The organism is Pseudoclavibacter sp. RFBG4, from assembly GCF_002931515.1.
In the GTDB taxonomy this organism is placed as follows: domain Bacteria; phylum Actinomycetota; class Actinomycetes; order Actinomycetales; family Microbacteriaceae; genus Pseudoclavibacter.
Genome location: NZ_PSYC01000049.1, coordinates 1 through 57,200, shown reverse-complemented (window position 1 = coordinate 57,200; position 57,200 = coordinate 1). Strand labels below are relative to the sequence as shown.

General features: G+C 69.9%; 52 protein-coding genes, 2 tRNA genes and 1 pseudogene (1 of these 55 running past the window's edge). 28 read left to right on the top strand and 27 right to left on the bottom strand.

From position 1 onward, the window contains the following. The 12 genes from C5E10_RS16960 to serS form a co-directional block, all read right to left on the bottom strand. Window positions 1-1,284: the 5' portion of an ABC transporter substrate-binding protein gene (locus tag C5E10_RS16960; protein WP_104332637.1), read on the bottom strand. The gene continues 375 nt to the left of window position 1, outside the view; the window shows 1,284 of its 1,659 coding nt (coding positions 1-1,284); its start codon is at window positions 1,282-1,284; its stop codon lies beyond the left edge, outside the window. Window positions 1,285-1,408: 124 nt separating this feature from the next. Continuing rightward, window positions 1,409-2,851 (bottom strand): FAD-binding oxidoreductase, encoded by a 1,443-nt coding sequence (locus tag C5E10_RS16955; protein WP_104332636.1) that lies wholly within the window; start codon window positions 2,849-2,851, stop codon window positions 1,409-1,411. A gap of 493 nt (window positions 2,852-3,344) precedes the next feature. Beyond that, window positions 3,345-4,757, bottom strand: a complete 1,413-nt coding sequence (locus C5E10_RS16950; protein WP_104332635.1) for a glycoside hydrolase family 1 protein — start codon at window positions 4,755-4,757, stop codon at window positions 3,345-3,347. 60 nt (window positions 4,758-4,817) lie between these two features. Next, window positions 4,818-6,677, bottom strand: a complete 1,860-nt coding sequence (locus C5E10_RS16945; RefSeq protein WP_104332634.1) for a beta-glucoside-specific PTS transporter subunit IIABC — start codon at window positions 6,675-6,677, stop codon at window positions 4,818-4,820. 187 nt (window positions 6,678-6,864) lie between these two features. After that, window positions 6,865-7,782, bottom strand: a complete 918-nt coding sequence (locus tag C5E10_RS16940; protein WP_104301341.1) for a PRD domain-containing protein — start codon at window positions 7,780-7,782, stop codon at window positions 6,865-6,867. A 168-nt stretch (window positions 7,783-7,950) separates the two neighbouring features. Beyond that, window positions 7,951-8,040 (bottom strand) — tRNA-Ser (locus C5E10_RS16935). A 197-nt stretch (window positions 8,041-8,237) separates the two neighbouring features. After that, window positions 8,238-9,527: an LCP family protein gene (locus C5E10_RS16930; RefSeq protein ID WP_104332633.1), complete on the bottom strand. Its 1,290-nt coding sequence runs from the start codon at window positions 9,525-9,527 to the stop codon at window positions 8,238-8,240. Between the two features lie 117 nt (window positions 9,528-9,644). Next, on the bottom strand, window positions 9,645-10,994 hold the full coding sequence (locus C5E10_RS16925) for an LCP family protein (RefSeq protein WP_104332632.1): 1,350 nt from the start codon (window positions 10,992-10,994) through the stop codon (window positions 9,645-9,647). A 29-nt stretch (window positions 10,995-11,023) separates the two neighbouring features. Beyond that, a tRNA-Ser gene (locus tag C5E10_RS16920) sits at window positions 11,024-11,111 on the bottom strand. 100 nt (window positions 11,112-11,211) lie between these two features. After that, window positions 11,212-12,669, bottom strand: a complete 1,458-nt coding sequence (locus C5E10_RS16915) for an LssY C-terminal domain-containing protein (protein ID WP_104332631.1) — start codon at window positions 12,667-12,669, stop codon at window positions 11,212-11,214. A gap of 8 nt (window positions 12,670-12,677) precedes the next feature. Beyond that, window positions 12,678-13,514 carry an HAD family hydrolase gene (locus C5E10_RS16910; RefSeq protein WP_258071191.1) on the bottom strand — a complete coding sequence of 279 codons (837 nt, stop codon included), beginning with the start codon at window positions 13,512-13,514 and terminating at the stop codon, window positions 12,678-12,680. Continuing rightward, the gene (gene serS / locus C5E10_RS16905) at window positions 13,511-14,776 is read right to left on the bottom strand and encodes a serine--tRNA ligase (RefSeq protein ID WP_104332630.1); all 1,266 of its coding nucleotides are present in this window, start codon (window positions 14,774-14,776) and stop codon (window positions 13,511-13,513) included. The genes C5E10_RS16910 and serS overlap by 4 nt, the downstream gene beginning before the upstream one ends. An 85-nt stretch (window positions 14,777-14,861) precedes the next feature. On the opposite strand from serS, the gene C5E10_RS16900 reads away from it, so the two are divergent. From C5E10_RS16900 to C5E10_RS16890, 3 genes are all read left to right on the top strand, one after another. Then, a complete protein-coding gene (locus tag C5E10_RS16900) occupies window positions 14,862-16,028 on the top strand; it encodes a diacylglycerol kinase family protein (protein WP_104332629.1) in 1,167 nt (388 codons plus the stop codon). 164 nt (window positions 16,029-16,192) lie between these two features. After that, entirely contained in the window at window positions 16,193-16,441 is a 249-nt protein-coding gene (locus tag C5E10_RS16895) for a helix-turn-helix domain-containing protein (RefSeq protein WP_104332628.1), read from the top strand. A gap of 67 nt (window positions 16,442-16,508) precedes the next feature. After that, on the top strand, window positions 16,509-16,823 hold the full coding sequence (locus C5E10_RS16890; protein ID WP_104332627.1) for a DUF6907 domain-containing protein: 315 nt from the start codon (window positions 16,509-16,511) through the stop codon (window positions 16,821-16,823). Here the strand turns inward: C5E10_RS16890 and C5E10_RS16885 are convergent. After that, complete coding sequence (locus tag C5E10_RS16885) at window positions 16,820-17,125, bottom strand: hypothetical protein (protein WP_104332626.1); 306 nt, start codon at window positions 17,123-17,125, stop codon at window positions 16,820-16,822. The two genes, C5E10_RS16890 and C5E10_RS16885, sit on opposite strands and share 4 nt — an antisense overlap. Before the next feature lie 246 nt (window positions 17,126-17,371). On the opposite strand from C5E10_RS16885, the gene C5E10_RS16880 reads away from it, so the two are divergent. Beyond that, window positions 17,372-17,695 (top strand): DUF6907 domain-containing protein, encoded by a 324-nt coding sequence (locus C5E10_RS16880; protein WP_104332625.1) that lies wholly within the window; start codon window positions 17,372-17,374, stop codon window positions 17,693-17,695. On the opposite strand, the gene pheA is transcribed toward C5E10_RS16880, so the two are convergent. After that, a complete protein-coding gene (gene pheA / locus C5E10_RS16875) occupies window positions 17,692-18,639 on the bottom strand; it encodes a prephenate dehydratase (protein ID WP_104332624.1) in 948 nt (315 codons plus the stop codon). The two genes, C5E10_RS16880 and pheA, sit on opposite strands and share 4 nt — an antisense overlap. 67 nt (window positions 18,640-18,706) lie before the next feature. Between pheA and pgm the strand changes: the two genes are divergently transcribed. Then, window positions 18,707-20,335 carry a phosphoglucomutase (alpha-D-glucose-1,6-bisphosphate-dependent) gene (pgm, locus tag C5E10_RS16870; protein WP_104332646.1) on the top strand — a complete coding sequence of 543 codons (1,629 nt, stop codon included), beginning with the start codon at window positions 18,707-18,709 and terminating at the stop codon, window positions 20,333-20,335. Window positions 20,336-20,438: 103 nt separating this feature from the next. On the opposite strand, the gene C5E10_RS16865 is transcribed toward pgm, so the two are convergent. Both C5E10_RS16865 and C5E10_RS18965 read right to left on the bottom strand, forming a co-directional pair. Then, window positions 20,439-22,742: a hypothetical protein gene (locus tag C5E10_RS16865; RefSeq protein ID WP_258071190.1), complete on the bottom strand. Its 2,304-nt coding sequence runs from the start codon at window positions 22,740-22,742 to the stop codon at window positions 20,439-20,441. Between the two features lie 297 nt (window positions 22,743-23,039). Next, on the bottom strand, window positions 23,040-23,972 hold the full coding sequence (locus C5E10_RS18965) for a M15 family metallopeptidase (RefSeq protein ID WP_146080321.1): 933 nt from the start codon (window positions 23,970-23,972) through the stop codon (window positions 23,040-23,042). Window positions 23,973-24,119: 147 nt separating this feature from the next. Between C5E10_RS18965 and C5E10_RS16850 the strand changes: the two genes are divergently transcribed. Continuing rightward, window positions 24,120-24,407 (top strand): GNAT family N-acetyltransferase, encoded by a 288-nt coding sequence (locus tag C5E10_RS16850; protein ID WP_104332620.1) that lies wholly within the window; start codon window positions 24,120-24,122, stop codon window positions 24,405-24,407. A gap of 403 nt (window positions 24,408-24,810) precedes the next feature. On the opposite strand, the gene eccCa is transcribed toward C5E10_RS16850, so the two are convergent. The 5 genes from eccCa to C5E10_RS19255 are packed head-to-tail and all read right to left on the bottom strand — an operon-like array spanning window position 24,811 to window position 32,303. Beyond that, window positions 24,811-28,782, bottom strand: coding sequence for a type VII secretion protein EccCa (gene eccCa, locus C5E10_RS16845; protein WP_104332619.1), 3,972 nt, complete (start codon window positions 28,780-28,782; stop codon window positions 24,811-24,813). Next, window positions 28,779-29,690 (bottom strand): hypothetical protein, encoded by a 912-nt coding sequence (locus C5E10_RS16840; RefSeq protein ID WP_104332618.1) that lies wholly within the window; start codon window positions 29,688-29,690, stop codon window positions 28,779-28,781. The genes eccCa and C5E10_RS16840 overlap by 4 nt, the downstream gene beginning before the upstream one ends. Next, entirely contained in the window at window positions 29,687-31,021 is a 1,335-nt protein-coding gene (locus tag C5E10_RS16835) for an EsaB/YukD family protein (protein WP_104332617.1), read from the bottom strand. The genes C5E10_RS16840 and C5E10_RS16835 overlap by 4 nt, the downstream gene beginning before the upstream one ends. A gap of 47 nt (window positions 31,022-31,068) precedes the next feature. Beyond that, on the bottom strand, window positions 31,069-31,569 hold the full coding sequence (locus tag C5E10_RS16830) for a hypothetical protein (protein ID WP_104244293.1): 501 nt from the start codon (window positions 31,567-31,569) through the stop codon (window positions 31,069-31,071). Next, window positions 31,566-32,303: an FHA domain-containing protein gene (locus C5E10_RS19255; RefSeq protein ID WP_104332616.1), complete on the bottom strand. Its 738-nt coding sequence runs from the start codon at window positions 32,301-32,303 to the stop codon at window positions 31,566-31,568. Before C5E10_RS19255 ends, C5E10_RS16830 begins: the two co-directional genes overlap by 4 nt. A gap of 141 nt (window positions 32,304-32,444) precedes the next feature. Here C5E10_RS19255 and C5E10_RS19250 point away from each other — a divergent pair, with 141 nt between their 5' ends. Both C5E10_RS19250 and C5E10_RS16815 read left to right on the top strand, forming a co-directional pair. Then, a complete protein-coding gene (locus tag C5E10_RS19250; RefSeq protein WP_104244289.1) occupies window positions 32,445-32,792 on the top strand; it encodes a hypothetical protein in 348 nt (115 codons plus the stop codon). A gap of 25 nt (window positions 32,793-32,817) precedes the next feature. After that, the gene (locus C5E10_RS16815) at window positions 32,818-33,126 is read left to right on the top strand and encodes a hypothetical protein (RefSeq protein ID WP_104244287.1); all 309 of its coding nucleotides are present in this window, start codon (window positions 32,818-32,820) and stop codon (window positions 33,124-33,126) included. Between the two features lie 177 nt (window positions 33,127-33,303). Here the strand turns inward: C5E10_RS16815 and C5E10_RS16810 are convergent, their stop codons facing one another. Genes C5E10_RS16810 through C5E10_RS16785 form a run of 5 tightly spaced genes read right to left on the bottom strand, consistent with a single transcriptional unit; the run spans window position 33,304 to window position 38,096 of the window. Continuing rightward, on the bottom strand, window positions 33,304-33,810 hold the full coding sequence (locus tag C5E10_RS16810; RefSeq protein WP_104332615.1) for a DUF6301 family protein: 507 nt from the start codon (window positions 33,808-33,810) through the stop codon (window positions 33,304-33,306). 9 nt (window positions 33,811-33,819) lie between these two features. Beyond that, window positions 33,820-36,294 carry a hypothetical protein gene (locus tag C5E10_RS19245; protein WP_181062815.1) on the bottom strand — a complete coding sequence of 825 codons (2,475 nt, stop codon included), beginning with the start codon at window positions 36,292-36,294 and terminating at the stop codon, window positions 33,820-33,822. Then, window positions 36,291-36,659: a DUF6507 family protein gene (locus C5E10_RS16795; protein ID WP_104332614.1), complete on the bottom strand. Its 369-nt coding sequence runs from the start codon at window positions 36,657-36,659 to the stop codon at window positions 36,291-36,293. Before C5E10_RS16795 ends, C5E10_RS19245 begins: the two co-directional genes overlap by 4 nt. Window position 36,660: 1 nt before the next feature. Beyond that, window positions 36,661-36,996, bottom strand: coding sequence for a hypothetical protein (locus tag C5E10_RS16790; RefSeq protein ID WP_104307677.1), 336 nt, complete (start codon window positions 36,994-36,996; stop codon window positions 36,661-36,663). 2 nt (window positions 36,997-36,998) lie between these two features. After that, window positions 36,999-38,096 (bottom strand): DUF6177 family protein, encoded by a 1,098-nt coding sequence (locus C5E10_RS16785; RefSeq protein WP_104332613.1) that lies wholly within the window; start codon window positions 38,094-38,096, stop codon window positions 36,999-37,001. Between the two features lie 312 nt (window positions 38,097-38,408). Here C5E10_RS16785 and C5E10_RS16780 point away from each other — a divergent pair, with 312 nt between their 5' ends. The 19 genes and pseudogenes from C5E10_RS16780 to C5E10_RS16695 all read left to right on the top strand — a co-directional run bounded on the left by C5E10_RS16780 (window position 38,409) and on the right by C5E10_RS16695 (window position 55,971). Next, a complete protein-coding gene (locus tag C5E10_RS16780) occupies window positions 38,409-38,708 on the top strand; it encodes a phosphopantetheine-binding protein (RefSeq protein ID WP_104332612.1) in 300 nt (99 codons plus the stop codon). A 28-nt stretch (window positions 38,709-38,736) separates the two neighbouring features. After that, window positions 38,737-39,951 (top strand): beta-ketoacyl-[acyl-carrier-protein] synthase family protein, encoded by a 1,215-nt coding sequence (locus C5E10_RS16775; protein WP_104332611.1) that lies wholly within the window; start codon window positions 38,737-38,739, stop codon window positions 39,949-39,951. A gap of 17 nt (window positions 39,952-39,968) precedes the next feature. After that, window positions 39,969-40,901 (top strand): hypothetical protein, encoded by a 933-nt coding sequence (locus C5E10_RS16770; RefSeq protein ID WP_104332610.1) that lies wholly within the window; start codon window positions 39,969-39,971, stop codon window positions 40,899-40,901. Continuing rightward, window positions 40,898-41,956, top strand: a complete 1,059-nt coding sequence (locus C5E10_RS16765; protein WP_104332609.1) for a DUF4872 domain-containing protein — start codon at window positions 40,898-40,900, stop codon at window positions 41,954-41,956. Before C5E10_RS16770 ends, C5E10_RS16765 begins: the two co-directional genes overlap by 4 nt. Further along, a complete protein-coding gene (locus tag C5E10_RS16760; RefSeq protein ID WP_181062814.1) occupies window positions 41,953-42,579 on the top strand; it encodes a 4'-phosphopantetheinyl transferase superfamily protein in 627 nt (208 codons plus the stop codon). Before C5E10_RS16765 ends, C5E10_RS16760 begins: the two co-directional genes overlap by 4 nt. After that, window positions 42,576-43,766: an FtsX-like permease family protein gene (locus C5E10_RS16755; protein WP_104332607.1), complete on the top strand. Its 1,191-nt coding sequence runs from the start codon at window positions 42,576-42,578 to the stop codon at window positions 43,764-43,766. The genes C5E10_RS16760 and C5E10_RS16755 overlap by 4 nt, the downstream gene beginning before the upstream one ends. Next, the gene (locus tag C5E10_RS16750) at window positions 43,763-44,236 is read left to right on the top strand and encodes a thioesterase family protein (RefSeq protein ID WP_104332606.1); all 474 of its coding nucleotides are present in this window, start codon (window positions 43,763-43,765) and stop codon (window positions 44,234-44,236) included. The genes C5E10_RS16755 and C5E10_RS16750 overlap by 4 nt, the downstream gene beginning before the upstream one ends. Then, on the top strand, window positions 44,223-45,662 hold the full coding sequence (locus C5E10_RS16745) for an NAD(P)/FAD-dependent oxidoreductase (protein WP_104332605.1): 1,440 nt from the start codon (window positions 44,223-44,225) through the stop codon (window positions 45,660-45,662). The genes C5E10_RS16750 and C5E10_RS16745 overlap by 14 nt, the downstream gene beginning before the upstream one ends. Next, a complete protein-coding gene (locus C5E10_RS16740) occupies window positions 45,659-46,780 on the top strand; it encodes a beta-ketoacyl synthase N-terminal-like domain-containing protein (protein WP_104332604.1) in 1,122 nt (373 codons plus the stop codon). The genes C5E10_RS16745 and C5E10_RS16740 overlap by 4 nt, the downstream gene beginning before the upstream one ends. Beyond that, window positions 46,777-47,538 (top strand): 3-oxoacyl-ACP reductase FabG, encoded by a 762-nt coding sequence (gene fabG, locus C5E10_RS16735; protein WP_104332603.1) that lies wholly within the window; start codon window positions 46,777-46,779, stop codon window positions 47,536-47,538. Before C5E10_RS16740 ends, fabG begins: the two co-directional genes overlap by 4 nt. A gap of 44 nt (window positions 47,539-47,582) precedes the next feature. Continuing rightward, entirely contained in the window at window positions 47,583-47,987 is a 405-nt protein-coding gene (fabZ, locus tag C5E10_RS16730) for a 3-hydroxyacyl-ACP dehydratase FabZ (protein ID WP_374953246.1), read from the top strand. After that, window positions 47,984-48,649 carry an ABC transporter ATP-binding protein gene (locus tag C5E10_RS16725; protein ID WP_104332602.1) on the top strand — a complete coding sequence of 222 codons (666 nt, stop codon included), beginning with the start codon at window positions 47,984-47,986 and terminating at the stop codon, window positions 48,647-48,649. The genes fabZ and C5E10_RS16725 overlap by 4 nt, the downstream gene beginning before the upstream one ends. After that, window positions 48,646-49,362, top strand: coding sequence for a flavodoxin family protein (locus C5E10_RS16720; protein ID WP_104332601.1), 717 nt, complete (start codon window positions 48,646-48,648; stop codon window positions 49,360-49,362). The genes C5E10_RS16725 and C5E10_RS16720 overlap by 4 nt, the downstream gene beginning before the upstream one ends. Then, a complete protein-coding gene (locus tag C5E10_RS16715) occupies window positions 49,346-50,650 on the top strand; it encodes an ABC transporter permease (RefSeq protein ID WP_104332600.1) in 1,305 nt (434 codons plus the stop codon). The genes C5E10_RS16720 and C5E10_RS16715 overlap by 17 nt, the downstream gene beginning before the upstream one ends. Beyond that, window positions 50,647-52,122: a carotenoid oxygenase family protein gene (locus tag C5E10_RS16710; RefSeq protein WP_104332599.1), complete on the top strand. Its 1,476-nt coding sequence runs from the start codon at window positions 50,647-50,649 to the stop codon at window positions 52,120-52,122. The genes C5E10_RS16715 and C5E10_RS16710 overlap by 4 nt, the downstream gene beginning before the upstream one ends. Window positions 52,123-52,205: 83 nt before the next feature. Beyond that, window positions 52,206-52,586 (top strand): annotated as a pseudogene (locus tag C5E10_RS19500) (ATP-binding cassette domain-containing protein); the annotation flags it as partial. Window positions 52,587-52,691: 105 nt separating this feature from the next. Then, a complete protein-coding gene (locus C5E10_RS19495; RefSeq protein ID WP_258071192.1) occupies window positions 52,692-53,012 on the top strand; it encodes a DUF4162 domain-containing protein in 321 nt (106 codons plus the stop codon). Then, window positions 53,009-53,887 (top strand): ABC transporter permease, encoded by an 879-nt coding sequence (locus C5E10_RS16700; protein ID WP_104332598.1) that lies wholly within the window; start codon window positions 53,009-53,011, stop codon window positions 53,885-53,887. The genes C5E10_RS19495 and C5E10_RS16700 overlap by 4 nt, the downstream gene beginning before the upstream one ends. After that, complete coding sequence (locus C5E10_RS16695; protein WP_104332597.1) at window positions 53,884-55,971, top strand: GNAT family N-acetyltransferase; 2,088 nt, start codon at window positions 53,884-53,886, stop codon at window positions 55,969-55,971. Before C5E10_RS16700 ends, C5E10_RS16695 begins: the two co-directional genes overlap by 4 nt. Window positions 55,972-55,989: 18 nt before the next feature. On the opposite strand, the gene C5E10_RS16690 is transcribed toward C5E10_RS16695, so the two are convergent. Next, window positions 55,990-57,039: a lipoate--protein ligase family protein gene (locus C5E10_RS16690; protein WP_104244241.1), complete on the bottom strand. Its 1,050-nt coding sequence runs from the start codon at window positions 57,037-57,039 to the stop codon at window positions 55,990-55,992. Between C5E10_RS16690 and C5E10_RS19490 the strand changes: the two genes are divergently transcribed. Then, window positions 57,038-57,169 carry a hypothetical protein gene (locus C5E10_RS19490; RefSeq protein WP_258071189.1) on the top strand — a complete coding sequence of 44 codons (132 nt, stop codon included), beginning with the start codon at window positions 57,038-57,040 and terminating at the stop codon, window positions 57,167-57,169. The genes C5E10_RS16690 and C5E10_RS19490 overlap by 2 nt on opposite strands. The last annotated feature ends 31 nt before the right edge of the window (window positions 57,170-57,200 follow it).

Sequence of the window (57,200 nt, the reverse complement as noted above, 5' to 3'; positions counted from 1 at the left end):
GTACGCCTCGATCTTCACGTCGAAGCCGATCTTCTTCAGCTGCTGCGCCACGAGCTCGTCGACCGACTGCGAGGTGGCGAGGTAGGGATTCGGGTAGAGCGTCACGGCGAGGGTCTCGCCGTTCTTCGAGCGGATGCCGTCAGCGCCTTCCGTCCAGCCAGCCGCATCCAGCAGCTTCTTCGACTCCTCCGGGTCGAACGCGAACGCGTCGCTGTGGTCCGTCGCCTCGGGGACGTTGCTCTGGATGAACGACTCCGCGGCCTCCCAGTCCTCCGTGTACACGGTGGAGAGGATCTCGTCGCGGTCGATGCCGTGCTGGAATGCCTGACGCACCTCGGTCTCGTTGAACGGGGCGACCTGCGTGTTCAGCGCGTAGCCGTTGACGAAGCCCAGGTAGCGGGGAACCGCGACTTCGAGGCCCTCGTCGGCGAGCGCATCCAGCTCCTGCGGGGAGGTGTTGTAGGCGACGTCCGCCTGGCCCGCCTGCACCGAGGAGGTGCGCAGCGACGGCTCGGCGACGATCTGGTAGGTGATGGAGTCGAGGAACGCGGGGCCCGTGTGCTCGAGCGCCTCCGGACCCCAGGTGTAGTCCTCGCGCTTGGTCAGGACCACGTCCTGCCCCTCCTGCCAGGACTCGACCGTGAACGGGCCGCTGCCGACGAAGTTGCTGAGGTCGGCCTGCTCCTCGGCCGGCAGCGCGATGACGGCAGGTGAGGTGAGGATCGAGCCGTGGTAGCCGAGCGTCGGGATGAAGCCGAGGGTGGGCTTCGAGAACTTCACCTCGACGGTCGCCGCGTCGACCGCGGTCGCACCGTCGTAGTTCGCGGCGGGGAACAGCCCGATGCGGTTGATGCCGCGGTCGGGGTCGCCCTTGGCCCAGATGTCGAGGTTCGCGACGACCGCCGCGGCATCGACGGGGGTGCCGTCCGAGAAGGTCACGCCGTCCTTGAGGTGCAGCGTGTACTCCGTCGCGTCGTCGTTCTGCTCCCAGCTCTCCGCGACCCACGGGCTCACGTTGCCCTCGCCGTCGACGTACACGAGCTTGTCGGTGACGTGGCCCCAGACGTGCCCCTGGTAGCTGGAGATGGCGCTGTTGTTGGGGATCCAGCTGTCGCCGAGGGAGTCGATGAGGAACGTGATGTCGCCGCCGTTCTTCGGCTCGCCCTCCCCCGCAGCTCCCGGCGCGGCATCGGAGGTCGCGCAGGCTGCGAGCAGCGACATGCTGGCGAGCACGCCGATGGCTGCGGCGAGTTTCCGTCGGAGTCGTGGGTGTCGTGTCGACATGATGGTGGCTGCTTTCTCGGGGTCTGCGTTGGAATAGCGGGTGGTCGGTTGGTGGGTGCGTGGGCTGGTGCTGGTGCTGGTGCTGGTGAGCTGATGCTCGGGATGGGGCGCTCGGGGCGCCGGGTCAGATGGCCTTGCCCGGGTTGAAGAGCGCGGCGGGGTCGAGCGCACGCTTGATGGCGTGCTGCGCCTCCCGGTGCCGCTCGGACAGCTCGAGGGCCGCGAGGTCGAGCTTCGAGGAGCCGATGCCGTGTTCACCGCTCACGGTTCCGCCGAGCTCGAGCGCGAACTCGGCGAGGGCGACGGCCGCGTCATGCAGCTGCGGCGGGACGACGGCCGGGTCAGCTCCCTCCGGGATGCGGAGCGTGATGACGGGGTGCAGGTTGCCGTCGCCGGCGTGTGCGACAGCGCCCACCGTGACGCCGAAGCGCTCCTCGACGACCGGGAAGTGGGCGAAGATCTCGGGGATGCGCGACTTGGGAACGGCGATGTCGCCGCCCACGAACCACTCGGCGGGATCGAAGCCGCGCCCTGAACGGCGCAGCTCCCACAGCGCCTCGCCGTCCTCGACGCTCTCCTCGGTGACGAGCCCGCCGACGGCTTCGAGCGCCGAGCGGAGATCCGCGGACTGCTCATCGATGCCGTAGCCGTCGAGCTCGATGAGCAGCAGGGCGCCGCCGCGGGCGGTGAGCGTGCTGCCGCTGTGCGCGTCGATGTTCGCGAGCGTGCGGGAGTCGAAGAACTCGACAACGCTCGGGCGCACCGTGCTGCGGGTGATGGCGGAGAGCGCATCCGCGCCAGCTGCCGTCGTCGCGAAGAACGCCGACACCGTGCGGCGGGCGACCGGGATCGGGCGGAGGCGCACGGTCGCCGCGACGACGATGCCGAGGATGCCCTCCGAGCCGACGAAGAGGGAGACGAGGTCGAGGCCCGTGACGCCCTTGATGGAGCGATGGCCGACGTGCACGATCGCGCCGTCGGCGAGCACGACGTCGAGCGCGAGGATCGACTCGCGCGTCACCCCGTACTTCGCGCAGCGCAGCCCGCCGGCGTTGGTGGCGATGTTGCCGCCGATGGACGAGATGTCCCAGCTGGCCGGGTCCGGGGCGTAGAAGAGGCCGTACGGCTCGAGGTGGCGGTTGAGGTCGGCGTTGATGACGCCCGGCTCGACCACGGCGACCTCGTCGAGCGGGCTCACCTCGACGACCCGGTCGAGGCGCTCCGTCGAGACGACCAGCTGCCGCTCGTCGGCGGTCGCGCCTCCTGCGAGGCCGGAGCCGGCGCCGCGCGGCACCACCGCGATGCCATGCTCGGCCGACGTCCGCACGATCACCTGCACTTCCGCCGCCGTGCTCGGGAACGCGACGGCCGGGCCGAGGTCGATGCCGGCGAGGCGGCCCCTGGTGCTCGCATCCACCGCGTACTCGCGCGTCAGCGCCGAGGGCACGCGCACCTCCAGCTGCGGCAGCTGCGCCTGCAGTTCGTCGATGACCCGCTGCAGCGGTTGCGCTCCGTCGAGCGAGGAGAGCGGTGCGGTCGGCGCGGGGGTGGCGAGCTCGGTGGGCATGCTGGCCTTTCGACGGGAGGCGGGAGGATCCCTCGAAAGGTACGGAAGCGCCCATCGCGTGAACAGGCACCGTCGTCGCTTCCCTTCCCCGAACGTTGTCGGGCTTCAGGCGGCGTCACGTTGCGTCATCAACCACGCCAGAAAGTGGCGCACGCTCGACCCCGAGTTGCCTCACAGGCAACATGCGCAGCGGATCGCGCCGCGGACAATCCGGTCGCGCGGTCCAAGACGACCGGTCGCTTCCCGCGTCGACTGTCCAACATCAGTGCAGAAAGTGGCCGAAATCGGCCCTGAGGGCCTGGAACGCCCGATATTGCACTGATGGTGGACAGGCCCGCCCGGCACCCGTTCGGCAGAGCCCGCACGCTCGCCCGCCCGCCCGCTCGACGCGAAAAGGCGGGCCGCGCGATGTGCGCGACCCGCCTCCTGCGAGTGCCGGCCCCGGCGCCCGGATCGCAGGGACCTGGATACCGGGAGCTCGGGATGCTGGCCGTTACGCCTGCAGGCTGCCTCCGTTGGTGCGGATGACCTCGGCGTACCAGTCGAACGACTTCTTCTTGTAGCGCTCGAGCGTGCCGGAGCCGTCGTCGTTGCGGTCGACGTAGATGAAGCCGTACCGCTTGCTCAGCTGCGCCGTGCTCGCCGAGACGAGGTCGATGCAGCCCCACGTCGTGTAGCCGAGCAGCTCGACGCCGTCAGCGATCGCTTCGCCTGCCTGCACGAGGTGGTCGTTGAGGTAGGAGATGCGGTAGCCGTCATCGACGGTCTTCACGCCGTCGATCTCGACGAGCTGGTCCTTCGCCCCGAGCCCGTTCTCGACGATGAACAGCGGCTTCTGCCACCGCTCCCAGAACTGGTTCATGACGATGCGCAGGCCGGTCGGGTCGATCGCCCAGCCCCACTCGCTCTTCTCCAGCGTCGGGTTCGGCACGCCGCCCATGATGTTGCCTTCACCGGCGCCGGCAGCGGGGTCCGCGGTCTCGGCGATGCTCATGTAGTAGCTGAACGAGATGAAGTCGACCGTGTTCTTCAGGATCTCGCGGTCCTCATCCGTGATGTTGAGGTCGATGCCCTTCTCCTTGAGGAGGCGCAGCGCGAAGCCCGGGTACTCGCCGCGCACGTGCACGTCGCCGAACATGAGGTTCGAGTGGTCCACTTCCATGACCTTGAGCGCATCGGCGGGGCTCGGCGTGAGCGGGTAGACGGGCATGGCGATGAGCATGCAGCCGACCTGCGCATTCGGGGCGACCTCGTGCGCGATCTTCGTCGCGAGCGCCGAGGCGACGAGCTCGTGGTGGATGGCCTGGTAGAGGTCCTGCTCGCTGAGCTGGTCCTTCGGAGTGAGGATGCCACCGCTCAGGAGCGGGGCGTGCAGCACCGAGTTGATCTCGTTGAACGTGAGCCAGTACTTCACTCGCGAGCCGTAGCGCTCGAACAGCACTCGGGCGTAGCGCTCGTAGAAGCCGATGAGCTCGCGGCTCACCCAGCCGTCGTACTGCTGCGCGAGGTGCAGCGGCGTCTCGTAGTGCGAGATCGTGACGAGCGGCTCGATGCCGTGCTTCTCCAGCTCGTCGAGCACGCGGTCGTAGAACGCGAGGCCCTCCTCGTTGGGCTCCAGCTCGTCGCCCTTCGGGAAGATGCGGCTCCACGCGATCGAGAAGCGGAACGTCTTGAACCCCATCTCGGCGAAGAGCGCGATGTCCTCCGCGTAGCGGTTGTAGAAGTCGATGCCGACGTGCTTGAGGTTGTCGTCGGTCGGCCCCTCGGTCGGCGGCGCCATGATGCCCTTCGGCATGACGTCCTGGATGGAAAGGCCCTTGCCCCCGTCGAGGTAGCCGCCCTCGAGCTGGTTGGCTGCGGTCGCGCCACCCCAGAGGAATCCGTCTGGGAAGTTCGTTGTCGTCATTCGCGTGTCTCCTTCGTTCTGCGATGCGTTGGTGCGTGAAGTCGTGCGGTGGGGATGCGGCTACTTGGCGAGCGCCACGGTCTCGACCGACTTGGCCAGGTACAGCGGCTCTCCGTGCGAGATGGGGCCGGTCACCTGGCTCGTGATCTCCGGGTACAGCTCTGAATTCGTGATGATGACGGGCGTCGTGACGTCGTATCCCGCCGCCTTGACGGCGTCGACGTCGAACTCGATGAGCAGCTCGCCAGCCTTCACGGCCTGGCCGGACTCGACCTTCATCGTGAAGTGCTGGCCGTTCAGCTTCACCGTGTCGACACCGATGTGGATGAGCACCTCGGCACCGTCCGCGTGGCGCAGGCCCACCGCGTGGCCCGTCGGGAAGGCGGCTGCCACGACACCGTCGAACGGTGCGTAGACGGCGCCGGAGCTGGGGATGACCGCCGCGCCCTTGCCGAGCACACCGCCGGCGAAGACGGGGTCGGAGACCTCGGACAGCGCAACCGCTGTGCCGTCGAGGGGGCTGCGGATCTCGAGGTCGTTGCTTGCGGCCTTGGCCGGAGCTTCCTCTTCCACCGGGTCCTTGAAGCCGAGGATGACGGTGAGGAGGAACGACACCACGATCGCCGCGACCAGGCCGAGGCCGAGGAAGACCATGTTGCCGTTGCCGAAGAGCGCAGGCAGCGCCAGCCCGGAGGGAACGACGAAGGCGGTGGAGAAGACGCCGCCCATGGCGATGATCGCCCCGCCGAGTGCGCCACCGATGACGCCGAAGATGAAGGGGCGCTTGAGGGGCAGGTTGATGCCGTAGATCGCGGGCTCGGTGATGCCGGCGAGGAAGCCGGACAGCGTGGCGGGTGCGGCGAGCGACTTGAGCTTCTTGTCTCGGGTGCGGACCCACACGCCGGCGACGGCCGCGGACTGCGCGAGGACGGCAGCGAACACCGGGCCGATGAGCAGGATCTGACCTGTTGCCTGGAACTCGAGCGTGAACAGCGGCACGAAGCCCCAGTGGAGTCCGAAGATGACGAAGACCTGCCACAGACCACCCATGATCGCGCCGCCGAGCCACGGGACGTTCGCGAAGATCCAGCCGATGCCCTCGCCGAGCCATCCGCTGAGGAGCGCGGAGATCGGGCCGACGACGACGAAGACGAGGGGCACCGCGATCAGAACCACGATCATGGGCGTCAGGAAGCGGCGGACCGAGGAGTGCAGCTTCGCGTAGAGGAACTTCTCCGCGTAGCTCTGCAGCCACACGATGAGGATGATCGGGATGACGCTGGAGACGTAGCTGACCATCGTGAACGGGATCCCGAAGAACGTCAGCCCCTCGGCTCCGACCAGCGGAGTGATCGTCGGATAGACCAGCGCGCCGGCGATCGCGAACGAGGTCCACTCGGAGGCCTTGAAGTAGCGCGCCGCCGTGATCGCGAGCGCCATCGGCAGGAAGTTGATGAACGCGTCGGAGAGCGCGTTGAGGACGAGGTACGTCGACGTGTCCGTGGCGATCCAGCCGAAGGTCGCCGCGGCGGACAGGAATGCCTTCAGCAGACCGGTGCCGGCGAGCGCCCACAGCAGTGGGGTGAACAGCGCCGCGATCATCGAGATGAAGCGGTTGAAGAGGTTCTTCTTCGGCTCGTCGGGATCGACCGTCGCCGTCTGCGTGCCCGCGACGAGGTTCGAGATCTTCCCGAGCTCGGCGTACACCTCCGGGACCTCGTTGCCGATGACAACCTGGTACTGGCCGCCGGCCTCGGCCGTCGTGATGACGCCCGGGATGGCCTTGACCGCGGCCTTGTCGATCTTCGCGTCATCCCTGATCGCGAAGCGCAGTCGGGTCATGCAGTGCACGACCGACTTGACGTTCTCTTCGCCGCCGACGCCCTTGAGCACATCCGCTGCAACTCTTGAGTGATCCATGGGACCGCTCTCCTTCTCCCGCCATCGGCGGCAATTCGGTCTGGAGCCCCTGGCCCGAACCGGCCGATTTTGGGCAACAAAAAAACCTGAACTCGAACACCGCCATTTCGGCGATATGAGTTCAGGTTTTGCCCGCTTGACCGGTAACAATCCAAGGATTCCGCAGGACTTCATTGCCCTGCGGCAGTCACTCTAGCATCGGCTCCACGTCTGTGCCATAGGCAATGTGCTGCGCGAGCCGTTCGATGTGGACCGTCACGTACAGGAGCTCCTCGTCGGTCAGCTCGACCCCCGTCGCCTCCCGGACGTACCCCTTCACCTGCTCGGCGATCGCGAACGAGCGCGGGTAGGTGCGCTTCGTGAAGTCGAAGAACGACGAGTCCGTGGAGCGGAGCATGCTGCGCGACACGAGCCGCTGCAGGAGGAACTGGATGTGCAGCACGAAGCGCGCGTAGTCGTGGCTGTCGACGTCGAGGTCGACGCCGAGGCCCGCCTCGACGGTCACGACCACGTGCTGGACGCGGCGGAAGAGCAGGGCGGAGGTGCCGTCGGGCTCGTCGCGCGTCGAGTTCAGCACGTGCATCGTGAGGAACACGGCCTCCTCCGGCGGGAGCTCCCGCCCGAGGGCCGAGGAGATGACCTTCGCCATGTGCTTCGACGCGGCGAACTCCTGCGGGTGCAGCACGCGCAGCTCCGGCATCGACGTCGCCGGAATGCGGATGCCCCGATCGAGCCGCTCGAGCACGTACTGGATGTGGTCGATGACCGCGAGGGGAAGCCGCTTGCCGAGGTCGCGCCCCAGCATCCGCTCTGCCTCGTCGACCGCGCTCATGACCGCCTCGACCACGGGGTACGGCACGGCGCTCAGCAGCTGCAGGGCCTGGTCGCCCTCGCTGCCCGTCGCGAGTACGAACGTCTTCTCCACCCTCGACGGGTCGATGAGGTCACCCGGCTTCAACTGGAAGCCGAGACCGCGCCCCATCAGCACACGCTCCTGCCCGGCCCCATCGATCTGGATCACAACGTTGTTGTTGATGACCTTCGAGATGCCAGGAGTCGGGGAGCTTTCTGCCTTCGAGGAGCTCCTCCTGCGGGATTCGCCCATGATGGGCATTGTATTGCGCCAGGCTCGACGGCAAGCGCGGGCAGCGAACCGGCTGGGCTGTGCATGCAGGTGGACGCAAGCGCATGCACGTTGATCCAGATGGATGCACGAAACCCCGGCTCCGAGCTGGGCTCGTACCGGGGCTTCATCTTGGTGTTCTCTGCAGAGCGGAGACGAGGGGATTTGAACCCCTGGTCCCCTCAAAGGGGACTCCACCTTAGCAGGGTGGTGCACTCGGCCGGACTATGCGACGTCTCCAAGACTCACCTATCGTAGCGGGTCACGGCGCAACTTCCGAACCGAGCGCGCGATTTCGCAGGACCAACCCCACGGATGGGTCGAATTCGCCCCGTCCTCGCCCGCGACACGGGGTGAAACCGCCCCATTCGGGCAGCGGAGGGGGGCGGGCGGGAGCGCGGGTGCGCGGGTGCGCGGGTGCGCGGCACGGGCGCGGGCTAGCCGAAGAGGGTCGTCGGGTTCGAGCAGGACTCCTGGTCGGCGGCCTGGCCCGCGAAGGTGGGCGCGGGGGTCGCGACGGGGGCGTTCGGGTCGACGGGCGCATCCGTCGCCGCGTCCTCGCCGGTCGTGCCATCGCCGGCGGTCCCGTCGTCGGCGACCGCGCCTTCATCGCCCGGCGCGCCCGCCACGGACAGCGGCTGGTCTGCCGCCAGCAGGTCCCACATGGCCGTCGCATCCGGCTCCAGCGGGATGACCCGCGAGCCGTCGTAGTCGCCCGTCGGCAGCTGCACGAACGAGATCTTCGACAGGTCGACCTTGTTGAGCGCCGAAGCCATGCCCATGAGGGTCGGCACATCCGCGAGCGACTTCGTCATCTTCATGTTCTGCGTCGCCGCGACCCCGAGCCCGTACAGTTTCGTCGGGTTCGCGAGCGTGCCAGCGCTCTTCACCTCGCGGATGAGGGAGGAGAGGAACACCTGCTGGTTCGCGATGCGCTGCAGGTCGCTGCCGCCCACGCCGTGGCGGGTGCGGAGGAACTTCAGCGCATCCTCGCCCTGCAGCGAGTAGTTGCCCGGCTGCAGGTACAAGCCGACGTAGTCGTCGCTGATCTCGTTCGCCACGCACACGTCGACGCCGCCGACGGCGTTCGACATCTCGATGACCCCGAGGAACTGCACCATCGCGGCGTACGGGATGTCGAGGCCGCTCATCGACTCGACGGTCTCGACGACGCAGCCCATGCCGCCCTCGCCGAGGATGCTGTTCATGGGGACCTCGTAGCGCTCCTCCATCTGCACCCCCTCGTCGTTGGTGCACGCCGGCTGGTCGACCATCGTGTCGCGAGGGATGCTGACGACGGAGGCATGTGTGCGGTCCGCCGACACGTGCAGCAGCATGTTCACGTCGTTGAGCACCCCGGAGGCCGCCTCGTCGCCTTCCCCGTACTCGGCGCCCTGACCCGTGCGGTCGTCGCTGCCGACGAGGAGGATGTTGAAGCCGCCCTCGATCTCGTCGAACGCGACGGGGGGCTCATCTCCACCCGGGTCCGGCAGCAGCTGCAGATTGCCGCCGAGGTTCGCCGCCGCGATCCCGCCGATCGCGAGCGTGCTCACGAGCGCCGCGGAGAGCGCGACGAGCAGCCCCTTGCCGAGCGAGCGAGCGGCGGAGGTGACGGGCAGTCGGCCATGCTGGGCGACCCCACCCCGCGCATCCGGGTGCAGGATGCCATCGTCACCGGCACGGTCGAAGCGCTGAGCGCTGCTTCCCCGTCGTCGAGAAGTCGTCACAGGTGCGGGCCTCCCCCGGAGCGTACGTCGAGTTCGTCAGCATAGAGCGCGCGAACATGGATCTCCTGACCCCGCGCAGGACGCCAGCAGACACGGTTGGTCAGGAAGCGTCGATGATCAGAACAGCGACGAGCTCGCGTTGGAGCATGACTCCTCGTCGGCGCGCTGGCCCGCCAGCGTGGGCTGCGGCGCGGCGCTCGTCGGCGGTGTCTCGACCGGCAGACCCGTGGCGGGGTCGACGGGGATACCCGTTGCCGGGTCGATGGGGAAGCCCGTCGTCGGGTCGATCTCCCAGCCCGTGGCCGGGTCGATGGAGACCGTCGCGCTCGGGTCGGCCGGCGTCTCGGTGGCCTCTGGCGCGCCCGCGACCTCCAGCGACTGGTCGGTGCGCAGCAGCTCCCACATCGCGGAGGCGTCCGGTTCGAGTGGCTGCACTCGCGCCGAGTCGTACGCCGCGGTCGGCAGCTGCACGAAGGTGATCTTGTCGAGGGGCACCTGCGAGAGCGCCATCGCCATGCTGACGAGCGTGTTCGGGTCGGTCAGCGAGCTCGACATGGTCATGTTCTGCGTCGCCGCGACGCCCAGGCCGTACAGCTTGACGGGGTTCGTGAGCGTTCCCGCGCTCTTCACCTCGCGGATGAGCGCCGACAGGAACACCTGCTGGTTCGCGATGCGGGTCAGGTCGCTGCCGTCACCCACGCCGTGGCGGGTGCGGAGGAACTTCAGCGCATCCTCGCCCTGGAGCGTGTAGTCGCCCGGCTGCAAGTACAGGCCGACGTAGTCGTCGCTGATCTCGTTCGCCACGCAGACGTCGACGCCGCCGACGGCGTTCGACATCTCGATGACGCCGCGGAACTTCACCATCGCCGCGTACGGGATCTCGATGCCGCTCATCGCCTCGACCGTCGACACGACGCAGTTCATGCCGCCTTCGCCGAGGATGCTGTTCATGGGGACCTCGAAGGACTCCTCCATGGCGACACCCTGGTCGTTGGTGCAGGCAGGCTGGTTCACGATCGTGTCGCGGGGGATGCTGACGACGGAGGCGCTCGAGCGGTCCTCCGCGATGTGCAGCAGCATGTTCACGTCGTTGAGCACGCCGTCCGCGTCGGCTTCGCCTTCGCCGAACTCCGCGCCCTGACCCGTGCGGTCGTCACTGCCGACGAGCAGCACGTTGATGCCGCCCTCGATCTCGGCGAAGCTCGCCGGCTCCTCCGAGCCGGACGGGTCGGCGATGTCGAAGGTCGTGACCTTCGACTGCAGGTTGATCCACGCGAGCGCGCCGACGACCATGACGCTGACGAGCGCGACGCAGAGGGCGATCGTCCCGGTCTTGACGACCGAGTTCGTGGGCGTCGTCACGTGCTGCTTGCCGTGCCGCGCGGAGGTCGACTTCGGGGTCTCCTCCCGCACGCCCTTGCCCGGAACGTAGCCGCGCCGAGCGCGGGATGGTCCGGGATGCGTCACAGGCGGTGTTCCTCACGTCAGGGGATTGGTGGCGGAGGGCGTGGGATTCGAACCCACGAGACATTGCTGCCCACTGGTTTTCAAGACCAGCTCCATCGGCCGCTCGGACAGCCCTCCAGAAGCGCTCAGACAACGATTCAGTATCGTTTTCGAGCTCTCCGCGTGTCCATGGTAACCGAAAGTGAAATATCTGGTTACCCGGACGTTCGACGCAGACTCACGGACGCTGCCGCGAGTACTGACGCGCCGGCTTCCCTGACAGAGCCAGCAAGGACAGGATATCCAGAGCGGTGAACGCGAGGGTAGTGCTGAACCTGATTTCCTCGTCCCCAGCCCACCAGCCGCCGAACTGCAGGCCTATCGAGCCGGCCGCGTACAGCAGCAGCGTGATGCGCGCCCAGTTCACGCCACGCAGCACGAGGATGCCGAGCAGCAGCGTCGAGGAGACGACGATCCCGCCCACGACCATGCTGGCGATCCAGGCCGGCTCCGCGAGGGCCGTCGCGTCCGTCCCGGAGAGCTCGGCATCCGTCAGCACCTCGCGCATGCCGTCCGGCCCGATGAGCGCGAGCACGCCGAAGAAGAGCAGAGCGAGCAGCGCGCGACCGAAGACGACGATCGCGCCGAACGTGATGGTGATGGGGCGCCCATGCCGGCGCACCTCCTCGGCGACCGAGCTCTCGACGGGGCTCGAGGTGCTCATGGCCTCGAAGGCGGCGCGCTTCTGCGTCGAGCGCGCCGAGGGCGCTGGGAGAGTCGGGAGAGTCGGGTCGCGGGGAGCGGATTCGAGGCGATCTGCGGGAGCACCGCTGGCCGAGGGCAGCAGCACGGGCTCGGGGACGGTCAGCGGCGCATCGGAGGCGCTCGGCAGCTGCAGCACCGGCAGGTTGCCGTCGGTGCGGATCGAGTCGCCGCCGCCGTTGCGCGAGTGGTAGCCCGTCGAGAAGTCCTTGAGCACCGCGACGGACGCCCGAGGCGTGCCCTCGAGCACTGTGGCGACGATGTGGTCGCGCTCGATATCGGTGTCGGCGTCGATCTTGTGCGTCACCTGCAGCGTGAAGAGCGAGAAGCCGACAGCACGGTCGAAGGTGCCGGCCGCGAGCCAGTCGACCCTGGTGCCGCCGGGCAGCAGCCAGCCGTCCGGGCACTTCCAGAAGCGCACGTGGTGCCGCTTCGCCGGGTTGCCCGCGACCTCCTGCTGGTACGCGAAGTCCTGCTGCCGGCCGAAGAGGAACAGCGGGCTGACCGGCGCCTCGTGGTAGCTGCGACGGGTGACCGTCGAGGAGATGATGCCGAGGCTCGTGCGCAGCGAGATGTCGTCAGCGCGCGTCCAGCCAGCGGCGCGCATCGCATCGTGCAGCTCGGTCTCGTGGCCGAGCAGCCCCAGGTTGATGGGGTCGCCGAGCAGGCCGTCGCTGGTCCGCGCCCTGCCGATGAAGTAGTCGGGCACGTACACGGTCGTCAGGATGCGGTGGATGCGCGGCAGGACGAGGTACGCGAGCAGGCCCCAGAAGGCGAGCAGCAGGAGGATCCCCCACCAGCCGACCTGGAACGAGTCGTCGGCGACAAGCACCGCGAGCCAGATCGCGGCGAGTCCCGCGAAGACGAAGAAGAACCCGTCGAGCGCTTGGCCGATGGCGGCGAGCGGGCGCCTCCGCGGCACGTCGACGGTCATGCCGTCGCCTAGCTGAGCCTGCTCAGTGCCACGCTGAGGCCGTCGTGCGCGAAGTCCGGCGCGAGCACCGTGCCAGCGTCGATGACCTCCTGCGGGGCGTCGCCCATGGCGATGGCCGTGCCGCCGTTCGACGCCCACTGCAGCATCTCGATGTCGTTGCGCCCGTCACCGGCGACGACGACCCGATTCATCGGGATGCCCAGCTCGCGACGGACCCGTTCGAGCGCCGTCCCCTTGTTGACGCCCTCCGGCGCGATGTCGAGCCACGCGGTCCACCCGACGGAGTAGCTGACCTCGTGCAGGCCGAGACGCTCGATGACCGCCGTGAACTCCTCGATCGAATGGTCCGGGGAGATGACGACAAGTCGTGTCGCCTCGGCGTTGAGGAGCCCCTCGAAGGGAACCTCCTCGCCGCGTGCCTCGAAGCTCCCATCGGGGAAGTGGCCGCTGTACTTGAACACACCCTGCGGGTCCTCGACCGCGAACATCGCGTTCTCCAGCGCTCCCCGCAGGCTGACGAGCACTTCGGTTGGGTCGAACGTCTCGATCCAGCGCGTCGCATACCCGCCCTGCGCGACCGCGTCGCGCTCGAGCGTCATGGCACCGTTCGCGGACACGTGGAACTGCGAGTCGAGACCGAGCCGCTCGGCGATGGGTCGTGTGTCCGCCCAGCTGCGACCGGTGGCGAGCATGACCTCGTGGCCCGCGGCCTGCAGCCGCCGGACCTGCTCGAAGGTCGCGTCCGGGATCGCACCGTCGATGCCGAGGATCGTGCCGTCGATGTCGAGCGCGACGAGCATCCGCCCGCCCGCAGCGCCCTGCTCTGGCAGGTTCGCCGCGCTCACCTGACGGGCTCCATGACCTCGAGGCCGCCGAGGTAGGGGCGCAGCGGCTCGGGGATGACCACCGACCCGTCGGCGCGCTGGTGCGTCTCGAGCAGAGCCACGAGCCATCGCGTCGTCGCGAGCGTTCCGTTGAGGGTCGCAGCCGGCGCGGTCTTGCCCGTGTCGGTGCGATACCTCGTCGACAGGCGACGGGCCTGGTAGGTCGTGCAGTTCGAGGTCGAGGTGAGCTCGCGGTACGCATCCTGCGTCGGAACCCACGCCTCGACGTCGAACTTGCGAGCCGCCGAGGAGCCGAGGTCTCCCGCGGCTGTGTCGATGACGCGGTAGCTCAGGCCGAGCGACTGCAGCACCTCCTCCTGCCAGCCGAGGAGCCGCTCGTGCTCCGCCTCCGCGTCCTCCGGCTTCGCATAGACGAACATCTCGAGCTTGTTGAACTGGTGCACGCGGATGATGCCGCGCGTGTCCTTGCCGTGCGAACCGGCCTCGCGGCGGTAGCAGGTCGACCAGCCGGCGTAGCGCAGCGGCGCCGCCTCGATGTCGATGATCTCGTCGGAGTGGTAGCCCGCGAGCGCCACCTCGCTGGTGCCCGTCAGGTAGAGGTCGTCGTCCTGCAGGTGGTACACCTCATCGGCGTGCTCGCCGAGGAAGCCAGTGCCTCGCATGATCTCGGGCTTCACGAGCGTCGGCGTCGTGAGCATCACGAAGCCGTTGCGGATCGCGACGTCGAGCGCATACGTCATGAGGGCCAGCTCGAGGCGGGCGCCGATGCCGCGGAGGAAGTAGAACCGAGCACCGGAGACCTTCGCCCCCCGCTGCATGTCGATTGCCCCGAGCAGCTCCCCCAGCTCGAGGTGATCGCGCGGCTCGAACTCGAACGCTGGGCGCTCGCCCACCGTCTTGAGCACCTCGAAGTTCTCCTCGCCACCCGCCGGCACGCCCTCGATGACGACGTTCTGGATGCGCCCGACGGCCTCATCCGCGGCCGCGCTCGCCTCGTTCGCCGCCTGGCTCGCCGCCTTGACGCTCGCCGCCAGGTCCTTCACCGAGGCGAGGATCGCCGGCTTCTCCTCCTTGCTGGCCTTCGCGACCAGCTTGGAGGCGGCGTTCTGCTCGGCGCGCAGCCGCTCGAACTCGGAGATCGCCGACCTGCGAGCAGCGTCAGCCTCGAGGGCCGCATCGACCGTCGAGGGGTCGTTGCCGCGCGAGATCTGGGAGCGCTTGAGGAGGTCGGGCTGGTCACGGAGAAGCTGGGCGTCGATCACGGTCCAAGCCTAGTCGTCGAGGGTGCCGCGAGCCCAGGAGCGCGTTCGCCGCAGACACACACCGCCACTGACTTAGGCTCACTGCATGCCGCATACCGCCCGACAGGGTTCAGACAAGCTCGCCGCCATCGTCGTCAACCCAGTGAAGGTCGATACAGAGGCCCTCCGCGCAGCCGCGGCCGAGAGCTCGGAACGGTACGGCTGGCCGGAGCCCCTGTGGTTCGAGACGACCGCGGATGACCCCGGAGCCGGGCAGACGAAGGAAGCCATCGAAGCCGGCGCGACGATGGTCATCGCCGCCGGAGGCGATGGAACCGTTCGACTCGTCGCCGAGACCCTGGCGGGCACCGACGTCGCTCTCGGCGTGGTCCCGGGCGGAACCGGCAACCTCCTCGCGCGCAACATCGGCATCGAGGTCGCGGGAGGCGTGACCGACACGGTGTCCGAGATGGTGCAGAACGCATCCACCCTCCTGCCTGGCGCGAAGCCCTCGACGCTCCCCATGACCACGCTCGCCCGCGCGGTCGAAGTCGCCTTCGGCGGGGTGGATGCGCGCATCGACGTCGGCTGGGCCGCCGTCGAGCGCGAAGACAAGACCCGCGAGCGCATGGCCTTCACCGTCATGGGCGGCGTCGGCGTCGACGCTGGAATGATCGCGAACACCTCGGAGGACCTCAAGAAGAAGGTCGGCTGGGTCGCGTACCTCGGCGGCATCGCCCGCTCCGTCGCCAACGGACCGAACTTCCACCTGCGCCTCCGCGTCGACGGCAAGACGCATGCGCGGTCGCTCCGGGCCGCCACCGTCATGGTCGGCAACTGCGGGCTCATGCCGGGCGGGCTCCACCTGCTGCCCGACGCTGAGATCGACGACGGCAGGCTCGACCTCGCGATCATGCGCCCCAACGGCCTGATCGGCTGGCTGCAGATCTACGGTCGCCTCGTCGTACAGTCCGGCATCATGCGGCGCACCGATGTCGGCAGGCGCATCCTCCTCGAGGGCCGCAAGCACGTGCGCGCCCTCACCTACGCGCAGGTCGAGGAGGTCACCTTCCGCCTCGACTCCGGCCCGGAGGAGTTCGAGGTCGACGGGGATGCGGCGGGGCAGATCACCGCTGCGCGCATCTGGATCGAGCCTGCCAGCCTCACGGTGCGCACCCCGAAGCCCATGCCCGAGAACGAGGGGCTGCGCACCCTCGCGCGTCGCCTCGGCATCACCGGACCGGAGAACAGCCCGAGCCGCCCGTCGCTCTAGGGGCGACACGCCCGAAGCCCGCATCGACGGGGGTCGACCGCGCATTTCGCTGCTCACTTGTCTTGCGGAACGGCCCGTTTCGCTTGACCCCGGCCCTCTCGGGGCAGAGAATGCTACTTATAACTCTGTAGACTCATGAGTAGCGGCATTCCATCATTTGGGGCATGGTCGGTGAACTCCAGCGAAGCGTGGGCAAGAACATCCGTCGAATCCGCCTCTCGCGCGGTATCAGCCAGGAGGCACTCGGCGACGTCGTGGGGTTGCACCGCACCTACATCGGATCCGTCGAGCGCGGCGAGCGCAACATCACGCTGCAGACACTCGAGGGCATGGCGGAGCTCCTCGGCGTGCCACCGATGGAACTCCTCGCCGACGAAGCCGACGCTGGACCGACGGCCCCGCCAGCCGTCTAGCTCCGCGGCTCAGGCTCCGGGTCTGCTCGACGCCAATCCGCTGACTCGCGAACACCTGGAGCGACCGATGAAGCACCCCACCGGCACCACCCCCTGCCCCACCTGGTGCGTCTCGCTGCACCTCGACGGCGAGACGCTGCACTACGGCGAGAGTCTCGCCATCGAGCTCCTGCAGCGACCGACCTCCGCGGAGCTTCGCTTCCGCCCCGAGGTGCCAGCCACCCCGACGACGCTCGAGCTGGTCACGCACCGGGAGGCGGGAGAATCGGAGACCTGGGTGGCGCTCCTGCGCGACGGGGCAGCCGTCCTCGACCTCACCGCGGCCAGCGCCGCACAGCTCGGCAGCACCCTGCAGTCGCTCGCCGAGGACACCAGCGCCTAGTTCGTGTCGACGCCGCCGTCGCTCCCCGCAGCGTTCTCCGCATCCTCGTCCTCGGCGTGCCCACGCCGACGCATCCAGACGACGAAGGCGATCAGGAGCACGACGATGAGCGCCGAGAGCACCGAGATCGTGACGATGGCCGCCTGAGGAACAGACTGCTCGGTCGCCGCCTGAGCTGTCGCGATCACGGCGGCGTGCGCCGTCGCTGGCTCCCAGGAGACGAGCACGGCGGCGAGGGCCGCTGCGACGAGCAAGCACGCGGTGCGCAGCAGACGCCTCGGACGCAGAGTGGTGGTCGACATGGCTGTCTCTCCTCCAGACACGAGAATGCACGCGACCCCAGGCCGGGGCGTGCACCCAAGTCTCTCAGAGGCGACCGCTCAGGACCTTGGACCCTGCGGCGAGGGGCCCGGCGCCGGGGCGGGCGCGAAACGTCGGTGGTCGCCTCTACGGTGTCCGGACAGACCGAGTACGCCACACGCGACGACTCTCCCGGCTGTGCCGGACCGGGAGCGCGATCGTCGCACGCAAGCAGGGAGACCCCACGCATGAGCACGACATCCGGCACGCAGCGATGCCCAGAATGGTGCGTCGCGCTGCACCTCGACGCCGACGAGACCCTGCACTACAGCCTCAGCCGCGAGGTGTCGGTCGTATCGCGGAGGCCGGCCCGCGAATCCCCCGACGAACGACAGCATGCCTTCGCGGTCGACCAGCTCGTGCTCGTGCAGCACCAGGAAGCCCACGAGCGCGTCCCGTGGCTGGCGCTCCTCCTCCACGACGGGCCTGTCCTCGACATCACCGTCGACAGCGCACGACGCCTCGCGACGAGCCTGCTCGAGAGCTGCGGTCCCGAACCCGGCTCGTGCTAGCCGCGCAGAGAGTGCAGCCAGTCGACCGCTTCCCCGAAGTGCTCATCTCCCCACTTGGGGTCGACGACGACCGGCTTCCGGTCGGCACGCGGATACGAGCCGAGGAAGATGACGTGCGGGCTGAACCGGCGAAGCCCGAGCAGCGCATCCGCGACCCTCGCATCGTCGATGTGGCCGTCGAGGTCGAGCACGAAGCGATAGGAGCCGATGCGGTCGGGCAGCGGACGCGAGGTGATCATCGACAGGTTCACGCCGCGGGTCGCGAACTGCTCCAGCATGACCATGAGCGATCCAGGGAACTCCTCAGGCAGCTCCACGATGAGGCTCGTCTTGTCGGCGCCCGTCCTGGCCGGCAGCTCGCGGCTCAGGCTGACGAGCGCGAATCTCGTACGCGCCATCTTGTTGTCCTGGATGTTCTCCGAGAGCACCGAGACGTCGAAGCGGTCCTCGACCCCCCGCGGCGCGATAGCGGCGTCGATGTCGCCTCGCTCGTCGAAGAGCGCATTGACGCTGGCGATGTTCGAGTTCGCGGTGACGTGCTCGTGGCCCGGGACGTGGGCGTGCAGCCACCTGCGGCACTGCCCGTACGCCACCGGGTGCGCCGAGACCGTGCGGACATCCTCGAGACGGGTTCCGGGGCGCACCACGAGGCTGAAGGAGATGGAGACCTCGTACTCCCCCGCGATCCGGAGCCCCGGAATCGTGGCAAGCGCATCCTGTGACGCCGTGACCCCACCCTCGATGCTGTTCTCGATCGCGATCATCGCCGCGACGCTGCGCCCCGTCGTCACGTCGGCGAGCGCCTCGCCGACGTTGCTCACCGGCCGCCAGATCTGCCCTCGGGCCGCCTCGACCTGGCCGAGCGCGGCCTCCGTGAAGGTGCCCGCCGGCCCGAGGTAGGAGTACGTCTCTCGCTCATCTGGCACGGCACTGGCTTCGGTCATGGAGATCAGCCTATGCCGATGCTCGACTTCCTCCCCACGAGACACCTCGCGGTGCCAGACTGTGGACATGCACGATCGCGCTGGCAGCCTCGCCCTTGAATCCGACCTCATCGATCTCGACGCACTCATCGCTGCGTACGCCGAGAAGATCCCCGACCCCGCCGTCTCGACGCAACGCGTCGCGTTCGGCACGAGCGGGCACCGTGGCTCGAGCCTCACCTCGTCCTTCAACGAGACCCACATCCTCGCCATCACGCAGGCCATCGTCGAATACCGCCAGGCGCAGGGCATCACGGGTCCGCTCTTCATCGGCCGCGACACGCACGGGCTCAGCGAGCCGGCCGAGCGCAGCGCCCTCGAGGTGCTCGTCGGCAACGGCGTCACCGTGCTCGCCGACCTCGACGACGAGTGGGTGCCGACCCCGGCCCTGTCCCACGCGATCATCCGCTACAACGCAGACCCGGCCAACACCGAGCAGGCCGACGGCATCGTCGTCACGCCGAGCCACAACCCTCCCCAGGACGGCGGCTTCAAGTACAACCCCCCGCACGGCGGGCCGGCTGACAGCGACGCGACCGGCTGGATCGCGAACCGAGCGAACGAGCTCATCGAAGCGGGCCTCGACGGCGTGAAGCGCGGCACTCCGGATACGAGCAACGTGGGCCGCCACGACTTCAAGGGCGACTATGTGCGCGACCTGAAGAACATCATCGACGTCGACGCCATCAAGCGCGAGGGCGTGCGCATCGGCGCAGACCCCCTCGGCGGCGCCAGCGTGCGCTACTGGCAGGCCATCGCCGACGAGTACGACCTCGACCTCACCGTCGTGAACCCGGACGTGGATGCGCGCTGGCCGTTCATGACGCTCGACTGGGACGGCAAGATCCGCATGGACCCGTCGTCGCAGTCCGCGATGGCCTCCGTGCTCGCGCGCCGCCACGACTACGACATCCTGACCGGGAACGACGCCGACGCGGACCGCCACGGCATCGTCACCCCGGACGCGGGCCTCATGAACCCCAACCACTACCTGGCCGTGGCCATCGACTACCTGTGCGCGCACCGCCCCGAATGGTCGGTGACGGCAGGCATCGGAAAGACGCTCGTATCGAGCACCATGATCGACTTCGTCGCCGCCTCGCTCGGCCGCACGCTCGTCGAGGTGCCCGTCGGATTCAAGTGGTTCGTGCCCGGCCTCATCGACGGCTCCATCGTGTTCGGCGGCGAGGAGTCCGCAGGGGCCTCGTTCCTCCGCAAGGACGGCACCGTCTGGACCACAGACAAGGACGGCATCCTGCTCGCCCTCCTGGCGGCCGAGATCATCGCCGTCACAGGAAAGACCCCCTCGCAGCGCTACGAGGAGCTCGTCGAGGAGTTCGGCCGCCCCGCCTATGAGCGCGTCGATGCCCCGGCCACGCCTGCGCAGAAGGCCGTGCTCGGCAAGCTCGACGGCGACGCGATCTCCGCAGTGGAGGTCGCTGGCGACCCCATCACGGCGCGCCTCAGCCACGCCCCAGGCAACGGTGCTGCGATCGGCGGCGTGAAGGTCACGACCGCGAATGCGTGGTTCGCGGCCCGCCCATCCGGCACCGAGGACGTGTACAAGATCTACGCCGAATCGTTCAAGGGTCCAGAGCACCTGAAGCTCGTGCAGGCGGAGGCCAAGGCGATCGTCGACGCGGCGCTGGGCTCCTAGCCGCGCGTCCCGCCACGAAGAACGCTGCCTGCGTCTCACACCCCCGGTCAAGCTCGGGAGGTGGGAGACGCAGGCAGCGTTCTTCGTTGTGCCGGGTGAGGCGCTACTGGCCTGCGGCGGGGGTCGGGTTGGTCGCGCTGAGGCGTCCGGCCTGACCGACTCCAGCCGAGTACTCGACGCTGACGATGTCTCCCGACGCGTTGAAGCAGGTCACGCCGGTCTCGAACGTGATCTCGCACACGAACTCGCCGAGCACCACGGGTGAGTTGTAGGGCTGCACGACGGCGCCCTCGGTCGGGATGTCCGCCGTGAGGCAGGGGAAGGTGTAGCCGTTCGAGTCGAGACCGACCACGACGCCCGTCGCTCCCGCCTGGCAGGCCTGTTCCGGGACCGGGAAGTCCACCGTGTACTGCTGGCAGGTGACGCCCGTCTCCGGGGTGATCTGGCAGCGGATGTTGCCGGTCTCGCTCGTGAACGTGACCGGGGCGAAGTTGGTGTCGGCAACCGCGGCGGGGCCAGCGGGTGTCGTCGGGTCCTCGGTCGCTGGCTGTTCCGCCGCAGTCTCGCTCGCAGTCGGGTCGCCGCCCGCCACCGGGTCGTCACGGTTCGCGCCGACGACGTTGCCGATCATGATGGCAGACAGGATCAGCAGGATCGAGCCGACCACGGAGAGCGCGATGACGCCGAGACGGCGACGGTTGCGGTTGTCGAGGCCGCGGACCGCCGCGCCCATGCGACCGCCGCCACCCCCATTGCCGCCGCCGAGGGCCGCGCCGACTCGGTCGAACGGGTTGCGCTCGGAGGGCTCGAGGTCGGGTCCGTCGCCGACCGGTCCGGCGGACGTGGGTGCTTGCGACCTCGGCGGGGCTCCCGCGGGCGCGGCAGACGCCTTGGCGGCCCGAGCTGGCCGGCGAGGCGCGCGGGGTCCAGCGGATGCCGGTGTCGACGGCTGCTCGCTCGCGTCGTCTTCGTCGAACCAGCTCGAGAGGAGTTCCTTGGCCGGGTCCTGCTCGCGCTGGCCGTCGTCGGACCGCGGCGGTCGGGCCGTGTCCCGCGCGGGGGACGCCGATGCGGCGCTGGCGGCTGCTCCGCCGACACTCGCAGCCGCGGCGTCGGCGGCTGCCCGCCGATCGCGGTCGTCGACAGGAGCCTGGTCGAACCCAGGGTTCGCGCCCTGTCGCGGCAGGGCGCGAGTCGCCGGTTCGACGTCTGGCGCGTTCCCGACGACGGGTGGCTGAGGCGCCCGGGGCGGTTGTGGGGCCGATGGCGCCGGCGGGGTCTGCGCGGCTGGCGCGGCTGGCGCGGCTGGCGCACCGAAGAGGTCAGCCGCGTCCTGGCGCTCGGACTCTTGGGCCCCTCCGAAGCTCTCCCGGGTTCGAGAGGGCAGCGGAACGATGCCGGTCTGCTCGAAGTCGCGGGAGACGATGGGACGATCCGAGTCGTCGAGGACGCTGCCGTCGCTGCGTTCTCCGGCGAGGAGCTCGTCGAAGGCGCTGCTCGCCGCGGGCGCCGCACGCGGCGGCTCCCCGGGCACGACTGCGGGCCCGCTCGGGAAGACAGGGGCGGCGGATGCACCACGGAAGGGGTCGCCGGTCGCCGGCATCGGCGGTGGGGAGGGGACCACCCTCGGCGTGGGGGCAGCCGGCGGGTCGGCGCGGAAGGACGGGATCTTGGGACTGCTCGCGGGAGCCTGTGGCGCGGCCGTCGTGGCCTCGCTCGGCTCCGCGTTCGCTGCTGCCGTGGCGTCGTCGGCACGCACCGGTGGGCGGCCGAACTGCGGCGCTGCGCTTGTCGGCGCTGCGGCAGCGGGGGCAGCGGGGGCCGCGGGCTCGGCAGGGGCCTCGGGTTCGGCGGGCGCGGCAGGCGCCGAGGCCGCGGGAGCCGGGTCGCCAGTGCCCTCGAGGTCGGAGAACCAGCTCGGGACCTGACCTCGGGCGTCGTCGTCAGTGCGAGAGGAAGCCCCGCTCGGGCCAGCGGCCCGCGTCGGCGTGCTCATGGGGAGCACGTCGAACTCCGTGGTCGGCGGCTCGAATGCGAACGCATCGCGAACCGGACCCGTCGCGCCCGGCGCAGCTGGGGCATCCGCTGCGGCCGGCGTCGATGCGGGCGCCGGCTCTTCGACGGGAGGCTCGACCGCAGGGGGAACGGCTGGCTTCCGCGGAGCCGCGGGGGTCGGAGGAACGAAGGGCTCCGCGGCGACCGGGTTCGGGGCGACGATGTCACGCTCGCCCGTCGCACGCAGGTCGGGGTTGAACCGGCGGCGCGAGCGGAGGTACGACTGCGGCTCTGGGGCAGCCGACTCGGCATCGTCGGCCTCGTCGTCGTCAGCCTCCGGCGCGCTCGGCGACGCGGCCTTCGGCCGGTACCGTGCAAAGAAGTCATCGCCGTCGCTTGACGGTGGGGTCACCTGCTCCGCGTCTTCGCGAGCACGACCCACCACCTCGGAAGGCGGAGTGGGCGCGGAGGCATTCCAGCGGAACCCGCCAGCACCGATATCCGCCGGACGGCGAGGCGCCGCGTTGCTGCCTTCGCCCTCAGTGGCGCGAGGACGCGCGACCGTCAGCTTGGTACCGCACTCGGCGCAGAATCTCTGTCCGACCTGCGCTTCGGCACCACACGTGGGGCACGTTGCCATCTCGACCTCCTGGTCTTGGAGTGCTTCTGCTTTCAAAGCTCTGGCAGAACTCTACCGAGCATCGTCTTCTCAGTAGCCCGGTGCCGCGGGAGCGGCAAGGAATTCCTCGTACGTCGTCGCGCCGGCCGCCTGCATCGCGGCCGAGGTCTCTGTGCCCACGTAGCGGTAGTGCCAGGGCTCGAACTCGTATCCGGTGGTCGCCGTGGCGCCGTCGGGGAAGCGCAGGATGAACCCGAACCGGTGCGCGTTGGCAGCGAGCCACTGCCCCCCGGCGGTCGTCGAGAAGCACTGCTCGAGGACGCAGCCCTCTCCCTGTGAGGAGATGTCGGCGGCGAGCCCCGTCTGGTGCTCGCTGTAACCGGGCCGAGCCGAGGTGAGGTCGGCGGCTTCCTGCCCCAACTCGGCGACGTAGCCGTTGTACAGCTCCGTCTGCAGCCCGTAGTCGCGGTACCCGCTGGTCATGTCGAGAGTGAGGCCGGCTTCGGCGCTGGCCGCCGCGAACATGGTCTGCACGGCGGTTGCCGCCTCCGAGCGGAGCGAGTGGCCGTTGGCGGAGGGGACGCCGATGTCGGACATCGCGACGAGGTCACCCGGCGCGTAGTCGGCTGGTGCGAGCGGAGTCTGCTTGTTGACGAGCACCGTGATGCTGTTGGGGTCCGTGATGTCCAGGGCTGCCGCAGGGGGCTGCGTCTCCGTCGGGGTGGGGTCTGCCGTCGGGGTGGGCTCCGGCGTCGGCGTCGCGGTTGCCGTGGCAGAGGGGGTCGCAGGCGGTGTCGTGGACGCGATCGTCGGCACGTTCGCATCCCCGTTCGATGCCGCGGTGACGGCCCAGTAGATGAAGCCACCGCCGAGCAGGACGACCACGGCGAGCGCCGCGGCGGCGATCTTCCTGTTGCGGCGAACCCGCGCCGAGACTCCCCGCTTGGTGCGCTCCGTCCGCTCAGCGCGCTCCGCACGACGCCCCTGGTCGTCGGGTGCTTGGCCCTGCTGCTCCTCAGTCACCGGTCAACCCTCGCACAGCCTGGCGCACGCGCCCCAGGGGCTGGCCGAGTGGCGCGGATACAGGGCACGGCCTCGCCGCGAGCGGCGCACGGGCCCGACACAGCCGACGTCGAGGTGGCTGTTCGCGGCACGGCGTACCCTCTGGCCATGTCAAACACCGTCCAGCACCAGCAGGAACGCTCGCGCTTCGCCCTCAACGACGGCGACGGCAAGGAACTCGGCTACCTGAGCTACGTCACGACGGCCGATGCGATCGTCATCGACCACACCGTCGTCGACCCCGCCTATCAGGGGCAGGGTCTCGCCGCCGTCCTGACGGATGCGGCGCTCACGACCCTCGGCGAGCAGTCGGCCCTCACGATCGTGCCGCAATGCCCGTACGTCGCCTCGTTCATCCGCAAGAACCCCGAGTTCCAGGCCCTCACCACTCGCTGACCTCGGCGCGTCGTGGCCGCGCGCGCCGCAGCCGCCCCGCATCGGCCGGGCACACAGCAGCGCCCCGCGCCTACGCGCCCACGCCCGCTCCTGCCCAGCCCGCGCTTGCCACGCCTGCTCCTCTACTCCGCAGAAGTCAGCCAGATGCACCCTCCCGCACCGGGCAACCTGCATCTGGCTCACTCTTCCCCTCACCCCACACGCCGCCCAGTATCGGCCGGGCACACAGCAGCGCCCCGCGCCTACGCGCCCACGCCCGCTCCTGCCCAGCCCGCGCTTGCCACGCCTGCTCCTCTACTCCGCAGAAGTCAGCCAGATGCACCCTCCCGCCCCCGGGCAACCTGCATCTGGCTCACTTCTTCGGACAGATTGGCGGGGCAGGGCAGGGTTTAGCGGGGCGGGGTCAGAGGGCCTCGGGGAGGTTCGCGAGCTGCACGACAGCGGGTGCCTCGCCGCGGCGCAGGTACTTCCCGCGCCCAGGGGGCATCCGCTCGGCGTAGACGCGAGGCGCGATCTGGCCCTCGCTTCGGTCGCCGGAGAGCAGCAGCAGCGCCCCACCCGTGTCGCGCGTGCTCTGCAGGAACGGCGCGTACATGGCCCTCGTCGAGCCGGCCACGGGCCTCGTCACGACGATGTGGATGCCGAGGTCCCGGGCCGCGGGCAGGTGCGGCACGAGCGCGCCGAGCGGGTCCGTGCCACCCGCCGCGACGATGTCGTAGTCGTCGACGAGCAGCACGACCCTCGGTGTCTTGCGCAGCTGCTCCGCGGTGCGTCCGGGACGCTCGGCGAGCTCGCTCGCGATGGAAGCGGCCAGTCCGCTGGCCTGAGCGGCCGATCTGGCGTGCGCCGCGAGGTATTCCTCGGGGATGACGCTCGGCACCTTGCCGCGCGGGTCGACGACCGCGATGGCGAGCTCGTCCGGCGTGAACCGGTCGACGAGCCCCTTCGCGATGACGCGCAGCGCCGTCGACTTGCCACTCTTCGCGTCTCCCAGCACGACCAGGTGCTGGTCGGAGTCGAGGAAATCCCAGAGGGCGGTGTCCATCGTGTCCTGCCGGAGCCCCAGGGGCACGGCCGTCGGCTCGTCGGCGGCGTCAGGGAGCGTCGACGGGTCGATGGTGTTCGGCAGGAGCCGGATGGGGGCCGCCGCGGGGCCGCTCCAGGACTCCGCGGCGCGAGCGGCGAGCTCCTCGAGTGCCTCGCCGACCTGGTCCGGGTCGACCGCTTCGAGCGTCGGGAGGGCGAACTGGGCGAGCGTCTTCGCGTCGGTGAGGGCGCGCCCACGGGAGTCGGGCGGCACGGATTTCGCGAGCTTCCGGTCGATGGCGGAGTCGGCGGGGTCGTTGAGGCGCAGCTCGATGCGCGTGCCGAAGAGAGACTGGTGCGCCATGCGCAGCTCGCTCCAGCGACCGAGCGTGACGACGAGGTGGATGCCGTAGCTGGAGGCCTGCAGCATGAGCTTCGTGAAGGGGCCGTCGAGGTGCTCGAAGTCCTGACGGAGCGCACCGTAGCCGTCGACGAGCAGCACGATGTCGGCGGTCGGGAGCTCCGGCAGCTTCCCGGCTGCGTGCATGGCCCGCAGCTGCGCCGTGCTGTCGATGCTGTGGCGCTTGAACAGCTCCTCGCGCATGCGGAGCATGGCGGTGAGCTCCTCGACGAGGCGCACGAGGCGAGAGTCGTCGCCCCGAGCGGCGACGCCGCCGACGTGCGGGAACGCTTCGAGCCTGCGGAGCCCACCACCCGTGAGGTCCATGCCGTAGATGCCGACGGCCCCCGGCGACCCGCTCAGCGCGAGGGATGCGGCGATCGTGCGGAGCCCGGTGCTGCGCCCCGATTGCGGCCCGCCGATGATGGCGATGTGGCCGCCGGACTTGGTGAGGTCGAGCACCCAGGGTTCCTGGCGCTGGTTCGCGGGCTCGTCCTCCACGCCGACGACGATGCGCAGCGGATGCCCGCCGCTCGGGTCGGCGAGGGAGGCCGCACCGGCGACCGTCGCCTCGTCGGCGGGCCCAGAACCGGCGGCGAAGGCCTCGCCAAGCGAGATGCGCTCCGCGAGCGGCGGGAGCCAGACCGGCCTGACCTTCTGCGGCCGGTCGAGCTGTGCGACGAGGTCGTCGATGAGGGTGCGCCTCGTCTCCGGCGCACGCAGCACGAGCGGCGCATCCGGGTCTCCCCCGCTCTCTATGCCGTTGTAGGCGGGGACCTCGACGATGCGCGGACGCTCGTCGTCGGAGGCAGGGCGCGCCTCGGCGACCTCGTCGACCGGCCCGGACACGTAGCCGGCGTGGAAGCGCTGGTAGACGCTCGTGTCGACCTTCAGGTAGCCGTAGCCGGGAATGGGCGGCAGGTGGAACGCGTCGTTGGAGCCGAGGACCACCTGGGACTCCGCCTCGCTGAAGGTGCGCAGGCCGAGGCGGTAGGAGAGGTAGGTGTCGAGTCCCCGCAGCTTCCCGCCCTCGATGCGCTGGCTCGAGAGCAGGAGGTGGACGCCGATCGAGCGGCCGATGCGACCGATCTGCAGGAAGAGGTCGATGAAGTCGGGTTCGGCGGTGAGGAGCTCGCCGAACTCGTCGATGACGACGAACAGGTGCGGCATGGGCGCCAGCTCAGGACGGGTGCGGCGCAGCTCCCGGTAGTGGGAGATCGAGGGCGATGAGTCGGCGCTCTTGAGGAGCTGCTGGCGGCGCACGACCTCACCCTGCAGGGAGGCCCTGGCGCGGACCGTGAGCTGCGGGTCGTCTGCGAGGTTGTCGATGAGGCCGGCCAGGTGCGGCAGGCCTTCGAACGGGGCGAAGGCGGCGCCGCCCTTGTAGTCGACGAGGATCATCGCGAGGTCTTCAGGCGGGTGGGAGACGGCGAGCGAAAGGATGAGGGTGCGCAGCATCTCGGACTTGCCGGACCCGGTGGCTCCGATGCAGATGCCGTGCGGGCCCATGCCCTGCTGCGCGCTCTCCTTGAGGTCGAGGTGCACGGGTCGCCCTTGATCGTTGACGCCGAACGCGACGCGGAGGAACTCCGCTGGCTGCCGTGGCGCCCAGACGCGGTCGAGGGAGACGGGCCTGTCGAGGGGCACGCCCAGGATCTCGGCGATGTCGGCGGCTGGGCCCTCGTCGTCGCGAGCGCCGGCCGCCGCGAAGGTGCGTTTCGCGGCCAGGGTTCTGGCGAGGCCGTCGAAGGCGGTGGCGGTGAGCTCGTCGGCGTCGAACCGCACCGTCCGCTGTCCGCTGCCGCCGGCATCGTGGGTGAGGCGCGCGGCCCCGTCCGCGTCGAGCTCGATGCGGACATCGACGTCGTCGGGCTCGTCGAGGCGATCGTCGATGAGGTGGACGACGGTGACGCCGATCTCGCTCGGCGTGTAGCTGCGGTCGGGCAGCTGCAGCGGTCGGGCGGGCTCGCCGTGGCGGTCGTCGATGACGACGAGGCTGGTCAGCGCGGTGGCCTTGCCGCCCCGGCGCCTCGCGGCGGCCGCCGTCTGCGTGCGGTCGAGGAGCTCGCTGCCGAGCACTGCGGCGAGCTGCCGCAGCTCTGGGGCGACGCGTCGCGCGGGCACGGGCCCGTCGAAGAGCCGCGGGTTCTGCGCGTGCGGCAGCAGGTCGAAGCCCCGCCAGTCGTCGCCGCGATCTGGGGCGAAGGCTGCGGCGAGCTGCACGTCGTCGGGCAGCTGGTGGCTTGCGAGCTGGGCGACGAGGCCGCGAGCGAGGGGCACGGTCCGCTCCCGCGGCCCGATGACGGCGACGACGGATGCGCCGCGAAGGTCCGCGATGGCGGGCATGCCGGGGATCTCGCTGTGCGTCTCGGCGAGCAGCTGCGCTTCGCGGAGCAGGATGGGGTCGGCGGGCTCGGTGGGCGAATCCTCGGCGGCCACCGCGAGCTGGAACCACGGCACGGTCGCCGTTCCCACGCGCGCCTGCAGGTGGTCGGCGTCGCCTCTTCGGCGGTCCCAGAGGCGGGCGGGGTCGTGCACGAGGGAGGCGAGCCCGCTGCGGTCGGGGTGCACGAGCCTCGCGGCCCGCACCGCATCCGTCGCCTCGTCGCGCAGCTCGCTGCGCTGCCGTTCGAGGTAGTCGAGGTAGCGCTTGCGGCGGAGGCGGAGCGCGCGCCCGGCCCGGCCCCGCGCGGAGACGGCGAAGCCGACACCGGAGACGATCGCGACGACGAACACGATGCCCGCGATGAAGAGGAACAGGGGCTGCCCGTTGCGCATGACGACCATCATCGTCACGGAGGTGAGGGCGCCGACGACCGGCAGGAGGAACTGGAACGGCGTCGCGCTCGCCTCGTCGCTGAGCGTGGGCGGCGAGGCGAGCTGCCTCGCCTCGGGCCTGGGCGCGGGGAAGACCGTTCGTGTGGGGCGGTGGGCGTCGCGGATGCTCACGGTCGCGCTCCTGGTCGGTCGGCGTGGGGTGCTGGCGGGAACACCTGGGCGTGTGCGGGGGCCTGTGAGGGCGCCGACGGCGGGACCTGAGGCGGAGCCTGATCTGGGGCCTGAGCCGGGGCCGGGACGCGAGGCGGAGCTTGGGGCGGGGCCTGGGGCGAGACCCGAGGCGGAGCCTGAGGCGTGGGGGAAGGCGCAGGAACAAGCACAGGCTGCGCGGAGATGCCCGCGGCGGCGTCGATGACCCTGGCGCCGAGGCGCAGCATCCGCACGCCGTCCAGACCGCGCGCCGCGCCCGCTCGCAGCGCCCGGTCGTGCCGCACGAGCACCGCGGGGAACGGCAGCATGCTGACGAGCTTCTCGGTCGCGAGTCCGGCCCTCCGATGCACGTCGACGGCGACGAGCACGACGCGCGTGCGCTCGCCGATGGCGGCTGCGATGTCCAGGGCGTGCTGGATGCTCGCCCGCTCGGCGGTCGTCACGAGGCAGAGCACATGCGAATGCTCGGCGAGGTCGCGGATGCGCGCGAGCGGGGAGGTGCCCCAGTCGGTGACGGTGAGGTCGTACCGGTCGCTCGAGGCGCGGTGCAGCCGCCACCACGCCTCGACGTCCGCCGGCCACTCGGTCGGTGCGAGCTCGAGGGCCTCGACGCTCGTACCCTCGAGACCGCGCTCCGGTCGTGGGCTGGGACCCTGCGCGCTGACGAAGCGGACGCGATCGCTTCTCGCGGACGACAGGAAGCGCGCGAGCTCGACGGCGACGGTCGTGCATCCCGAGCCCGGAACCAGCGAGGCGACGCCGACACGTCGCCGGAGGGCGAGGGGCACGGCGGCCCGCTCGCGCAGGTCCTGCAGCTCGGCCGCGCCGCGAGCCGTGAGCGCCTGCCGGAACCCGTCGAGGCGACTCAACGGAAGGCCTCGAGGAGGTCGGCGAAGACGCCGAACGAGCCGAGCGCGAGGGGCACGACCGTGAGCACGACAAGCAGTTCGAGGATGTCGGCCCACCTCCTCAGCTTCGCTGCGACGACCTCGCTCGGCTCCCACGCCGCGACGGCCACGGCGGCGAGCGCAGCGACGCCCGTGATGAGCGCCTTCCCCTCGTCGCTGACGAGCGGCGTCGAGAGCAGCCACAGGGCGGTCGGCACCGCGGCCGCCAGCAGGAGGGCGATGCGCGGCGGCGCGAGCGGGAACGTCCGCATGCGCAGCAGCGCGATGACGGCGAGGGACGCGGCGAGTCCCTGCCGCCACGGGTCCTGCGAGAGCAGCAGCTCGGAGAGCGAGAGGAGCGCGACGAGCGATACCGCGATGACCGTCCAGGTGAGCTGCGCGAACGACTCCGCGATCGCCGCCCGGACATCCGACGTCGTGGCACGCGCGCCGCGCATGATGCGGTCGTCGTAGGCGGTGAGCCCGCTCAGCGAGAGCGCCGCGCCGGGGAGGAGACCGAGCACGGCGATGCTCAGCACGGAGGCGATGACGGCCACGCCGCCGCGGTCGAAGCCCGCCAGGTCGACGAAGAACAGCCCGGCGCTGAGCAGCAGCCCGACCCCAGCCCCGTACCGCGCGGAGGTCCGCTGGAAGCCGACACCCCAGACGAGGCCGAGCACGAACCATGCCGCCATCGCCGCGACGAGCACGACGATCGGCAGCGCGTCCCAGCCGGCCTCGCGGCCACTCGCCGCGCCGATCTCCGCCGCAAGACCGAAGGCGGCGGGCACGGCCAGGCCGAGCGCGAGGCTCGCGACGCCAGATACCGCGGCCCGCTGTCCAGACCGCGCGAGACCCGTGCCGGCGGCGGCGAGCAGCGCGACCGCGGCGAGCATCCACTCGGCGGGCAGCGCGAACGCGCTCATGACCCAGAGACCGGCTCCAGCGGCGGCGAGACCGGCGGCCACCGCGAGCACGGCACGTGCGTGCGCCTGCGTCCAGGCGTCCCGCCTCGCGGCGCCGGCCTCCGTGATGGCGTCCGTGATGTCGATGACCTCCGGCGCCTGCGGGGCATCATCCACCGTCGTGACCCGCAAGAGCGCTCCCGGCCGCACGCCCTGCTCCTCGAGGGTCGCGTCGAAGTCGAGGGATGCACCCGTCAACGTCGTCAGCGTCAGCACGGCGCCCCCGCTCGGGGTCTCCTCGAGGAGCTCGAGCACGTGCGGCAGGAGCACCCCGATGGGCTCGCTGTTCGGGAGTGCGAGCTCAGCCTTGCGCTCGCTGCCGATGACGGTGAGTCGCGTGTACGACACTCAGTGCTCCTCAGGGGTCGTGCGACGGGTGGTCATCCGGAAGCCGCTCACTCGACGACCGTCAGCGTCTGCGGGTCGATCGTGATGCCGCTCGTCGGGTTCGTGTAGTAGCCCGTCGCGGGGTCGATGTACCAGCCGATCCTCGTGTCGATGAGCTTGCCCTCCGGGTCGGTGGCATAGCCGGTCACGGGATCGACGACGAACCCCGTCCGAGGGTCCGTGTACTCGCCCGTCGCCTGGTCGAGGAGGAAGCCCGTGGCCTCATCCTTCACGACCGTGCCTCCGGGCAGCACCGGGTTCGCGGCAGCTGCGGCCTGGAACGCGGAGATCGCCTCCTGCTGCTTGCGGTCCTCGAGGAGGTTCACGACGAAGCTCGTGCCGAGGCACGCGCAGCAGATGACGGCCCCGAGGATGACCGAGCCGAGCAGTCGCCCCACGTTGGTGTTGACGGACCGCCGCGTCGCCTGCGGTCCGTGCGCGAGCGCGCCCAGCATCCGCTCGCGGTGGGCGCGGGTCGTGTCGATGAGGGTGCGGTCGGTGTCGCTCATGCCGCCACCCCCGATCCTGCGATGCTCGCACCGGGGCGTCCGAGACGCACGCGCCGCGACCCGAGGGCGAGCACGGTGCCGAAGGGAACCGTGACGGCGGTCTCCGGCTGGAGCCGCCTCGGGTCGCCGCCGGCGAAGGTCCACGTGCCGCCGACGCTGCCGAGATCGGTGACCAGCACGCCGTCGAAGTTCGGCTCGAGGCGCACGTGCGTCGGCGCGAGACTCCGCGAGAAGTCGGGGACCGCGACGGGCCGCTGCCCCCTCGAGGTGACCTGCGGCGCACGCCCCACGATGATGACGCCGCGGACGACGTGACGCGAGCCGTCGTCGAAGTGCAGCTCGAGGTCTGGGCTCGAGAAGCGCTGGGGAACTCGCGTGGGTGGTGCGAGCTCGATGGGAGCCGGCACCAGCTCGAGCGGGTCGAGACCCCTGCGGATGTCGACCGTCAGCCGCGCGCCTGCAAGCGGCCGAGCTGGCATCCCCGTCGAGCGCGCGACGGTGCGCAGGCCGAGCAGCGCGTGGCCAGGGCTCGTGCCGAGGGCCGACCGCAGCCACCACCAGAGGCCCAGCAGCACCAGCGCTGCGGATGCCCCGACAAGCGCGGCGAACGCGCCGCTGATCCGCGCGGCAAGGAGCGACAGGCCAGCCACGACGACGAGTCCGAGCGCGACATCGACCACGACCGACCAGGCGCGCTGGCGGGTCGCCGCTGGGAGATCGGCCTGTTTCCACACGAGTGGCAAGGCTAGTCGGACGAACCTGACCCTGGGAGGGGAGAACTCCCCACGAAAAAGTTGGACGAAGGCGGGGCGATCATGCTGAACTGACGTCTCCGGAGGACAACGCGCGCCGACCGCGGTGCTGGAGAGGATGCCATGAAGTTCGCAATGGAAGACCAGACGCTGGTCACGCTCGGGAACAAGTCGCAGACCGAATCGGACGACCTCGGCGAGCTCGTCAAGCAGCTCTTCGACGCCGCAGAGCCACTCGCGTCCACCTTCAACGGACCGGCGAAGGCCAGCTTCAACAACTTCAAGGCCAAGACAGACGACATCTCGAACGCCCTCAACTCGGCGCTCGCCGGCATCGTCACGTCGATCAGCGGCCAGAACAAGGCATTCGTCGCGGCCGCCGATGACGGAGCGGCAACCCACGAGGCGTCGTCGAACTCGACCGACTTCAGCTCCGAATCCTTCCTGTCGCGCATCCGCCCGCAGGCCTAGCCTTCCCGAGAACCGGAGAACACGCATGTTCACGAACCAGATGGATCGCAACGACTACAACATCGGCTCCTCCGAGGCGACGCAGGCGAACTTCGAGCAGGTCGCCGCGCGCCTCGAGTCGGCGCTCGACCGCCGCGACGCCGACGTCAAGCAGGCCATGGCCGACTACCAGGCAGACGGCGTCTCCGAGGAGTACGCGCACCTCGAGCAGCAGTGGAACTCAGCCGGCCAGCAGGTGCGCGACGTGATCGCCGCCATCCGCAACTCGCTCGTCGAGAACGACGACGTCGCACGCCGCGCCCTGTCGGCTGCACGCGCCTCGATCCCAAGCTAGGCCGCGCCCCCCGGACTCGGCCGAGGTACCGCTCGGCAGACCACGGGACGCCCGCAACCAAGACGGCGGCACGCTTCACGCGTGCCGCCGTCTTCTTTCGTCTCGGGTCGCTGCGTTCAGTCTCGAGTCGTTCCGCGGCGCGCAGTCTCGAGCCGGCCAGCGTCGAACAGCGGGCGGCTACCGGTTGTCGTTGGCGGTGCCCGGATTGCGGCTCGGGTCGATGCCGAGACGCTCCTCGGCGCGTTCGACATCGGCGAAGCGCTGCTCCTCGACAACGAGGAGCACCTTCTTCGGCACCGACTTCAGCCAGATGCGTCCGCCATTGCCCAGCTCCCAGTAGGGGTCTCCCTGCTGCTGGCCGGTTGGGGCCCCGAGCTGCGAGTGCACCGCGTCGCGAAGGGCGCTCGCCGCTTGGGAGAGCGCCGCCGAGTCGTCGCTCTTGTCGCTCACGGCGATCGTGACCTGCGAGATCGCCTCGTCCGCGACCAGCGAGCGCACGGTCGGGAGGCTCACGGGGTAGCCGGAACGGTGCTGGACGCCGCTCGACGTCTCCAGCTTCGGCTGCCAACCGAGTTCTTCAGCCAGCGCCGCGTAGCCGTCCCGCCCAAGCGGCCACTCGACCGCGTCGAAGGCCGCGCAGACCGCACGCACCTGTTCGTCTGTCGCGCGCGAAAGTGCATCCATGGGCTGATCCTATCGAGGCAGGCCGAGGTTCAACTCGGCCGGGTTGAGGCCGAGCCGCTGGACGGAGATGCTGCCACCCGGGCTGGCCTTGACGAGCTGGTAGTCGACCCTGACCGAGCCGTCGGCCAGGCCCGCGGCGAGGGCCGGATTGTCGCGCAGGTACGCGGCGAGGTTGGCGTCGTTGCGGAACACATCGTTGAAGTACAGCGTGGATCCCTGAGCCGCGCGGCTGCCGCTCGGCAGCACGGTGCCGTCGGCCAGCGTCGTGCCGTCTGGGAGGATCCGGCCCGTCGTGCTGAGGCGCGCGCTGCCGCCCTTCGCCTCGGCGACGATGAGCGTCTGCGTTCCGTCCTCGCCGACGCGCAGACCGATCTGGTCGAACGTCCCGGGGCCAGCCCCGTCGACGGGGACCACCACTGCTCCGCCCTGCGCGGCGATCGCGTCGCGTGCCGCCTGGTCGCCCATCTGCTCGGATGCGTCCACCTGCGCCACGAAGGCCTCACGCTCGGCGCGGGCCGCGACCTCGAGGTCGGCGATCCGCTGCGACGCAGCGGCGTGCTCCTCCGGCGGCAGGTCCAGCTCGTCGAGCTGGTCGTTGAGCTCGTCGATGGTCGCCGTGATGTTGTCCTTGTTGAGCGCCCCGCCGTCGACATCGACGGTGAGATCGAGGTCGTTCAGCGCCGCGACCTGCTCGTTGCGGGTCTCGAGCGCCTCGTGCCGGATCGCCTGCTGCTCGGAGCGTGCACTGTGGTGCTCGTCGAAGGCCGCCGAGCGGTCGACGCCGACGTCCGTCGGAGTGCGGTGCGCGGAGTGCGGGTCGATGCTCGAGGGCTCCACGCCGGGCGTATTGACCGGAGCGCCCGTCCGCGGGGACTCGCCGCCGGGCACATCGCCGCGAGGCACATCGCCGCCGGGCGCAGCCGAACCCGGCCCATCCGGCGCCTGCGCAGGCGGTGGGTCGAAGGTGGGCGCGGTCGGCGACCCCGGGCCGGTGCCCGGGAGGGTTCCGGTGCCAGGCACGGCACCCGTTCCCGGCACGGTTCCAGTACCAGGCACGGCACCTGTTCCCGGCACGGTTCCAGTACCAGGCACGGCGCCAGCCCCCGGGACGGTTCCCGTGCCAGGCACGGCACCCGTTCCCGGAAGGGTTGTCGAGCCGGGCGCCTCGAGGCCGAACGCGTTCGACACGGGAGGGACCCCACCCGTGGGAGCGAGCGCGTCCACGACCCCGGTCGCCCCGACGTACGGCGTGATGCGCAGGCCATCCGGTGAGAACCGGATGCCCCTCGTCGCGAGACCGACGGCAAGCGAGCCGCCGGGGATGGCGAAGTCGGCGGCGAAGGCACCGGCACGCGTCACGATCGACCCGACCCGGCCCGCCGTCGAGACGCCCTTGGCGATGTTCGCCCCTGGGATGAAGAACGTGCCGATGTTCGCGAGCGTCTCGGTGCCCGTCGCGACGGCGTCCTCCTCCCAGGCGTGGAAGCCGTTCTCTCCTGCCAGCGCCGCCTGGTGATCCCAGCCGATGAGGCTCCCCCAGCCGGTCGCGGCGACGTTCACGCGATCGTCGAACCACTGATCGGCCTCCGATCCCGGAGCGACGAGCTTCACGGCCCAAGTCGTCGGCGACAGCACGACGGCCGTCGAGAGGGCGAAGTTGCCGAGCCCTCCCCAGGCCGCGCCCGCCTTGTCCCAGCCCCACTCGCCGGAGACGGGGTCGCGGCCGATGAGCGACGCCGCGCCCGTCCACGTGCCGTGCCAGAAGTTGCCTGCGCCGTGCGCGACCGACTCGGAGCAGTTGCGGTCCTCGTCGGCCGGGTAGCCCCAGGGCAGCTCCGTCGACGCCATGATCGCCTCGGCGGTGATCGCCTCGTCTTCCGTGACGTAGCTGCCCGTGCTGAGGGTCTCGAGTCCGGCCGCGCAGGTCGTCGCGGCGGCGGAGACGGTCTCGATGATCGCGGCGTACTCGGCGAGCAGCTCCTCGTTCTTGTCCCGTGCGGGGCCGTGCTCGGTCCACGAGATGTGCTCGGTCTTGTCGCCCAGCTTCGTGATGTCGGTCGTGGCCCACTCCCACGACAGCCCGTGCGCATCCCACACCGTGACGTTGTAGCCCCGGAGCGCCTCCTGCCGGAAGGCGGCGGCTCGATCCTCGAGGTCCTTGAGCGTCGTTTTGACGCCCTCGAGCTCCTCAGCGTAGGTGCGCAGGTAGCCGGCCGCACTCGAGAAGCTCGTCTCGACGTCGGAGGCCGCGTTGGTCGCCGGCGAGATCGCCGCGTACACGGACTCCTGCTCCGGAGCCTGGTACGAGGCGCCGATGCCTGCCCAGGTCGTGCTGATCGTCGACACCTTCTCGACGAGGCCGGTCCCCATGCCCTCGAGCGAGGTCGCCGAGCCCTCGATGACCGACGTGTCGAGGTCCGCGCTCTTGCAGACGAACGCAGACGGGTCGATGAGGCCGTCTCCGGTGCAGACTTCGATCGTCATGCGTCCCCCTGGTATCCGTGCTGCTCGAAGAAGCTGAAGTCGCCGTTCGAGCCGTCGGCGATGGCCCCCTGGAACTCGAGCGCCATCTGCTCCTGCCCGTTGTTGTAGGCGTAGACGGCATTGGCGACACCAGCGACGCTCGCGTTCACGGTGTTGCCGACAGCGGTGACGTTCGACTGCTGCTCCGTGAGCAGCCCGGCGAGGGCCTCGGAGACTCCGACGGTGATACCGCCGCCCCACGCGACCCCGGCCATGACGCCGTTCATGCCGGCCTCCGTGATCACGGTCGCGAGCTCACCCTGTGTGGCCTGCACGCTCGTGAGCACGCCCTGCACGCCGGTTGGATCGATCTTCCAGTCGGACACGTCACACCCTCTCTGTCACTGAGCCGCCGATGGCCGAGGCGAGCCGCTCGGCGAGCTCACGCCCCTGCTGTGCCGCGCCCCTCGGCACGGTCACCTCCGTCCAGAGCCCGAACGCGGCGGGCGGATGCGCCAGCGCCGCGGCCGCGCTCGTCGCGTCCACGATCGGCTGGCTCTCGAAGAGCGTGAGCAGCGACGCGCCGTCACCGTCGACGGCGTGGCGGACCGCGCCTCCCTCGAACGAGATGAGCTGCCCTTCCGGGTGCGTCTCCGCGATGGCGCGCGCGACGGCCTCGTCGCTCGGCGCGACCTCACTCAACAGGACCAGTTCGATCGGCATGCTCAGCTCCTCCCGACCTTGGTGTCGCCCGTGGCGAACTCCAGTGCGAGTGCGGATGCGAGGCGCTCCTGGTCGAGGTCGGAGGCGAACGCGCGCAGCTGGTGCCACAGCGGGTCGCCGCCGGAGAGGCGGACGACGAGCGCGGGAGCCCTGCGGAGGCCCACGGTCGTGACGTCATGTCGCTCGGCGAGCGCCTCGACGTCGACCGCGAGGTCGCGGACGGCGCGGGCGCCGAGAAGGACAGCCAATGGCTGCTCTGGCCTGCGCACGCCAGGGAGCCGCCCGGAGGAGCCAGCTCGCTCTTCGACCTCACCGCAGGACAGGAGCGCGACGTTCACGCGTGCCCGCTCCGCCAGCGCCTGGAGGGTGTCGCGGACCCGCGGATGCGCGGCGAGCGCACCTCCGGGCACATTGGCGAGCGGGGAGAGCTCCACGTCGCGGATCGGCACGGTGCCCCGCACGTGCTCGAGCAGGCCGGTCTTGGTCCGGGACGCTGCGAGACTCACTGCGGAGCCGTCATCACCGGAGGCGTAGTGCCGCTCGGTGACGGGCATCTGCCGCCGCATCGACTCGGTGACGGCAGCATGCGACCATCGCCCGGCGAGCGGTTCGACCACACCCCACCGTTCGAGCCCGGACCCGCCGAGACCCGCGACGAGCTGGTCGGCGACACCGCCGATCAGGGTGCGCTCGTCGGCGCGGTCTCGCACGTACACGTCGAAGACGAACGAGGGGTCGGTGCGCTCGCGAAGGCGAGAGAGCGTCGGGTGCGCTTCTGGCACTCGGTCGGCCCTTGGCGCCCAGAAGTCGCCGAAGCTGGAGATGCGTGTTCCCCGGAAGGCGTCGAACATCGCGCCCTCGAAGGAGACGGCCCAGTACCCGCCTGCGGCCTGGAACGCATCCGCGACGAAGGTGGACACGTGCGCGTGATCGGTGGTGACGAGAATGGGGCGCAGTCGTGCTGCGTGGGCGTCCATGAGGAAGCGCTGCAGCGGCCTGGAGAGCGTCACGCGCTCTGCCGACGCCCAGTAGACCGTGTAGCCGCCGCCGGCTCCGTCAGCACCTCGCTCGTCGGAGAGCGGATCGATGAACGCGGTCACGCGGTCACCTCCTGGCAGGCTCTGGCTTTGCTGAGCTGGCACGGCACGTGGGGCTGGTGCGGCACTTGGGAACCTCCGGGGCACTCGGACGAATCGCCAGATTATCTGGAGAACGGCGACACCCGAAGGGCAGTTCTCCCCTGCCGAGAGATCACCGCACGCGAGCACTGCGACCGCTGTTCGGCTCCCGCGTACGGCGCGGCTTCCTCCACAGACTCCGGACCGGGTTTGTTACTCGAGATTCCTCCTGCTACTGTCCAAACTGCTACTTAAAAATAGCCACCCACGGCGGCGGACAAGAAGGAATCCATCATGGCGAACACTGACCTCGAGCGCGACATCATCGCGGCGATCGTTGCCCGGCTCGGCTTGGAGATCGAGATGGCTGACGTTGACGTCAACGCTCCGATCTTCGCCGCCCTGGCCGAGGGAACCGAGTTCGAGGAGAGTTCCCTGAACCTGGATTCCATCGACATCCTCGAGGTCGTCCTCGCCCTCGGCAGCGCGTTCGACGTGGAGCTGCCGGACGACCAGCCTGAGATCTTCGGCTCCGTGCGGGCCATCGCCGCCTACATCCGCGAACCGCGTCCCCTCGACGCGACCACGTCCTAGCCTGCCTCGCCCGACGACTGGTCCATCAGTGCGCATCCTCATCACCGGCGTCGGTCTGCTCAGCCCGATCGGCAACAGCTTCACGGAATTCAGCGACTCGCTTCGGAACGGCCACTCGGGCTTCGCGCCGATCACGGCCTTCGACACCACAGAGTTCCCCTACGACCGAGGCGCGATCATCAGCGAGCTGCCCGACGCGTTCGGGGCGTTCGTCGCGAACCGACCGGGGTGGGAGACGGCCCAGCACTACGGAGCATTCTGCGCGAGCCGCGCCCTCGCAGACGCCGGCCTGTCCGCCGAAGATCTCGACCCGTTCCGCACCGCGGTGGTCGTCGCCTCGTCGAACGCGGGCGTCGAGACCAACCAGGCATACGCGGAGCAGTCGCTGGCGGGAACTCTCGAGACGGGGGCCACCATCGTGCGGACGCCAGGAACCGTCGCGGCGTCGATACGATCCGAGTTCGGGCTCCGCGGCCCTCAGGCATCCGTGTCGACGGCCTGTGCCGCAGGAAGCAACTCCGTCGGACTCGCCTGCGACCTCATCACCGCCGGGCACGCCGACCTGGCGCTCGCCGGCGGCGCCGAACCGTTCTCGATGCTCTCCTACTCCGGTTTCACGCTGCTCAAGTCGTTGACGCACGACGCGCTCCGGCCGTTCGATGAGCTCCGGGACGGCACCGGGCTCGGCGAGGCCGCCTGCATGTTCGCGCTCGAGTCCGAGGCGTCGGCCCTCGCACGAGGCGCGAGGGTCTACGGCGAGGTCGCAGGGTACGGTCTCTCGGACGACGCGCACCACGCGACGGCTCCAGACCCGAGCGGACGAGGAGCGGAGCTCGCGATCCGGCAGTGCCTCGACCAGGCGGGCCTGCTCCCCGCGGATATCGACTACGTCAACGCGCACGGCACAGGGACGCGGTACAACGACGTCATGGAGCTGACCGCGCTGCGCAGCGTCTTCGGCGACGTGCTCCGTGCCATCCCCGTGAGCTCGACGAAGCCGCTGCACGGCCACACGCTCAGCTGCGCGGGAAGCATCGAGCTGCTCGCCTGCCTCGCCGCGATCGCAGGCGGCTTCGTGCCAGGGAACCTCGGCCTCCGAGAGACCCTGCGCGGTTTCGAGGACCTCAAGCTGCCGACGCGCACCCTCGAGCACCACGGCGTGGACGTCGCCATCTCCACCTCGTTCGGCTTCGGCGGCAACAACACCTGCATCGCCGTGCGCGGCTTCCGGCCGCCGGCATGATGGCCCACGATCAGCCGGTGGAGTCCGCAGTCTCGACCTCCGCCATCCCGACCTCCGCCATCCCGGCCTCCACGACCCCGGCCGCCCCGCATCCCGTCGTCGCACCTGCGCAGCTCGTCTTCGGCCACCTCGGCATCGAGATCGAGCCGCTGGCAGTCTGCGCCATGGCGTCCGCGTTCCGCTACGTCCGGCCCATCGCCGACGGTCGAGACGAGTTCGGTGGGCTGGAGGCCGCCTTCGACCTGTTCGAGGCTGCGGGCTTCAACTGCGAGCAGTTCCGCACCGCGGACAGCGCGCAGCTCCTCGAAGCCGCGCGACGCGAGTACGCGCTGACGGAGCGACGCTGGCGAGCGGCGCCGATGTACGCCATTCACCCTGAGACGGATCCGACGACGGGTTCGAAGGTTCTCCTCCCCGTCGCGCTCAGCGAGTTCGACTCCGCGTCGGTCCGCGTCACCTCGATCTACGCCGACCGCCCGCTCAGCTACCGCGAGCTGAGCAGCGCGTCCCTGACGTCCTGGGGATACGCCGCGCCGGTCCCCTCGCTCAGAGCCATCATCGCGCCGAGCCGATTCTCGTTCGCGCGGCGGGCCGCGCGGTCCCTCGGCCTCGCGCTCCAGCGCATGCGGGTCGCGGAGGACGGCCTGCCGATGCTGTCGGACTGGCTTGCCTCGCACCCCAGCCGCGGCGACGTCGCCGCCTACCGCCACCGACTCCGCGCCGTCTCCTGCGGCGACAGCACCTATGGGCGCACGCGCCTCGTCGCCGCCCTCGACACCTACGGCGGTGCCAACGCGCACGACGCCACGAGGCTGGGCTTCCTGCGGTCCGCCGAACTGCACCGGGCTTTCCTCGACGGCGACGACACCGCGCTCACCGCGATCGTCGCGGTCGAACGAGCTGCACTCGAGACGGTCCGCGTCTGGCGGGAAGCGGAGCCCGAGTCGTGAACCTCACCGCGCGTACGACCTGGCCCGAGACCTACCGACGCGGGTCGCACTGCTTCTCCACGATGCTCTCGAACGTCTTCGAGGGCACCGGGTTCGACCTCGACGAGGGGCTCTGCTTCGTCATCGGCGGCGGCTTCGGATTCCTCTTCCACCGCGAGGAGAGCACCTACTACGTCAACGCCCGCATGCACGACCTCGAGCACTTCTTCGCGCGGCGCACCGGCTCGCGCATCGAGTTCATCTCGCATCCGGACGCGGACGCGATGACCGATCGCGCACGGGAATGGTCGGAGCAGGGGCTCCTGCCCTACCTCTACTGCGAGGCGCGCGAGCTCCCGAGCTTCTCCGGGGTCCTCCCCTGGGACGAGGTCCATGCGTTCGGCGAGCACGCGCTTCCCGTCAGGGCCGTCCTGCCGAACGGCGACCTGATCTGCAACGACTACCTCTGGTCGACACCGGTCGAGGTGTCCGCCGCGAGCGCGGCGGCCGCTGCCTCGATGCCGAGCGATGGGTCCCTGCTCATGGCGGCGCCGGCGAGGAAGTTCGCCGTCGGGCGAATCGTTCCGCCGAGGCTCGTCCCCGACCTCGACGAGGTGCTGATCGTCTCCCTCGCGGAGAGCGCCGAGCTGTTCCTCAACCCCGCGAACAACACGCAAGGCGAACGTGCCCTGAAGGCATTCGAACGCGAGCTGTCCTCGATGCCCGACGTGCTCACGACTCCACAGATGCGGGGGGAGCTGCTGTCGATCTCGACCATGCTCGAGAAGATCGGAACCGGCGGTGGAGCCGGTCGACACCTCTTCTCTCGGGGGCTGCGTGCAAGCGCGCGGCACCTCGTTCACGACGACCTCGACGCGGTCGCCGACCGGTACGCGAGCCTCGGACGAGGGTGGCGTGCGTTCGCGAGGGCACTCCGCGCCCATGCCGGGGCCGAGGACCCGAGAGACGGCTGGGGTGACCTCGTCTCTCGGATGCGCGAACTGCGCCGCGCGGAGCTCGAGGCCGTCTCCCGGCTCTCATCGCTCGCCGACTCACTCCTCCGAGGCACCTCGTGATCGCGGTCAGCTGGCTGGACAGAGCCGAGACGCGGCGCGCAGCCTCACCGCCCGAGGGCTGGCGGCTGCGCCGGGCCGCGGGGCGCGCACTCCTGACCGAGACCCTCGCGGACTTCGGCGTGCACGATGCGAGGGTGACCCGCCGGCCTCCCGAGAAGCCCCGGCTCGAGACGAGCGGGCTCCATTTCTCGACGTCGCACTCGGGCGAGCTGTCCGTATGCGCGGTCGCCCGCGAGCCCATCGGCATCGACCTCGAAGTCCTCGGCTCACCCAGAGCGCACCGGCTGACCCATGAACTGCCCTCGCTGCCCTCGGGGTTCTTCACCCCCGCGGAACGCCGAGAGCTCGCGACGTCACCGGCCCGGCTGCTCGAGATCTTCGTCCTCAAGGAGTCCTGGGGCAAGCGTGCAGGACTCGGACTCGGCATCGGGTTCGGCGCATTCGACGAAGCCGCACTGCGCGCGTCTCACCCGGACATCGAATTCACGCGCCTCACCATCCCTGGTGCCGTCTGCATCCTGGCCCGCCCCGTGGGCAGCGAGATCACGGTCCTCCGGCGCACACCGACCGCGGTTCAGCTCGCTGCCGCGGCAGCCATCGATCAAAAGGAACGAGCCGCATGATCAGACTGGCACTGCACGACGTCGTCCACTACCGGCGCGAGGCAACGGGCGTCGTGAGCCAGGTGGCCATCGGCATCGCGCTGTTCGTCATCGCGCTCTCGTTCGTCGGCTCCATCGCCCAGAACGCCGACCGGCTCGTCTTCGGGAGCGTCGGAGCGACGTGGCTCGTCGAGCCGAGCGCCGACAGCGGCGGCGCCCTCAGCTTCGACGCCGCGGCGGCGGAGCGCTTCTCGTCCGCGAGCGGCGCGGAATCCGTGCGGCCCCGGCTGCAGCTCACCGCGAACATCTCGAACCCGAACGGCTCGAGTGCACGCCCCGAGAGCGCATCGGTGAGCCTCATCGGAGCCGACCTCTCCGCGGAACCGCAGCTGGCGGAGAACCTCGGACTCCCCGCGCAGCGCATCGGCGCGCAGCACATCGAACTCCATGAGAAGACCGCGAGCCGCCTCGGGGTCACCGCGGGAGACGAGGTCCGCGTCTCGGTTGCCGGCGAGGAGATCACCTACACCGTCGACGACGTCGTCACCCCGGACACCCCGAGCTTCGTCTTGGAGAGCTGGGCGATCGTCGACCGCGACAGCCTCGCCGAGCGTGTGCACGGCGCCCCGGACAGCGTCAACGCGATCCTCGTCGATGCCGCTGACGACGAGTCGGCGCGATCCGGCGTCACAACCGCCGCCGCCGGGCTGGAGACCCCGACCACGGTGTCCTCCTGGTCGGAGACGAGCTGGTCGGCCCTCATGCTCGGCCCGAAGATCTGGGGCATCCTCCTGGTGTCGGTCTTCACGTTCACCTACGTCGTCATCTGCATCGGCCTCACCTCGCTCATCTACTCGGCCATGCTCTCCCGCGTCGGCGATCTCGCAGTGCTGAAAGCCGTCGGAACGCGCGGCGGGACGCTTCGGCGGATGTACCTCGCGGAGGTGGTCGCCCAGTTCATCGTCGGATACGCCATCGGCGCCCTCCTCGCCACCGCCACGGTCGCCGTCGTGAACCTCCTGGAGGTCTCCTCCACCGACTCGGCCTTCGCATTCGCCGTGGGGTCGACGAAGCTCCACCTCGACCCAAGCTGGTGGGCATTCGCCGCCCCCTTCGCCATCGGCCTCACGTTGACCGTGGCAGTGCTCTGGTTCCCGATCCACGGGGTGTCGAAGCAGCCCGCGCTCACCTTGCTGGAGCTCCGATGAGCGGCCACAGCGTGAACGAGACCCGGTTCTTCATCCGCTTCAGCGAGACCGACATGGCTGGCGTCTTCCACCACAGCAACCTGTTCACCTGGTTCGAGGTGGGACGCTTCGCACTCATCGACGAGCTCACCCGCGGCGGGAGCCTGCTCGAACTCGAGGGGGACACGCTCTTCGTCCCCGTCACCAAGACGCGAGTCTCGTTCCTCGGCCTCGGACGCTTCGGCGACGAGCTCCGCCTCGAGACCTTCCTGAAGCCGCAGGCGACCACGAAGCTCGTCTTCTACTACCGCCTGACCCAGGTGCATGACGGCAGCCCCGTGGCGATCGGCATGACCGAGCACGTCGTGCTCCGCGGCAACAACCGGTTCCTCTTCAGATGGCCGGAGTCGACGAGGCACCGCATGGACGGCTTCTTCGCGGAGCACCCGCACGCAGTCACCGACGGAAAGGAATTCGATGCCAGGCTCTGAATGCATCGTCGTCGGCAGCGGCATGGCCGGCCTCGTCGCGGCGGCCCGCCTCACGGCGCACGGTCACCACGTCACCGTCCTCGAGCAGCGCGAACAGGCCGGCGGCTACTTCGGGGGGTTCCGGAACGACGCAGGCGACCACTTCGACCTCGCCGTCTCGCACCTGCTCGGCGGCCACCCCGGAGGGGCCCTCCACACCCTGCTCCACGAGCTCGACATCGAGCACGCCGTGCACCTCGAACCCGTCGACATCGCCGACGTCATGGTCATCGGCGATCGACGCATCACCCTGCCGACCGGTCTCGACCGGCTCCAGACGAGCCTCGGAGTCCAGTTCCCGGAGTCCACGGACGACCTGGCGGCGTTCTTCGGCTTCATGCGCCAGTTCCTCGGCGACGACGGCGGCTCCGAGGACAAGGGCCGGTTCATGATGCGGAACTACCGGCGGGGTTTCGAGGAGTTCTGCACGGCCACCGTCGCCGACCCGCTGCTGCGCACGGCGCTTGCCATGCGCATCCAGTGCGACGAGTCGTCGCTCATGATCATGGCCGGGTTCTTCACCGAGTGCTACGCGAAGGGGATGGTCTCCCTCCGAGGAGGCATGCGCACGCTCGTCGACGCCCTGGTCGGGTACATCACCGAGTCGGGCGGCGAGGTGCTCCTCGGCGCGGAGGTCACCGCCATCCTCGCCGCCGACGGAATCGCGCATGGCGTGCGGCTCGCGGACGGCTCGACGAGAGCAGGAGACGTCGTCCTCTACAACGGCGACGTCTTCGCGCTCGAGACGATGCTGGCCGAGCACGGAGGCACGGGCATCGCCGTCGAGGGGCGACGACGTGGGCACTCCTCGCTGAGCCTGTTCCTCACGCTCGAGGGCGCCGACCTCTCACGGTTCGCCGGCGCCGCCCGCCACTACCTCACGGACACCGACGACGTGTTCGAGACCTATCGGGTGCTCGAGACCGGCAGGCTGCCGCACCACCCGGTGATCAAGCTGCACTTCCCGAGCCGGATCGACCCCTCCCTGGCGGCACCGGGCCGAGACCTCCTGCGCGTGGAGGTCGACATGTACCACGACGACGACGCCCACGACGAGGCCTTCTACGCCGATTACGCGCGGGGTATCGAAGCTCTCGTCGCGAGGCGCCTGGTGCCAGAGCTGCGCGAGCACTGCGTCTACCGCAGGGTCGCGACCCCGCTCGACTACCTGCGCTGGTTCGGGCACCGAGGCGGATCGGCGACGGGCTGGGCCCACGACGTCGACAACTACCTGGTGCGCCGGATCAGCCAGCGCACCGGCCTGCAGAACACCTTCATCACCGGCCAGTGGGGCGAGCACGGATCGGGCCTCCCGCAGCTGATCGCATCCGCAGCGAGGTCCATCTCCCTGGCAGAGAACTGGCTGAGAAAGCGAGCACAGCAATGACAACACCCACGCTCATCACGGGCCTCGGGGCGATATCGCCGCTCGGCCTGCGCCTCGAGGACCACGCGGCGTCCGCCGGCGCACTCGACCGATTCGGCTGGGCCTTCGCAGACATCGACGAAGCCGAGCGCCTCGCGTCCCGCTCGACGACGCAGCTCGGACACGAGACCCGGCCGTTTCCGGAGGGCTTCAGCATCAAGGACTACGTGAAGCCCGTTGGACTCCGCCGCAAGAAGCGCTTCAGCCAGATCGCCATGGCGGCCGCCACCGACGCCTTCACCTCGGCCCACCTCGGCGAACGGCCAGCCGACCTCGAGCGAGTCGGCGTGGTCACCGGCACCGAGTACGGGCCGCAGCGAGTCGTCAGCGAGTACCTCGACGGTCTCCTCGGCGGCGGGCTCCAGCAGGCGAGTCCCGGGCTCTTCACGCAGACCGTCTACAACGTGGCCAACGGCCAGGCGAGCCTCGCCCTCGGCCTCAAGGGGGCCAACTCGACCCTCGTCGGAGGGTCAGCGCTTGCCTACGCCGATCTGCTGCTCGCCTCCGGCAAGGCGGATGCGCTGCTCGCCATCTCCCTCGACGAGACCAACCAGATCATGACCGAGTACTTCGACCGCGTCTTCGAGCACCCCAGAGGGGTCGCCTTCACCTTCGCCACGGGGGAAGCGGCAGCCGTCGTCGTCCTGGAGTCGGCCCGGTCGGCCGAGGGACGCGGTGCGACGCCGCTCGCGACGCTCCTGAGCACAGCCTCGGCTTCGGCGGCAGGCGCAGGCGTCAGCTACCTGGACTGGCAGCCAGACGACACGACCATCGAGCATTCGATGCGACAGGCGCTCGAACGCGCGAACCTCACCATCGACGAGGTCGACACGGTCGTCGGCACCGCGAACGGCCTCGAGGGCCTCACGCGAAGCGAGCTCTCCGCCATCCGCGCCATCGGCCACCGCGGCAGCGTGCTGCTGCCGCGACTCGCGACCGGCGAGTGCTTCGGCGGTAACGAGGCCCTCGCCCACGTCATCGGCCTGCAGGCATCCGCGCCCGGCTCGAGAATCCTCACGACCGTGGCGACCGTCAACGGCGGCGTCACCTCGACGATCACCCGGAAGGCGGCAGCATGAACGCCCATCGTCACCTCGAAGGCACGACCCGCGTCTGCGTCACCGGGGCGACCCGCGGCATAGGCCTCGCCATCGCGGAGCGCTTCCTGCACAGCGGGGCTCGCGTCGCCGTGAACTACCGCAGCACTCGGAACGAGACCATGTCGGTGCTCGAGCGCCTCGAGCACCGCTATCCAGGCCAGGTGCTGCCGGTCAAGGCGGATGTCTCCTCCTTCGCCGAGGTGAAGGCCATGTTCGCCGAGATCAAGACCGCGTGGGGTGGGCTCGACGTGCAGGTCAACAACGCCGGCCACGCGAAGGACGGATACGCGCTCATGATGAGCGAGGAGTCCTGGCGATCGGTGGTCGACACCGACCTGTCCGGGACCTTCTCCTGCTCGAGGCAGGCAGCCTGGCTGATGGCCGCCGCCAAGCGCGGGACCATCGTGAACATCGCCTCCGTGAGCGCCCTCACGAGCCCCATCGGGCAGGCCAACTACGCGGCCGCGAAAGCCGGCGTCATCGCCCTCACCAAGACCCTCGCGAAGGAACTCGCGACGTTCGGGATCCGGGTGAACGCAGTCGCCCCCGGCTTCATCGACACCGACATGCTCGACTCCCTTCCGCAGCCGACGCGCGACGACTACCTGAAGCTCATCCCGCAGGCGCGCTTCGGGCGGGCGGAGGAGATCGCAGACGTCGTCCAGTTCCTCGCGGGGCCGAGCGCCTCGTACATCAACGGGCACTGCCTGGTCGCCGATGGCGGGCTCACCGCATGAATGGCATGAGTGGCATGAGTGGCGCCGCGACCACGCGCGACCTCATGGCGAGGCTCCCCCACCGGTACCCGTTCCTCCTGCTCGACAGGATCGAGGAGCTCGATCCCGGAACCTCGGTTCGCGCGATCAAGAACGTCACGGTCAACGAGCCGCACTTCGCGGGCCACTTCCCCGGGAACCCGATCATGCCAGGAGTCCTGATCCTCGAGGCGATGGCGCAGGCAGGGGGTCAGCTCTTCGACATCGGTGATCGGCTCTGCGTCCTCGCCCGAATCGACACCGTCCGCTTCCGGAACGCCGTGGTCCCCGGCGACCGACTCATCCTCGACGCCCGGGCGATCGCGACCCTCGCGTCCATGGGGAAGGTCGAGGCCACCGCGACCGTCGACGACCGCATCGTCGCGAGCGCCGACATCACCTACAGCTTCCTCGAAGGGCGTACCGCATGATCACGACGCATGACCTGACCAAGACGTACGGCGAGGGCACGAGCGAGGTGCGCGCGAACCGCGGCATCTCCCTCGAGATCGCGGCCGGTGAGTTCGTCGTGCTCGCGGGCCCCTCCGGATCGGGCAAGACCACCCTGCTCAACCTCATCGGAGGACTCGACACGGCGACCTCGGGCTCGGTCACGGTCAACGGCGCTGAGCTGACCCGCCTCTCGCCTCGCGAGCTCTCCGACTTCCGCCGCGATCAGATCGGCTACGTGTTCCAGAAGTCGAACCTCGTCGGCTCCCTGTCGGTCTACGAGAACGCGGTCCTGCAGCTCCGAGTCCAGGGGCGGCTCACGCGAGGAGCCGCGGCCAGGACCCGGGAGCTCCTGACCGCCGTCGGCCTCGGCGACAAGCTCACGGCGCTTCCTCGGCAGCTGTCGGGAGGCCAGCAGCAACGCGCGGCGATCATCCGAGCCGTCACGAGCGGAACCGCGGTCGTCGTCGCCGACGAGCCGACGGCGAGCCTCGACGGGCCCAACGCTGACGGGGTCCTCGACCTCCTGCGCCTGCTCAACGAGCAGGACGGCACGACGATCGTCGTCTCGTCCCACGACGACCGAGTCCTGGCAGCGGGGGGACGCATCGTGCACCTCGTCGACGGGCGGCTCGCGGCGTGAAGATCCTCGCCATCCACTCCAGCCCACGGCCGAGGAACCTCAGCCACACGGCGGTGATGCTCGAAGCCTCCCGCGCATACCTCGCCGAGCGGCGCCCTGCCTGGCGGTACGAGGAGACCACGCTGTGGAACCTGGACATCACGACGTGCGACGGCAACGGCCGCTGCTTCCGTCGAGATGGCTGCACGTTCGTCGACGACGCGGAGACCCTGATCGACGCGATGCTCGCCGCGGACGGCGTCATCCTCGCGAGCCCGAACTACTGCGCGAACGTCAACTCGACGATGATGCGCTTCATCGAGCGGACGACGCGCCTGAGCCACCGGCAGCTCCTCGCGGGCAAGGGGGCGCTGGCGATGTCGACATCCGCGAGTCCGTTCGATGCCCCGTACGCGGCCGAGTACCTCAGGCGAGTGCTCGGGAGCTACGGTGCCAGCGTCGTCGACGTCTGCAACATCGGCAGCCCCATGATCGTGTTCGACTACGGCGAGACTGCGGCGGGCGAGGCCATGCGGGCATCCATCGACGCCTTCATCTCGGCCGTCGAATCGCCGAGCGAGCACGTGCCAGAAGAGACCTTCGGCGTCGACATCCGGAGATCGCTTCGGGAGCACCCGGACGTGGTGAAGCGACTCTTCCGCAGCGACGAGAGGTACTTCGCGGAGCAGGACCGAACGATGAAGGAGAGTCCGACAGATGACGCGAGCCACTGACCCCGAACCCACCGAGCACCCCGAACCCACCGAGCACCCCGGATCGGCCGCGAGGCGCGAGACGCCAGGGCAGGGCGCGAGCCTCGACCTGCGCTACAAGCTCCACATGGCGGTGTCCATGATCCGCGCGAACCCCCGCAACGCCCGGACGTTCGCGAGCGTCTCCGTCGCGACCTTCGGACTGCTGCTCTCGTTCGCGGCGATCACCGCGATGGGCACCATGATGACGCAGTCGGCCAGCGACATCATCAGCGGCGACGTCTCCGCATTCGCAGACGGGTACGAGTACTCGATGCTCAACCCGGAGTCCGACGTCGTCACCTACATCGCGGACGCCGAATCCACGGTGCAGCGCGTCGCGGGAGCCGAAGGCGTCGAGCAGGTGCGGCCGCGCCTCACGGCCGGCGCGAGCATGACGGCCGAGGCACAGGATGCCGGGGTGGTCCTCGTGGGCTCGGACGTCGCCGCGGAAGGCTACGAGATCGTCGCAGGGCAGGCGCCCGCAGGCGCAGCGCAGGTCTGCATCAACATCGCCCAGCGGGACGAGCTCGGCATCGACGTCGGCACGAGCGTGCGCCTCTCGGTCGCCGGCGCGCCCGTCGATGCCGGTCCCGTCACCGCCGACGTCGTCTGCGTGTACGACAACAGCCGCTTCGGGCTCTTCCGCTCCAGCTCCGTGGTCATGGACATCGCGGGCATGCAGCAGATCCTGGACCGGCCAGACGCCATCACGCAGATGCTCATCACCCTCACCCCGGGCGTCGACCCCGCGACAGCGGCGGCGTCCCTCGGCGCTGACGCTCCTGGGCTGCAGTTCCTCACGTCGAAGCAGACGGCCGGCCTGATCTTCACCGTCCTCGCCGCGCAGCAGGCGATCATGTGGGCGCTCGTGATCGTCGCGGCGCTCATCTGCGCGGTCCTCATCGGCAACGTCGTCGGGTTCTCCCTGCGTCGCGACCGGCGCGAACTCGCGACGATGCGGACGATGGGCTTCAGCGCGAGGGACATCGAGACGGTGTACGCCATGCAGGTCCTGCTCATCGGGCTCGGGATGGTGATCATCGGCACTGTCGCGGCCATCGTCGCCGTCGCGATCGCAGGCGCCGTCGGCATCCCGATCGGGGAGGGGCAGCAGCTGTTCGGGGGCGACACGCTCCGACCCTCACTGAAGGCCTCGGACGTCCTGCTCACCGGAGCACTCATGATCGCCGCGCAGCAGGCGGCGAACGCGCTCGCCGCCCGGAAGCTGCTCTCCCGCTCACCGGTGCAGATGGCGGAAGCCGCATGAGGAACACGGGTGCTCGCTCCCCGTTCCGGAAGGGCGCGTTCGCCCCGGTCGCCGAGGAGGTGACCGCCTTCGATCTGGCGGTGACCGGATCCATCCCCACCGACCTCGACGGCCGGTACCTCCGCAACGGGCCCAATCCGATCGGCGTCGAGCACGCGAGGTTCCACTACTTCCTCGGCGCCGGCATGATCCACGGCGTGCGCCTCAGGGACGGCCGCGCCGAGTGGTACCGCAACCGCTGGGTCCGGCAGAGCCCCGTCACGCGAACGCTCGGCGAACCCCGACGCGCGTACTCGGTGCTCGGCGGCGTCGACACCGCCTCGAACATCAACGTCGTCGGGCACGCTGGCAGGATCCTGTCCCTCGGCGAAGGCGGGACGCTCCCGTTCGAGCTCGACGCGAGCCTCGAGACGGTGGGCCCGTACGACTTCGACGGCACGCTGCGGGCCGGCCTGTCCGCGCATCCCAAGACGGACCCGGAAACCGGTGACCTCCATACGGTCGGCTACTTCTCCGGGTCGCCCTCCGTCGAGTACTGCGTCGTGTCCGCGCGCGGTCAGCTGGTCCGCTCGCAGTCGATCGAGCTGCCCACGGCCACGATGATGCACGACTTCGCGCTCACGAGCGAGCACGTGATCCTCTTCGACCTGCCCGCCAAGTTCAGCGCGCTGGCCGCCGCCGCCGGAGACCCCTTCCCGTTCAGATGGAGCTCGGCGGCGAAGGCGCGCCTCGGCGTCCTGTCCCGAGGCGACGAGCGCGCAGACGTGACGTGGTTCGACCTCGACCCCGTCTGGATCTACCACACGGTCAACGCCTTCGAGGCGGACAACGTCATCACCCTCGACGCCATCACGCACCCCTCCATGTTCGCCACGCGTCGCGGTTCCATCGAAGGCCACGGCACCCCGTCGCTGGAGCGATTCACGCTCGACCTCACCCGCGGAACCGTGGTCCGGCGTCGACTCGACGACACCCCGCAGGAGTTCCCGCGCATCGACGACCGCCGCTCCGGCCGCCGGAACCGCTTCGCCTACACGTCAAGCGCCGGCGAGCTCGTCGCGACCTGGCGGACCGGGCCGAGAGAGCTCGACGACGTCCCAGACTCGCAGTTCGACAACGTGCTGTTCAAGCACGACCTGGACCGCGGCTCCGCGCAGGCGCGGCGGCTCGGCACGGATGCGGCAGTCGGCGAGGCGATCTTCGTCGCGCGAGCCGGGAGTACCGAGGAGGACGACGGCTACCTGCTCTGCTACGTCCACAACCCGCAGCGGAACGCCAGCGACCTCCTGATCCTGAGCGCTCAGGACTTCGGCGGCGACGAGCTCGCGCGCATCCACCTCCCCGCGCGGATCCCGCTGGGGCTGCACGGCAGCTGGATCCCCGCCCACGACGACGGCCCGCAGGCGGGGCCGGACCGCCGCGAGCATCACACGGCCATGGCGCGAAGCACGAAGGAGAACTGGTGTCGGTAGAGGTCGAGAGACTCAGCAAGACGTACGGCGAGCTCGTCGCAGTGGACGAGCTGTCGCTCTCCGTCCCCTGAGGCTCGGTCTTCGCCTTCCTCGGGGAGAACGGCGCAGGCAAGTCCACGACCATCGGCTGCATCACGACGACGCTCACGCCCACCTCGGGCACGATCACCGTCAACGGCTTCGACGTGCAGACGGAAGCGCAGCGGGTGAAGCGCACCATCGGAGCCGTCTTCCAGTCGTCCCTGCTCGACCCGCTCCTGACCGTGCGGGAGAACCTCGAGATCCGGGCGGGCTTCTACGGGCTCAGCAAGCAGGAGACCAGAATCCGCACGGCCGAGCTCGCAGGCCTCGTCGGCATCGAGCCCATCCTGGACCGACGGTACGGCCCGCTCTCCGGCGGGCAGCGGCGCAGGGCGGACATCGCGCGGGCACTCATGCACCGACCGACCGTGCTGTTCCTCGACGAACCCACGGCCGGACTCGACCCGCAGTCGCGAGAGCTCATCTGGTCGACGATCCACGACATCCGCCGAGACCAGGGCACCACCATCTTCCTCACCACCCACTACATGGAGGAGACGGAGAACGCCGACGAGGTGTGCGTCATCGACAAGGGGCGGATCGTCGCCGCCGGCACACCGGCTCAGCTTCGCGCCCGGTTCAGCTCGAGCGTGCTGACGCTCCGCCTCGACGACCCCGCGGAAGCCCTCCGCCTCTGCGCGGCCTCCGGCATCGACGTGCGCCGAGAGGGCGACGACCTCCGGGTCACCGTCTCGTCGTCGACGGAGGCGCTCGACCTCCTGCGTCGCCTCCGAGTCCGCGACTTCGAGTTCCGACACGGCACCATGGACGACGTCTTCCTCGCCCTCCTCAAGGGGGTCGCCGCATGAGCAGCATCTGGCTCCTCACGGGACGCAACCTCCGTCTGTTCTTCCGCGACCGGATCGGCGTCTTCTTCTCGCTGCTGTCCGCGATCATCCTGATCGCGCTCTACGCGCTCTTCCTCGGCGGACTGCAGGTCGACACCCTCCGCACCTCGTTCCCGCAGGCCGCCGACGCCGACGTGCGCTGGTTCGTCGACTCGTGGGTCTTCGCGGGCATCACGATGATCACCACCCTCACGACCGCCATCGCCGGCCTCGGCGTCTTCGTCGACGACAACGTCACCGGTCGCTTCCGGGACTTCATGGTGTCGCCCCTCCGACGCTCCCAGGTGGTGCTGGGCTACCTCATCGCGGGATTCATCATCTCCGTGATCATGACCACGGTCATCATCGTGATCGGCCAGCTCTACCTGCTCACGCAGGGGCACCCGCCCCTGACACCGGGCAACCTCGGGACGACCTTCGCCTTCGTCCTCCTCTCGAGCGCGACCTTCTCAGGGCTCGGCGCCTTCATCGTCACCTTCCTGAAGACGGCCGGCGCCTTCACCGCGGTGTCCACCGTCATCGGGTCGCTCATCGGGTTCTTCTCCGGCGCGTACGTGCCAGCCGGCACGCTGCCGGCCGGAGTCGTCACGATGATCAACACGCTGCCGTTCGCCCAGGCCGCCATGCTCATCCGGCGTCCGTACACCGAACAGGCAGCCAGCGCCCTGGCCGGCGGCGACCAAGCCGCGCTCGACGGGCTCCGGGACTTCTACGGGATGACCGCGAGCATCGGCACGCTCGAGCTGACCGCGAGCATCGCGAGCCTCGCCCTCGCCGCCGTCTTCGCGCTCTTCCTGGGCCTCGGCGTGTGGCGCCTCTCCGCGAAGATCCGATGACCACCAGGATCAGGCCCTTCGACGCCGCGACGGACGCGGAGCGGGTCGCCCGCTTCATCAACGACCACGGGACCGGGCCCGTCGTGACGGGACTGCCGCTGGACGGCGCATCGCTGCTCGCGAGCATCCAGGAGACCGGGGTGCGCCTCCTCCTCGTGGCGGAGAGCCGAGGCAAGATCGTCGGCACCCTCGGCTACGCGCGCATGTCCGGACGCCGGGTGGCGCCAGAAGGCCACCTCTTCGCCGTCATGTTCGTCGTCGAGCGCACCCTGCGAGGCGGCTTCCTCGTCGGCGAGCTGTTCACCGAGTCCTTTCGACGTTTCCCCTCGCTCGGCCTGCGCACACTGCGGCTCGAGGTCGACCCCGCCAACCAGCGAGCGTTCCCGCTCTACGTGCGCGTCGGCTTCCGCAACGTCTCCTCCCCGACGCCGGACGAAGACGGCTACCTGGAACTCGTGAACCACCTCCCGGGGATCTCATCGGCCCTCGTCCCCGGCGAGGCCGGCCTCGTGGGCCCGAGCGCGCCGGGATCCGAGACACGATCGCTGCGGGAGGCTCGGGCGGAGTCGCTCACCGGCGGTGTCCGCATCGACGGCGCCGGGCGCACCCTCGTCGACTACAGGCTGCGCATCGGCACGAGCCGGATCGAGGCGGTCGTGGACGGCCAGACGGGCGAGCTCGTCTCGGGGAGCGTCGACGGCGACCCAGCCGAGACTCCGGATGCGGAACTCGCCCCTCCCTCCCGAGCAGCGCATCCGCCGCTGCGCCACGAGCTCGGCGGGTTCAGCGCCGAGCTGGACGCCGAGACGGGCATCCTGACCGTTCGGCACAGGGGCCGGCTCGGCCCGCTGCTCGTCGACGCCTTCCCCGTCTGCGGCGACACCCCGGCAGGCGTGCGGCGGCCAGCGGTCACGAGGGTGTGCGTCAGCCAGCACGGCGGCACCTGGACCACCACCTCGGAGCACCTCACCCGCGTCGTCAGCTTCCGACGCGGGGGCATCGAGCTCAACGTCACGCAGAGCTGCGGCCACCTCCTCACCGCCTCCCCCTGGAGCGGGTTCCGCGACGCCGAGCTGACGGTCACGGCACGCGGCCGCGACGAGCGCTCGGCCCACGTGGTGCGCGGGATCTGGCCTCCCGAGGCCACCGACTTCGAACCCGCCGTCGGCGCTGCCCACACGTACGAAGCGCTCGGGATGCGAGCGAGCTGGCGTGAGAGGCACAGCGGAATCGGCATCGACGTGACCGGGCTCGCCTCGGGCGCCTGGCGAGTCGAAGGACCGCACCTGGCCCGAATCAGCAGCACCGGCACCGGCACCGGCACCGGCACCGGCACCGGCACCATCGCCTACCGCATCGAGTTCCGCGACGGACAGCAGACACGGATGCCCATAACCACGCAGACGCCACCGCTTCCGCTTCCGCTTCCGCTTCCACTTCCACCCCGAGGGCTGCCGACGCGAGCCGCACACGAGGCCGGCGTCCTCACTCCCGCGGGCGGCCTCGACGTGTCCGCCGCGACGGGCCTCCACGCCTGGCGGCACCGCGGCATCCACGTGCTGGACTCCTCCCAGCCACGCAGCCGCTCCATCGGCCCCCTCAACCGCCTGCCAGCAGCAGCCTGGGTCGCAAGCCTCCGCGATCGTACGACGCCAGACCACGGCGTCGAATGGGCGTCGCATGACGCCAGCTTCACCCTCGACGGCTCGAGTGCAGACGGACGACGCTGGGGCGTGCAGCCGAACGCCGACTTCTCAGCGATCGACATCTCCCTGAGCGATCCGACTCGAGCACCCGGCACCGACGAGCTCGCAGTCTTCGTCTTCGTACCGGCGACCGCCCAGCACATCGACCTCGGCGACGGGCCGGACGCGAAGCGCCTGAGCATCGCGGGGACGCCCTGGCGCACCTGGACGCGGGCGTTCCGGTTCCCGACCCCCGCCGGCGACGTTCTGGTCGAGCCCAGAGATGGCGACCACACGGAGGTGCTCCTCCGGGCCGGGCCGGGCGGCGTGCTCGCGACATGCCTCGCACGCCCGGCAGGCGAGGACCGCCTGGCCCGCTGGCGGCTCACCATCCTCTGACGCGGCACGCGCCACGGACTACGGAACCCGGTGCGTCCACTCCCGCGAAGCGAACTTCGACTGCGCCAGCTCGCGCGCACGCGCCAGCTCGTCCTCGGTGAGCTCACCCGGCGTGCCGCCGTAGTGCTCCACGAACGTCTGCTTGAAATGGTCGATGATCGCCGAACGCTCAAGTCCCGTCTGCGAGCGCAGCGGGCTCACCCGCTTGTTCGCGGACTGCGTGCCCTTGTCGCTCAGCTTCTCCCGGCCGATGCGCAGCACCTCCGTCATGCGGTCGCCGTCGATGTCGTAGCTGAGCGTCGCGTGGTGCAGCACCGCACCCGAGCCGAGCCGCTTCTGCGCCGCCCCGCCGATCTTCCCCGACGGGCTCGCGATGTCGTTGAGCGGCTCGTACCTCGCGTTGATGCCCAGGCCGTGCAACGCATCCAGCACCCACGAGTCGAGGAACGCGTACGACTCCGCGAACGACATGCCATGCACCAGATCGCTCGGCACGTACAGCGAGTACGTCACCACCGAACCGGCCTCCATGAACATGGCCCCGCCGCCCGTGATGCGCCGCACCAGCTGCACCCCGTACTTGTCGAGGTTCTTCTGGTCGACCTCGTTCTTCACCGACTGGAACGAGCCGAGGACGACTGCCGTCTCATCCCACTCCCACAGCCGCAGCGTCGCCGGTCGACGGCCGGCGCCGACCTCCTCCGTCAGCACCTGGTCGAGGGCGACGTGCTCGCGGGGCGACAGCGGCCCCGGATGCAGGATCTGCCAGTCGTACGCGCGCCAGTCCCTGGCGCCGAGAACGGCACGGCGCACGACGACGCCGACCGCCTCCGGCGTGACGCCGAGCAGTGTCGCGTCCTCCCGCAGGCCGTCCCGAACCGCCGCCGAGATGTCCTCCGCCGACGAATCGGCGGCGAGCCCCCGCAGTGCGCTGTTGATGTCGTCGAGCGCCTCATCGGGCTCGAGGAAGAAATCGCCGGCGAGGTGCGGATCGACGATGCGACCGCCCTCCACCTCGAGGTCGACTGTGACGAGCTTCCCGCCAGGAACCTTGTACTCACCGTGCATGAGAGCACTCTACGGCGCTCCGCTCACACCCGACCAACGCCTGCCCCCTCCCGCCACCGCCATCGCCGTCGCCATCGCCTCCGCCGTCGCCACCGCGCCACCCCCGTCGCCACCGCGCCACCCCGAATAGGTCAGTCTCACCCCATCGCAGCCCCGAGAAC

Coding starts and splice junctions, on each gene's coding strand:
- C5E10_RS16955 (WP_104332636.1), bottom strand. CDS start 2,851: ATGCCCACCGAGCTCGCCACCCCCGCGCCGACCGCACCGCTCTCCTCG.
- C5E10_RS16950 (WP_104332635.1), bottom strand. CDS start 4,757: ATGACGACAACGAACTTCCCAGACGGATTCCTCTGGGGTGGCGCGACC.
- C5E10_RS16945 (WP_104332634.1), bottom strand. CDS start 6,677: ATGGATCACTCAAGAGTTGCAGCGGATGTGCTCAAGGGCGTCGGCGGC.
- C5E10_RS16940 (WP_104301341.1), bottom strand. CDS start 7,782: ATGGGCGAATCCCGCAGGAGGAGCTCCTCGAAGGCAGAAAGCTCCCCG.
- C5E10_RS16915 (WP_104332631.1), bottom strand. CDS start 12,669: ATGACCGTCGACGTGCCGCGGAGGCGCCCGCTCGCCGCCATCGGCCAA.
- C5E10_RS16900 (WP_104332629.1), top strand. CDS start 14,862: ATGCCGCATACCGCCCGACAGGGTTCAGACAAGCTCGCCGCCATCGTC.
- C5E10_RS16895 (WP_104332628.1), top strand. CDS start 16,193: ATGGTCGGTGAACTCCAGCGAAGCGTGGGCAAGAACATCCGTCGAATC.
- C5E10_RS16890 (WP_104332627.1), top strand. CDS start 16,509: ATGAAGCACCCCACCGGCACCACCCCCTGCCCCACCTGGTGCGTCTCG.
- C5E10_RS16885 (WP_104332626.1), bottom strand. CDS start 17,125: ATGTCGACCACCACTCTGCGTCCGAGGCGTCTGCTGCGCACCGCGTGC.
- C5E10_RS16880 (WP_104332625.1), top strand. CDS start 17,372: ATGAGCACGACATCCGGCACGCAGCGATGCCCAGAATGGTGCGTCGCG.
- pheA (WP_104332624.1), bottom strand. CDS start 18,639: ATGACCGAAGCCAGTGCCGTGCCAGATGAGCGAGAGACGTACTCCTAC.
- pgm (WP_104332646.1), top strand. CDS start 18,707: ATGCACGATCGCGCTGGCAGCCTCGCCCTTGAATCCGACCTCATCGAT.
- C5E10_RS16850 (WP_104332620.1), top strand. CDS start 24,120: ATGTCAAACACCGTCCAGCACCAGCAGGAACGCTCGCGCTTCGCCCTC.
- C5E10_RS16830 (WP_104244293.1), bottom strand. CDS start 31,569: ATGAGCGACACCGACCGCACCCTCATCGACACGACCCGCGCCCACCGC.
- C5E10_RS19250 (WP_104244289.1), top strand. CDS start 32,445: ATGAAGTTCGCAATGGAAGACCAGACGCTGGTCACGCTCGGGAACAAG.
- C5E10_RS16815 (WP_104244287.1), top strand. CDS start 32,818: ATGTTCACGAACCAGATGGATCGCAACGACTACAACATCGGCTCCTCC.
- C5E10_RS16810 (WP_104332615.1), bottom strand. CDS start 33,810: ATGGATGCACTTTCGCGCGCGACAGACGAACAGGTGCGTGCGGTCTGC.
- C5E10_RS19245 (WP_181062815.1), bottom strand. CDS start 36,294: ATGACGATCGAAGTCTGCACCGGAGACGGCCTCATCGACCCGTCTGCG.
- C5E10_RS16790 (WP_104307677.1), bottom strand. CDS start 36,996: ATGCCGATCGAACTGGTCCTGTTGAGTGAGGTCGCGCCGAGCGACGAG.
- C5E10_RS16780 (WP_104332612.1), top strand. CDS start 38,409: ATGGCGAACACTGACCTCGAGCGCGACATCATCGCGGCGATCGTTGCC.
- C5E10_RS16755 (WP_104332607.1), top strand. CDS start 42,576: ATGATCAGACTGGCACTGCACGACGTCGTCCACTACCGGCGCGAGGCA.
- C5E10_RS16750 (WP_104332606.1), top strand. CDS start 43,763: ATGAGCGGCCACAGCGTGAACGAGACCCGGTTCTTCATCCGCTTCAGC.
- C5E10_RS16745 (WP_104332605.1), top strand. CDS start 44,223: ATGCCAGGCTCTGAATGCATCGTCGTCGGCAGCGGCATGGCCGGCCTC.
- C5E10_RS16740 (WP_104332604.1), top strand. CDS start 45,659: ATGACAACACCCACGCTCATCACGGGCCTCGGGGCGATATCGCCGCTC.
- fabG (WP_104332603.1), top strand. CDS start 46,777: ATGAACGCCCATCGTCACCTCGAAGGCACGACCCGCGTCTGCGTCACC.
- fabZ (WP_374953246.1), top strand. CDS start 47,583: ATGGCGAGGCTCCCCCACCGGTACCCGTTCCTCCTGCTCGACAGGATC.
- C5E10_RS16725 (WP_104332602.1), top strand. CDS start 47,984: ATGATCACGACGCATGACCTGACCAAGACGTACGGCGAGGGCACGAGC.
- C5E10_RS16715 (WP_104332600.1), top strand. CDS start 49,346: ATGACGCGAGCCACTGACCCCGAACCCACCGAGCACCCCGAACCCACC.
- C5E10_RS16710 (WP_104332599.1), top strand. CDS start 50,647: ATGAGGAACACGGGTGCTCGCTCCCCGTTCCGGAAGGGCGCGTTCGCC.
- C5E10_RS19495 (WP_258071192.1), top strand. CDS start 52,692: ATGGAGGAGACGGAGAACGCCGACGAGGTGTGCGTCATCGACAAGGGG.
- C5E10_RS16700 (WP_104332598.1), top strand. CDS start 53,009: ATGAGCAGCATCTGGCTCCTCACGGGACGCAACCTCCGTCTGTTCTTC.
- C5E10_RS16695 (WP_104332597.1), top strand. CDS start 53,884: ATGACCACCAGGATCAGGCCCTTCGACGCCGCGACGGACGCGGAGCGG.
- C5E10_RS19490 (WP_258071189.1), top strand. CDS start 57,038: ATGAGAGCACTCTACGGCGCTCCGCTCACACCCGACCAACGCCTGCCC.
- C5E10_RS16690 (WP_104244241.1), bottom strand. CDS start 57,039: ATGCACGGTGAGTACAAGGTTCCTGGCGGGAAGCTCGTCACAGTCGAC.